This window comes from Arthrobacter sp. NPDC093125, assembly GCF_044754225.1.
GTDB lineage: Bacteria > Actinomycetota > Actinomycetes > Actinomycetales > Micrococcaceae > Arthrobacter.
Genome location: NZ_JBIVOQ010000009.1, coordinates 1 through 57,671 on the forward strand (window position 1 = coordinate 1; position 57,671 = coordinate 57,671).

General features: G+C 65.6%; 48 protein-coding genes and 1 tRNA gene (1 of these 49 running past the window's edge). 31 read left to right on the forward strand and 18 right to left on the reverse strand.

What is annotated here, in order from left to right; genetic code table 11:
* Nucleotides 1-247: 247 nt before the first annotated feature.
* The 3 genes from ACIP9X_RS15650 to ACIP9X_RS15660 form a co-directional block, all read right to left on the reverse strand.
* Complete coding sequence (locus tag ACIP9X_RS15650; protein WP_400480670.1) at nucleotides 248-2,287, reverse strand: multicopper oxidase domain-containing protein; 2,040 nt, start codon at nucleotides 2,285-2,287, stop codon at nucleotides 248-250.
* An 81-nt stretch (nucleotides 2,288-2,368) separates the two neighbouring features.
* A complete protein-coding gene (locus ACIP9X_RS15655) occupies nucleotides 2,369-4,417 on the reverse strand; it encodes a cytochrome c oxidase assembly protein (RefSeq protein ID WP_400480671.1) in 2,049 nt (682 codons plus the stop codon).
* A 424-nt stretch (nucleotides 4,418-4,841) separates the two neighbouring features.
* A complete protein-coding gene (locus ACIP9X_RS15660; protein ID WP_400480672.1) occupies nucleotides 4,842-5,759 on the reverse strand; it encodes a hypothetical protein in 918 nt (305 codons plus the stop codon).
* Between ACIP9X_RS15660 and ACIP9X_RS15665 the strand changes: the two genes are divergently transcribed.
* From ACIP9X_RS15665 to ACIP9X_RS15720, 12 genes are all read left to right on the forward strand, one after another.
* The gene (locus ACIP9X_RS15665; RefSeq protein WP_400480673.1) at nucleotides 5,724-6,719 is read left to right on the forward strand and encodes a hypothetical protein; all 996 of its coding nucleotides are present in this window, start codon (nucleotides 5,724-5,726) and stop codon (nucleotides 6,717-6,719) included. The genes ACIP9X_RS15660 and ACIP9X_RS15665 overlap by 36 nt on opposite strands.
* A gap of 6 nt (nucleotides 6,720-6,725) precedes the next feature.
* A complete protein-coding gene (locus tag ACIP9X_RS15670; RefSeq protein WP_400480674.1) occupies nucleotides 6,726-7,715 on the forward strand; it encodes an HAD-IIA family hydrolase in 990 nt (329 codons plus the stop codon).
* Between the two features lie 18 nt (nucleotides 7,716-7,733).
* Nucleotides 7,734-7,964, forward strand: coding sequence for a hypothetical protein (locus tag ACIP9X_RS15675; protein WP_400480675.1), 231 nt, complete (start codon nucleotides 7,734-7,736; stop codon nucleotides 7,962-7,964).
* Nucleotides 7,961-8,773 (forward strand): TlyA family RNA methyltransferase, encoded by an 813-nt coding sequence (locus ACIP9X_RS15680; protein ID WP_400480676.1) that lies wholly within the window; start codon nucleotides 7,961-7,963, stop codon nucleotides 8,771-8,773. The genes ACIP9X_RS15675 and ACIP9X_RS15680 overlap by 4 nt, the downstream gene beginning before the upstream one ends.
* 13 nt (nucleotides 8,774-8,786) lie before the next feature.
* Nucleotides 8,787-9,842: an NAD kinase gene (locus tag ACIP9X_RS15685; protein WP_400480677.1), complete on the forward strand. Its 1,056-nt coding sequence runs from the start codon at nucleotides 8,787-8,789 to the stop codon at nucleotides 9,840-9,842.
* 3 nt (nucleotides 9,843-9,845) lie between these two features.
* On the forward strand, nucleotides 9,846-11,585 hold the full coding sequence (gene recN, locus ACIP9X_RS15690) for a DNA repair protein RecN (RefSeq protein ID WP_400480678.1): 1,740 nt from the start codon (nucleotides 9,846-9,848) through the stop codon (nucleotides 11,583-11,585).
* A gap of 85 nt (nucleotides 11,586-11,670) precedes the next feature.
* Nucleotides 11,671-13,461, forward strand: coding sequence for a CTP synthase (locus ACIP9X_RS15695; protein WP_400480679.1), 1,791 nt, complete (start codon nucleotides 11,671-11,673; stop codon nucleotides 13,459-13,461).
* Between the two features lie 45 nt (nucleotides 13,462-13,506).
* Nucleotides 13,507-14,169: an NUDIX domain-containing protein gene (locus tag ACIP9X_RS15700; protein ID WP_400480789.1), complete on the forward strand. Its 663-nt coding sequence runs from the start codon at nucleotides 13,507-13,509 to the stop codon at nucleotides 14,167-14,169.
* On the forward strand, nucleotides 14,142-15,221 hold the full coding sequence (gene xerD, locus ACIP9X_RS15705) for a site-specific tyrosine recombinase XerD (RefSeq protein WP_400480790.1): 1,080 nt from the start codon (nucleotides 14,142-14,144) through the stop codon (nucleotides 15,219-15,221). Before ACIP9X_RS15700 ends, xerD begins: the two co-directional genes overlap by 28 nt.
* A gap of 44 nt (nucleotides 15,222-15,265) precedes the next feature.
* Nucleotides 15,266-15,757 carry an 8-oxo-dGTP diphosphatase gene (locus ACIP9X_RS15710; protein ID WP_400480680.1) on the forward strand — a complete coding sequence of 164 codons (492 nt, stop codon included), beginning with the start codon at nucleotides 15,266-15,268 and terminating at the stop codon, nucleotides 15,755-15,757.
* A 74-nt stretch (nucleotides 15,758-15,831) separates the two neighbouring features.
* Complete coding sequence (locus tag ACIP9X_RS15715; protein WP_400480681.1) at nucleotides 15,832-16,341, forward strand: RNA polymerase sigma factor; 510 nt, start codon at nucleotides 15,832-15,834, stop codon at nucleotides 16,339-16,341.
* A gap of 1 nt (nucleotide 16,342) precedes the next feature.
* Nucleotides 16,343-17,890 (forward strand): hypothetical protein, encoded by a 1,548-nt coding sequence (locus ACIP9X_RS15720; RefSeq protein WP_400480682.1) that lies wholly within the window; start codon nucleotides 16,343-16,345, stop codon nucleotides 17,888-17,890.
* 148 nt (nucleotides 17,891-18,038) lie between these two features.
* On the opposite strand, the gene ACIP9X_RS15725 is transcribed toward ACIP9X_RS15720, so the two are convergent.
* The 4 genes from ACIP9X_RS15725 to ACIP9X_RS15740 all read right to left on the reverse strand — a co-directional run bounded on the left by ACIP9X_RS15725 (nucleotide 18,039) and on the right by ACIP9X_RS15740 (nucleotide 22,321).
* Nucleotides 18,039-19,178 carry a bifunctional 2-methylcitrate synthase/citrate synthase gene (locus tag ACIP9X_RS15725; protein ID WP_400480683.1) on the reverse strand — a complete coding sequence of 380 codons (1,140 nt, stop codon included), beginning with the start codon at nucleotides 19,176-19,178 and terminating at the stop codon, nucleotides 18,039-18,041.
* Between the two features lie 66 nt (nucleotides 19,179-19,244).
* The gene (prpB, locus tag ACIP9X_RS15730; protein WP_400480684.1) at nucleotides 19,245-20,150 is read right to left on the reverse strand and encodes a methylisocitrate lyase; all 906 of its coding nucleotides are present in this window, start codon (nucleotides 20,148-20,150) and stop codon (nucleotides 19,245-19,247) included.
* A gap of 1 nt (nucleotide 20,151) precedes the next feature.
* Complete coding sequence (locus ACIP9X_RS15735) at nucleotides 20,152-21,672, reverse strand: MmgE/PrpD family protein (RefSeq protein WP_400480685.1); 1,521 nt, start codon at nucleotides 21,670-21,672, stop codon at nucleotides 20,152-20,154.
* The gene (locus ACIP9X_RS15740; RefSeq protein WP_400480686.1) at nucleotides 21,665-22,321 is read right to left on the reverse strand and encodes a GntR family transcriptional regulator; all 657 of its coding nucleotides are present in this window, start codon (nucleotides 22,319-22,321) and stop codon (nucleotides 21,665-21,667) included. The genes ACIP9X_RS15735 and ACIP9X_RS15740 overlap by 8 nt, the downstream gene beginning before the upstream one ends.
* Before the next feature lie 173 nt (nucleotides 22,322-22,494).
* On the opposite strand from ACIP9X_RS15740, the gene ACIP9X_RS15745 reads away from it, so the two are divergent.
* Nucleotides 22,495-24,414 (forward strand): AMP-binding protein, encoded by a 1,920-nt coding sequence (locus tag ACIP9X_RS15745; protein ID WP_400480687.1) that lies wholly within the window; start codon nucleotides 22,495-22,497, stop codon nucleotides 24,412-24,414.
* 37 nt (nucleotides 24,415-24,451) lie between these two features.
* Here ACIP9X_RS15745 and ACIP9X_RS15750 read toward each other — a convergent pair whose 3' ends face one another.
* Together ACIP9X_RS15750 and ACIP9X_RS15755 are read right to left on the reverse strand one after the other, a co-directional pair.
* Nucleotides 24,452-25,162, reverse strand: coding sequence for a response regulator (locus tag ACIP9X_RS15750; RefSeq protein WP_400480688.1), 711 nt, complete (start codon nucleotides 25,160-25,162; stop codon nucleotides 24,452-24,454).
* Nucleotides 25,159-26,805: an ATP-binding protein gene (locus tag ACIP9X_RS15755; protein WP_400480689.1), complete on the reverse strand. Its 1,647-nt coding sequence runs from the start codon at nucleotides 26,803-26,805 to the stop codon at nucleotides 25,159-25,161. The genes ACIP9X_RS15750 and ACIP9X_RS15755 overlap by 4 nt, the downstream gene beginning before the upstream one ends.
* Nucleotides 26,806-26,946: 141 nt before the next feature.
* Between ACIP9X_RS15755 and ACIP9X_RS15760 the strand changes: the two genes are divergently transcribed.
* From ACIP9X_RS15760 to ACIP9X_RS15800, 9 genes are all read left to right on the forward strand, one after another.
* Nucleotides 26,947-28,293, forward strand: a complete 1,347-nt coding sequence (locus ACIP9X_RS15760) for a cation:dicarboxylate symporter family transporter (RefSeq protein WP_400480690.1) — start codon at nucleotides 26,947-26,949, stop codon at nucleotides 28,291-28,293.
* 257 nt (nucleotides 28,294-28,550) lie between these two features.
* Nucleotides 28,551-29,450, forward strand: coding sequence for a ParA family protein (locus tag ACIP9X_RS15765; RefSeq protein WP_400480691.1), 900 nt, complete (start codon nucleotides 28,551-28,553; stop codon nucleotides 29,448-29,450).
* Between the two features lie 43 nt (nucleotides 29,451-29,493).
* Nucleotides 29,494-30,339: a segregation and condensation protein A gene (locus tag ACIP9X_RS15770; protein ID WP_400480791.1), complete on the forward strand. Its 846-nt coding sequence runs from the start codon at nucleotides 29,494-29,496 to the stop codon at nucleotides 30,337-30,339.
* Complete coding sequence (locus ACIP9X_RS15775) at nucleotides 30,336-30,998, forward strand: SMC-Scp complex subunit ScpB (protein ID WP_400480692.1); 663 nt, start codon at nucleotides 30,336-30,338, stop codon at nucleotides 30,996-30,998. The genes ACIP9X_RS15770 and ACIP9X_RS15775 overlap by 4 nt, the downstream gene beginning before the upstream one ends.
* Before the next feature lie 107 nt (nucleotides 30,999-31,105).
* Nucleotides 31,106-32,317 (forward strand): pseudouridine synthase, encoded by a 1,212-nt coding sequence (locus tag ACIP9X_RS15780; RefSeq protein ID WP_400480693.1) that lies wholly within the window; start codon nucleotides 31,106-31,108, stop codon nucleotides 32,315-32,317.
* Nucleotides 32,318-32,320: 3 nt separating this feature from the next.
* The gene (locus ACIP9X_RS15785) at nucleotides 32,321-33,430 is read left to right on the forward strand and encodes a prephenate dehydrogenase (protein WP_400480694.1); all 1,110 of its coding nucleotides are present in this window, start codon (nucleotides 32,321-32,323) and stop codon (nucleotides 33,428-33,430) included.
* On the forward strand, nucleotides 33,427-34,140 hold the full coding sequence (gene cmk / locus ACIP9X_RS15790) for a (d)CMP kinase (protein ID WP_400480695.1): 714 nt from the start codon (nucleotides 33,427-33,429) through the stop codon (nucleotides 34,138-34,140). Before ACIP9X_RS15785 ends, cmk begins: the two co-directional genes overlap by 4 nt.
* Nucleotides 34,141-34,179: 39 nt before the next feature.
* On the forward strand, nucleotides 34,180-35,730 hold the full coding sequence (gene der / locus ACIP9X_RS15795; protein ID WP_400480696.1) for a ribosome biogenesis GTPase Der: 1,551 nt from the start codon (nucleotides 34,180-34,182) through the stop codon (nucleotides 35,728-35,730).
* A 139-nt stretch (nucleotides 35,731-35,869) separates the two neighbouring features.
* Nucleotides 35,870-35,946: transfer RNA gene (locus tag ACIP9X_RS15800), tRNA-Pro, on the forward strand.
* A gap of 78 nt (nucleotides 35,947-36,024) precedes the next feature.
* Here the strand turns inward: ACIP9X_RS15800 and ACIP9X_RS15805 are convergent.
* On the reverse strand, nucleotides 36,025-36,897 hold the full coding sequence (locus ACIP9X_RS15805; RefSeq protein ID WP_400480697.1) for an Fpg/Nei family DNA glycosylase: 873 nt from the start codon (nucleotides 36,895-36,897) through the stop codon (nucleotides 36,025-36,027).
* Between the two features lie 160 nt (nucleotides 36,898-37,057).
* Here ACIP9X_RS15805 and gcvH point away from each other — a divergent pair, with 160 nt between their 5' ends.
* From gcvH to ACIP9X_RS15830, 5 genes are all read left to right on the forward strand, one after another.
* Nucleotides 37,058-37,444 (forward strand): glycine cleavage system protein GcvH, encoded by a 387-nt coding sequence (gcvH, locus tag ACIP9X_RS15810; protein ID WP_400480698.1) that lies wholly within the window; start codon nucleotides 37,058-37,060, stop codon nucleotides 37,442-37,444.
* Nucleotides 37,445-37,582: 138 nt separating this feature from the next.
* Nucleotides 37,583-38,059 carry an FHA domain-containing protein gene (locus ACIP9X_RS15815; RefSeq protein WP_400480699.1) on the forward strand — a complete coding sequence of 159 codons (477 nt, stop codon included), beginning with the start codon at nucleotides 37,583-37,585 and terminating at the stop codon, nucleotides 38,057-38,059.
* Between the two features lie 22 nt (nucleotides 38,060-38,081).
* Nucleotides 38,082-38,798: a MerR family transcriptional regulator gene (locus tag ACIP9X_RS15820; RefSeq protein WP_400480700.1), complete on the forward strand. Its 717-nt coding sequence runs from the start codon at nucleotides 38,082-38,084 to the stop codon at nucleotides 38,796-38,798.
* Nucleotides 38,798-39,301 carry a bifunctional nuclease family protein gene (locus ACIP9X_RS15825; RefSeq protein WP_400480701.1) on the forward strand — a complete coding sequence of 168 codons (504 nt, stop codon included), beginning with the start codon at nucleotides 38,798-38,800 and terminating at the stop codon, nucleotides 39,299-39,301. The genes ACIP9X_RS15820 and ACIP9X_RS15825 overlap by 1 nt, the downstream gene beginning before the upstream one ends.
* 252 nt (nucleotides 39,302-39,553) lie before the next feature.
* Complete coding sequence (locus tag ACIP9X_RS15830; RefSeq protein WP_400480702.1) at nucleotides 39,554-40,150, forward strand: MerR family transcriptional regulator; 597 nt, start codon at nucleotides 39,554-39,556, stop codon at nucleotides 40,148-40,150.
* Nucleotides 40,151-40,168: 18 nt separating this feature from the next.
* Here ACIP9X_RS15830 and ACIP9X_RS15835 read toward each other — a convergent pair whose 3' ends face one another.
* Together ACIP9X_RS15835 and ACIP9X_RS15840 are read right to left on the reverse strand one after the other, a co-directional pair.
* Nucleotides 40,169-41,323, reverse strand: a complete 1,155-nt coding sequence (locus tag ACIP9X_RS15835) for a hypothetical protein (protein ID WP_400480703.1) — start codon at nucleotides 41,321-41,323, stop codon at nucleotides 40,169-40,171.
* Nucleotides 41,324-41,497: 174 nt separating this feature from the next.
* Nucleotides 41,498-42,319: a ParA family protein gene (locus tag ACIP9X_RS15840; RefSeq protein ID WP_400480704.1), complete on the reverse strand. Its 822-nt coding sequence runs from the start codon at nucleotides 42,317-42,319 to the stop codon at nucleotides 41,498-41,500.
* A gap of 407 nt (nucleotides 42,320-42,726) precedes the next feature.
* Here ACIP9X_RS15840 and ACIP9X_RS15845 point away from each other — a divergent pair, with 407 nt between their 5' ends.
* Entirely contained in the window at nucleotides 42,727-46,122 is a 3,396-nt protein-coding gene (locus ACIP9X_RS15845; protein ID WP_400480705.1) for a pyruvate carboxylase, read from the forward strand.
* Nucleotides 46,123-46,241: 119 nt separating this feature from the next.
* On the opposite strand, the gene ACIP9X_RS15850 is transcribed toward ACIP9X_RS15845, so the two are convergent.
* Entirely contained in the window at nucleotides 46,242-48,062 is a 1,821-nt protein-coding gene (locus tag ACIP9X_RS15850) for an AMP-dependent synthetase/ligase (protein ID WP_400480706.1), read from the reverse strand.
* Nucleotides 48,063-48,231: 169 nt separating this feature from the next.
* On the opposite strand from ACIP9X_RS15850, the gene ACIP9X_RS15855 reads away from it, so the two are divergent.
* The gene (locus ACIP9X_RS15855) at nucleotides 48,232-49,353 is read left to right on the forward strand and encodes an ROK family glucokinase (protein ID WP_400480707.1); all 1,122 of its coding nucleotides are present in this window, start codon (nucleotides 48,232-48,234) and stop codon (nucleotides 49,351-49,353) included.
* An 11-nt stretch (nucleotides 49,354-49,364) separates the two neighbouring features.
* Here the strand turns inward: ACIP9X_RS15855 and ACIP9X_RS15860 are convergent, their stop codons facing one another.
* Genes ACIP9X_RS15860 through ACIP9X_RS15870 form a run of 3 tightly spaced genes read right to left on the reverse strand, consistent with a single transcriptional unit; the run spans nucleotide 49,365 to nucleotide 51,678 of the window.
* On the reverse strand, nucleotides 49,365-50,030 hold the full coding sequence (locus ACIP9X_RS15860) for a hypothetical protein (RefSeq protein ID WP_400480708.1): 666 nt from the start codon (nucleotides 50,028-50,030) through the stop codon (nucleotides 49,365-49,367).
* Nucleotides 50,027-50,830 carry an alpha/beta hydrolase gene (locus ACIP9X_RS15865; protein WP_400480709.1) on the reverse strand — a complete coding sequence of 268 codons (804 nt, stop codon included), beginning with the start codon at nucleotides 50,828-50,830 and terminating at the stop codon, nucleotides 50,027-50,029. The genes ACIP9X_RS15860 and ACIP9X_RS15865 overlap by 4 nt, the downstream gene beginning before the upstream one ends.
* Nucleotides 50,827-51,678 (reverse strand): alpha/beta hydrolase, encoded by an 852-nt coding sequence (locus ACIP9X_RS15870; RefSeq protein ID WP_400480710.1) that lies wholly within the window; start codon nucleotides 51,676-51,678, stop codon nucleotides 50,827-50,829. Before ACIP9X_RS15870 ends, ACIP9X_RS15865 begins: the two co-directional genes overlap by 4 nt.
* Before the next feature lie 111 nt (nucleotides 51,679-51,789).
* Between ACIP9X_RS15870 and ACIP9X_RS15875 the strand changes: the two genes are divergently transcribed.
* Both ACIP9X_RS15875 and ACIP9X_RS15880 read left to right on the forward strand, forming a co-directional pair.
* A complete protein-coding gene (locus ACIP9X_RS15875; RefSeq protein ID WP_400480711.1) occupies nucleotides 51,790-52,524 on the forward strand; it encodes a lysophospholipid acyltransferase family protein in 735 nt (244 codons plus the stop codon).
* 126 nt (nucleotides 52,525-52,650) lie between these two features.
* Nucleotides 52,651-54,057: a class II 3-deoxy-7-phosphoheptulonate synthase gene (locus ACIP9X_RS15880; RefSeq protein ID WP_400480712.1), complete on the forward strand. Its 1,407-nt coding sequence runs from the start codon at nucleotides 52,651-52,653 to the stop codon at nucleotides 54,055-54,057.
* 77 nt (nucleotides 54,058-54,134) lie between these two features.
* Here ACIP9X_RS15880 and ACIP9X_RS15885 read toward each other — a convergent pair whose 3' ends face one another.
* Both ACIP9X_RS15885 and ACIP9X_RS15890 read right to left on the reverse strand, forming a co-directional pair.
* Entirely contained in the window at nucleotides 54,135-56,417 is a 2,283-nt protein-coding gene (locus ACIP9X_RS15885; RefSeq protein ID WP_400480713.1) for a PASTA domain-containing protein, read from the reverse strand.
* Nucleotides 56,418-56,521: 104 nt separating this feature from the next.
* Nucleotides 56,522-57,671 carry the 3' portion of a LysM peptidoglycan-binding domain-containing protein gene (locus ACIP9X_RS15890; RefSeq protein ID WP_400480714.1) on the reverse strand. Its footprint extends 176 nt past the window's final position, so 1,150 of the gene's 1,326 nt are visible here — the last part of the coding sequence; its start codon lies beyond the right edge, outside the window; it ends in the stop codon at nucleotides 56,522-56,524.

Consider the following 57,671-nt stretch of genomic DNA (forward strand, 5'->3'; position numbering starts at 1 on the left):
CTGCACCCGGGAGGGTGTGGGAGAGTAGGTCACCGCCGGACAACCATTAGAAAAAACGGTCGAGAGCCCCAACCAGCCATGGTTGGGGCTCTCCCACTTTAACAACCACTCAACAACCACTCTCTCACTTATTGCCGGCCACCACCCGATCCTCTCTCAGTTCCCACCGTGCCGGACCGCACGCTCTCTCAGCTTCTTGCGCGATTCTCAAACCGCAGATCTTGCCGGTCTAAACCAGAACCTACGCTCAGTCAGTGCGCACTGACGCCGTCGCCGTGCCGCCGCGGCTCGAGTCTGCGCGGACCATGGTGACCTGCCGTGACGGTCCGGGCTTGGTTGTCCAGGTCCAGTTGCCGAGGGAATTGATCGAGGCCGTGCCGATCCGGGTGGCTGTCCTGCCCGGCGTGATGTCGTAGAGCACAACATTCGCCGAGGTTGCCGTCCCCGAGTACCGTGACGTCCCGGCAAAGGCGATGTCCTTGTTCAGCCGGTGCCTGGCGGTGGTGATCGTGACAACGTCCTTTTGATCAGCCGGCTGGGTAGTTACGGGCGCTGCTGTTTCTGTGGCCGCCGAGGAACCGCTCGGCTGGGTGGGCTGCGCCGTCTGGGTTGGCGTGGCCTCCGCCGTCACGGTCGCTTCGGAGGTTGGCGTTTCCTCTTCGTCCGCCGCTGCTTCACCCGGCACCGGCACGACTTCGCCGATCGGGTGGGGCTTCACGGCTTCGATCGGATCATTGGGGTCGGGGTCGTTGGGGTTGTAGCCGACGCTGAACTGGCCCATCATGTCGTGGTCTTCGTGGGGCAGGTTGTGGCAGTGGATCATGTACCGGCCCCGGTGGGGCCCGAACTGCATGAGCAGGCGCACGGTCTCGCCCTCACCCACATAGACGGTGTCCTTGGGCCCCTGTTCGTAGGGGAAGGGCGGCCGGCCATTGCGGCTCAGGACCTTGAAATCAACGAGGTGAATGTGCAGGGGGTGGAACCAGCCGCCCGAGCTGTTCTCGAACTCCCAGATCTCTACGTCGTTCAGGTCTGGATCCGCCAGGACCTTCTTGTACCCGCTCTTCACGACCTCGTCCCACGTCATGCCGCCGATGGTCCAGATGTCTCCATCCCGCTTCAGGCGCATGCGGCGCGTCTTGACGGACTGCGACGGGGTGAGGTCCATGGTTGGGCTGCCGGTAAGCAGGGTCGGCATCACCTTCGCGGCCGGGCCTGAGGTGTCCACCGGATCCGCGGTGACGTCGAACGCCATGATCCTGCCCGTGTAGTCATAGTCGACGTTGTTCTTGTTCGACAGGTTGCGCAGCTCAACACGCTTGCCCACCGGGTACTTGGAGAAGTCGATCAGGATCTCGTAGCGCTCCGCGCCGGAATGCCGCCAGGAGGAGACCTGCTGCGCGGCGGGCATCAGGCCGCCGTCGGTACCAACCATGGTGACCGGGTCCCCGGTGCTGAGCTGGAACCGGTAGGAGCGGGAGATCGAGGCATTGAGGATACGGAAGCGGTAGATGCGGCGCTGCACCTTCATGACAGGCCACGGCGCACCGTTGACCAGGATGATGTCGCCCCAGAGGCCTGAGTGGCTGTTGTCGTTGTAGCCCAGGGATCCGTTCCTGGCGAACATGGCGTCCGAGATGGTCAGCGGCACGTCGAACTTGCCCTGCGGCAGCAAGTTCCGCTCAGCCTCGTCGTGCAGGTGGTACTGTCCTGCGAGTCCCGAATACACGCTTTGGGCGGTGTTGTGCACGGCGTGGTCGTGGTACCACAGGGTCCGGGCCGGCTGGAAGTTGGGGTACTCGTAGTCCTTGCACAGCCCCCGTCCGGTCAGGTCGTTGGCATAGCCGTCGTACTGCGGCAGCGACGCGGAACCGTGCAGGTGGGTGGAAGTGTCCAGACGGTAGCCCCACTGGGGGTGGAAGAGCGGCAGGATGTTGTCCATCTCCAGCGTGATCCGCTCACCCTGGTTCACCTTGATGGTGGGCCCGGGAACCAGTCCGTTGTAACCAAGGAGCGGTGTGCTCAGTCCGGGAAGGATGTTGCCCATGCATGCGGTCTGCTCGATCTGGTACAGGTGCGTCTTTTTACCGTCGGCCCCGACGGTGGTGCTCTTGGGCGCCAGCACCGGCGGGATCGGCAGGGTCCGCTGATACAGCTTCGGCATGTTCCGGGCGTCCAGCTGGCTGGCCGATTTGGCATCAACTGATGAGAGGGGCACGGCCAGCCCCAAAGCCCCAATAACGCCAACTCCGCCAATCTGCAGTGCCTGACGGCGTGAAACTGACATGGCTTCCTCCCATATAACGCCAATTGTCCAAATGCTTTAGATAAAGATTGGATGGTTTACCCTGCAAAAACCTTGCGCGCTTCAAGGCCGTATCAGAGAGTCGTATCTCGCTTGTAAACCCTGGGGGGACTCATTTGGACCGGAGTCCGCTTCGGCAACTTCAATGAGCGCGGAAGCCGAAGCCGCAGACAGTTTCCCGGTCTGCCCTGGTCCCTCGCCCTCCTCAAGGGGTGCCGGCTTGATGCGCGCCCGAAGAAGCATTATGGCTGCAACCAGGGCCAGGGTGGCTGCGGCCAGAGCCCACATGCCGATGCCGGCCGGCTCCGCATTACCCAAGGAAAGATCGACGGCGGGATCAACGGTTATCTGCCACGGTTCCCTCCTGGCGTCCGGCAGCTGGTCAGGCTGCTGGGCCAGCGCCCAGCCGTGAAAGCCGTAAAGCAACGCAGCGCCGCAGAGCGCCAACATCCTTGTCGTCATCGTGGAGGGTGAAGGGCCCCCGAATGGGCGCCACAGCGATGCAGTGAACAGGCACCCGAATATCAGTGCAGGCACTGTCATTGCCGCATAGCCGAATTGAGTAGCGGATGAGTACTGCAGCAGCGGTGTGTAGTAAAAAACAGCCAGCGTCGCAGCAAGGCCCACGGCCGCCGCAATAGGATCTGCCATGGCGGTCTGGGCCGAGCGGACCGCCCCGCCGATCACCTCCGCGCCTCCGACGGTTCCGTCGCGCCGCCAGGGGACCGTTAGTTCCGCCAAGGTCAGCGGCGAAGCCGGCACCAGGAAGAGCGGAACCACCGCAGTAAGGATCATCTGAGTCAGCACGTGCGCGCTGATGTGGTACTCCTGCGCGACGTGCAGGCCTCCGTTCGTAACGATAAACAGCAGTCCAATGCCGACGTGCCACAGTACGGTCCGATAGGCAGGCCATGATCCGCCCTGCAAGCGCAGCCTGTGCAGGCCCGCGAGGTACAGAAAGGCGGCCATTCCGCAGACAAGGCTCCACAGCGGGTCCAGTTTCCAGCCAGCGGCTGCCTCAATGAGTGAAGGGATTTGTCCCGCTTCTTCAAGCGGGCCCGTTTCTGCGACGGTCGGGGGCGGCGTGCGGGCAAGCGCCGCAGCGAGTCCGGAGGCAACTCCCATGACGGCCAGTTCTGTCACTGCCAGCGTGGCAAATGTCCGGCCGCCCCCGTTTGGGTCCCGCTCCAGCCTGGCCAGGATTGAGCGCCGGTGGAGCACTCCAAAGATCCCCAGCACAGCGAACGCAGTGCTTTTCGCTGCGATGATCGTTCCGTAGGGAGTAACGACGGCGGCCAGCGAACCCAAGCCGGCCCAGCCGGCAAGAAGACCTGAAACGGCCAAGGCGGCAAACGAAACCAGTGCGAGCGTGGAATAGCGCCGCACAACAGTCGGGAGCATCGCTGCGTCCAGAGACCTGCGGAGCGCGACAAGGGCCAGCAGGCCGCCGAGCCATGTTGCGGCCGCGGCCATGTGCATCACAACGGACAGCGTGCTGTCGGGGTGGCCGCCGCCGCTGGCGGCATGCGAATTTAATGCCAGCGGAACCAGCCCTGCTGCGGAGAGCAGGATCGCCAGCACAACCCCCCGCTGGCTTTTCAAGGTGGAACCGCGGGTAATGGTAGAACGGGGCTCGGCGGCCGAACGGTTCACGGCAAAACACAGGAGAGCCACCACCGCGGCCACCAGGACGGTCAGCGCTCCCCGCCGCCCGGCGTCGACATCTGTCAGGAAGCTCATGAAGGCAGCGCCGGATCCCTCGGAAAACAGGGCGATGTTGGCCAGGGAGTGGAAGGTCAGGAAGGTCATGCTGGCCCCAGCTAGAGCCCATAGGGCCGCCGACACCCCGGCGAACCTCAGCGCCCCCGAGAACGCTTTTCCTTGCGGCGGCAAAGCAAAGAGCGCGAGCACGAGGGACCCGAGGGAACAGGCAGCTGCGATATTGAACATCAACTTCGCTGTGGGCAAACCCCACACGACAGCGGAACCCGTCTGGGACAGTGCGCCGGCCTCGGTTGCGGCCTGTGGGTAAAAGGCGATGACAAGGGCCACAAGGCCGCATACCAGGACAACTGCTCCTGCCGCGACTGCCCGCACGGTCGACTGCTTCATAGATCCCCCTCGGCGTGTCTCTGCGGCTCAGTCTCGCCAGACATCCTTGGGGATTTCCTGTGGCGCAAAGGGGGTGCATGCGTCCGGATCACCACGGTTGCGGCTGGCTAATGGTGCGGCGTGACGCACTGAGGGCGGGCTGTGACGATACACACGCCTACCCCCGAAAGGGGCCCCGAGGTTCGGAAGTGCACGCCCTCTCGCCTAGAATTGCAGGAGATATGCGGGCGCCAGACAGCACCAGGTGGCGTGGCGCAGGACAACAAAACACGGATACGAGCGGCTGCGCATCGCGCCAGTGGTCGGCTCACTACAGGAGGAATCCACCATGGCTGAGCACGACGGCGGCAAGCGCCACGAACACGATCGCGGCAACTCGGGCAGCAACCGCGCGCGGGGCGGTCCTTTTAGGGGGGCCAACAACTCAGGGGGCGAGCCCAGGGGCTTCCGTGCCCGGGACGGGCGCGGCGCCGATGGCCCTAGCCGTTCTTCCGGCAGCGGTGAGCGTAAGCCTTTTGGTGATCGTCCGCGTCGTGAGGGCGAAGGTGACCGCCGTAGCTATGGTGAGCGAAAGCCGTATGGTGATCGTCCGCGCCGCGAAGGCGAGGGTGAGCGCCGCGGTTTTGGTGGCGGTGAGCGTAAGCCGTTTGGTGACCGCGATCGTAAACCCTTTGGTGATCGTCCGCGTGGCGACGGCGAGGGTGAGCGCCGCGGTTTTGGTGGCGGCGAGCGTAAGCCTTTTAGTGACCGTGATCGCAAGCCATTTGGTGACCGTCCGCCTCGCGACGGCGAGGGCGAGCGTCGCAGCTTTGGTGGCGGGGAGCGTAAGCCTTTTGGTGACCGTGATCGTAAGCCGTTTGGTGATCGTCCGCGTCGCGACGGCGAGGGTGAGCGCCGGAGCTTTGGTGACCGTGATCGTAAGCCGTTTGGTGATCGTCCGCGTCGCGACGGCGAGGGTGAGCGCCGGAGCTTTGGTGACCGTGATCGCAAGCCGTTTGGCGACCGCCCTCGTCGCGAAGGCGACGGTGAGCGCCGCAGCTTTGGTGGCGGCGAGCGTAAGCCGTTCGGTGACCGTCCGCGTCGCGACGGCGAGGGTGACCGCCGCAGCTTTGGCGGCGGCGGGAACCGCAAGCCCTTCGGCGACCGGCAGGAGCGGGCTCCGCGCAGCTTCGACCGGGGCGACTCCGGACCGCGCCAGTTCGGCCAGGGCAGGGAAGAAGGCCGTCCGGTCCGCGTCCCGAACGCAGCGGACCTCCGCAGCGCCAACCGGCCGGACCGTGAACGTTCCCCTGAAATTGACGAGGACGTGACCGGCAAGGAGCTGGACCGCGCCACACAGCACCAAATCAAAACCCTCGAAGCCAAGAGCGCCGAATGGGTGGCCCGCCACCTCGTCATGGCCGGCCGTCTCCTCGACGAAGAGCCTGAGCTGGCCTTCCAGCACGCCTTGGCCGCCAGCCGCCGCGGCGGACGCCTCGCAGCAGTCCGCGAAGCAGTAGGCCTCACCGCCTACGCCGCCGGACACTACGGCGAAGCCCTGCGGGAGTTCCGTACCTACCGCCGGATCAGCGGCTCCAACGTGCACCTGCCCGTCATGGCCGACTGCGAACGCGGCCTCGGCCGGCCGGACCGCGCCCTGGATGTTGCCCGCTCAGAGGAGGCACAGGACCTCGACGCCCCCGGCAAAGTGGAACTGGCTATTGTCGCCTCCGGCGCGCGTGCTGACCTGGGCCAGAAGGATGCTGCAGTAGCTGAGCTTGAGATCCCGCAGCTGGACATCAACCGCGCCTTCTCCTACAGCCCGCGTCTGTTCCGCGCCTACGCCGACGCCCTGACTGCTGTCGGACGTACTGCCGAGGCCGAGAAGTGGCAGCGTCAGGCCGTCGTGGCCGAGGAGGCCCTGGGCATGGGCGTCGAAGAGGAACCGGAAATCATCGACCTCGGCTGGGACGAGGAAGAGGAAGCCCGCGAGGCTGCTGAACGCAAGCGGCTGATCGCCGAGGCCGCAGCAGATGCCGCGCCGCAGGCTGACCGCACTTCGCCCGCCCAGCAGGCCGCAGAAATGAGCCCGGAAGCCGGTGCCGGGGAGACGGCGGAGGGCAGCGCGTCCCTGGAGGACAACCTGGACGACGTCGAAGCAGACCACTTCACGTCCGACGACGCCGAGTCCGATGCGGACTCCGCAGAAGCCGAAGACGACGCAGAAGCGGTGCCCGACGCAGAAGCGGTGCACGACGAGCAAACGGTGCAGGACGAAGAAACAGGGCAGGATGACCGCAGGCACGAAGGATCCGAGGACTAGGCGCGCATGGCTGATTCGCATCTGATCTCCCGCTTCGACGCACTGCTCTCCGACCTCGATGGGGTGGTGTACGCCGGTCCCCACGCGATCCCCGGCGCAGTGGACGCGCTGCAGCGGCTCGAGGACATCGGCGTCGGGCTTGGTTACGTGACCAACAACGCCTCCCGGACACCCGCGCAGGTGGCGGCTCATCTTCGCGAGCTGGGAGCGCCGGCGGAGGACCACCAGGTGGTGAGCTCGTCGCAGGCGGCAGCGGAGTTGCTCGCCTCACTCCTGCCGGCAGGCGCCGCCGTCATGATTACCGGCAGCCCTGCCCTGGCTCACGAGATCGAACTGGTGGGACTGAAGCCCGTGCACAGTGCCGCGGAACACCCGGTAGCAGTGGTGCAGGGTTTCAACCCCGAGATCGGGTGGAAGGACCTGGCTGAGGCCGCCTATGTCGTAGCCGGCGGCGCCCTGTGGGTGGCGACCAATACCGACATGTCCATCCCGCAGGCCCGGGGGATGGCGCCGGGGAACGGCACCCTCGTGGGCGCAGTGGCTGCCGCGACGCGCCAGTATCCCCGCGTGGCGGGCAAGCCCGAAGCCCCGCTGTTCCACGCTGCCGCCAAGCGCCTCGCAGCCGAGCGCCCGCTCGTGGTGGGTGACCGCCTGGACACCGACATTCTCGGCGGCAACCGCGCCGGCTTTGCCACCGTGGCGGTGCTGACCGGCGTCGATACGCGGGAAACGATCCTCGCGGCACGCAGTGAAGAACGCCCCGACTTTCTCATTGCAGACCTGACGGGGCTGTACCAGCCGTACCCGGCAGTGGAGCACGACGGCGGGACGTTCCGTTGCGGTGGCGCTTTCGCCGCCGTGGAGGGAGAAACCGTCCGGATCAGTGGCGGCCAGGACAACCTGGATTCCTGGCGGGCGGCCTGCGCCGCCTGGTGGAACGCGCGGCCGCAGTCCCCGGAAGCCACGGCTCCACTGCTCGAATGGCTCGATCACTAGAATCAATAGACTGGTGCCATGACAGAGCCGAATTCTGACGCCCGGCAGGAGGCCGCCCCGCAGATTGCCTGGCCGGACCTGCCCCTGGAGGCGGATGAAGCGCCGGACCATACTGTCCAGGCAATCCTCGAGACCGTGCGGCAGATTCCGGAACTTCCGGTATCCGGCCACCCTGCCGCGTACGCGGAGATGCACGACAGCCTGCTGGCAGCGCTTAACGAGGACACGTCGGCCGGGACCGGCGCGTGACCAGACTCGACCAGGCGCTCGTCACCCGGGGACTGGCGCGGTCCCGCACGCATGCGGCCAGGCTCATTGCGGAGGGCAAAGTCTCCTCGGCCGGCGACGTCCTCGCGAAGGCGTCGCTGCAGATCGCCGAAGACCGCGAGCTCGTCGTGGCCGAGGATTCCACGGACACCTATGTCAGCCGGGCCGGCCATAAGCTGGCGGGCGCCCTTGACGCGTTTCCCGAGGTAACGGTCAGGGGCAAGCGGTGCCTTGACGCCGGAGCATCCACCGGGGGTTTCACCGATGTCCTGCTGCGGCGGGGCGCCGCGCACGTGGTGGCGGCCGACGTCGGGCACGGACAGCTGGTGCCGCAGCTCAGGAGCGATCCGCGCGTGAGCGTCCATGAAGGGCTGAATGTCCGTTACATGGAACCGGACCACATCGGGGGACCGGCTGACCTGACGGTGGCCGATCTGTCCTTCATTTCGCTGACCCTGGTCGTGGCGCCGTTGGCGTCCTGCACGCGTCCCGGCGGCGACCTAGTGCTCATGGTCAAGCCCCAGTTTGAGATCGGCAGGGAACGGCTGGGACGCACGGGTGTGGTCACGTCGGAGCGCGAACGCCGCATGGCGGTGGCTAAAGTGGCGGGGGCAGCCAGTGATGCAGGCCTCGAACTCTGCGGACTGGCTGCCAGCCCGTTGCCCGGGCAGGACGGAAATGTCGAGTATTTCCTGTGGATAAAACGAAGAACTGACCGAGACTTGCCTAAGATCGAAGAGCGGGACGCAGCTGTGGCTGTGTTGCTTGGAAATATCTGGCCGAACCACTAGAGAGCGGAACCCGATGAGCAGGCGTGTACTGGTACTTGCCCACACCGGCCGCGAAGAATCCCTGAAGGCTGCCTGGGAGGCATGTGCCCAGCTGCACGCATCCGGCATCATCCCCGTGATGCAGCAGTCCGAGCTGGAGGACATGGAGGGTTTCTTCGGCCGGATGGAGCAGCCCGTGGAGGTCCTGCACGACCACGTCCAGCTGCCCGACGTCGAACTCGTCATGGTGCTTGGCGGCGACGGCACCATTCTCCGGGCGGCCGAACTGGTCAGGGAGGTGGACGTTCCCCTTCTTGGAGTCAACCTGGGGCACGTGGGGTTCCTCGCCGAAAGCGAGCGGGCAGACCTCGCCCAGACTGTCGACTGGATCGCCAGCCGCGAATACTCGGTGGAAGAACGCATGACCATCGACGTCCAGGTCTGGGTCCGCGGCCAGAAAATCTGGCATACCTGGGCCCTCAATGAGGCCGCAATCGAAAAGGGCAACCGTGAGCGGATGCTCGAGGTGGTCACCGAAGTGGATGAGCGCCCCCTGAGCTCGTTCGGTTGCGACGGCGTCGTGCTCGCCACGCCTACGGGATCGACGGCCTACGCCTTCTCGGCCGGAGGCCCGGTGGTATGGCCCGAGGTGGAGGCCCTCGTGATTGTCCCCATCAGTGCGCACGCGCTGTTCGCGAAGCCGCTGGTGGTTTCCCCGCGCTCCAGGCTGGCCGTGGAAGTGCTGAGCAGGACGGATGCCCAGGGCGTGCTGTGGTGCGACGGCCGCCGTTCCGTGGATCTGCCGCCCGGCGCCCGTGTGGAAGTCACCCGGTCCGTCACCCCTGTCCGCCTGGCCCGCACGCACCAGACGCCGTTCTCCGCCCGGCTGGTCCGCAAGTTCCAGCTGCCCATCCACGGCTGGCGCGGCCCCGTGCCGCAGTCCGAAGTCGTCCACACCGGCCCGATACCCATCGTCCGCACCCCGCGGCCCATGGCCCCGCTGCACCCGCCGCAACCAGGCGACCTGCCGCCCATCCCGCAGCCGTATGCCGAACCTGCCGAAGATTCCGAGCCTCCAACCGGAAAGTGATCCATGCTTGAAGAACTGAGAATCCGCGATCTGGGTGTCATCACCGACGCAACATTGCCCTTGGGACCCGGGCTTAGTGTGGTGACCGGCGAGACCGGCGCCGGCAAGACCATGGTGGTTACCGCCGTCGGGCTGCTGCTGGGCGCCCGGTCAGACGCCGGCGCTGTCCGCAGCGGGGCCAAGAGCGCCTCGGCGGAGGCCGTCCTCAGGCTCGGCGCCGGACATGCAGCCGTGGAGCGCGCCCGTAATGCCGGGGCGGAAATCGAGGAGTTCGACGGCGGCGCGGAACTGCTGCTGTCACGCCGCCTGGGAGCGGACGGACGCAGCCGTGCGTTCCTCGGCGGCCGAGCCGCCCCGGTGGGGGTACTGGCCGAAATCGGCGAATCCCTTGTGGTGGTGCACGGCCAGTCGGACCAGATCCGGCTCAAGAGCGCCACGGCTCAGCGCGAGGCCCTGGACAAGTTTGCCGGGGAAACCCTGGCCCCCGTCCTGGGCGGATACCAGGAGCTGTATGCCACCTGGAAGGCCAGCCAGACCGAACTGGACACGCTCCGGAGCGCGGCGCGGGACCGCCTCCGTGAGGCGGAGTCACTGGAAATCTCCCTGGCCGAGATCGACGCCGTGGACCCGCAGCCGGGGGAGGACGAGGCCCTCAAGGCTGAGTCAGTGAAGCTCGCCAACGTTGAGGAGCTCCGCATCGCCGCCACCACCGCCCATCAGGCCCTCATCGCTGAGGACTTCGGCGAGGCCGGAGACGCCACCACGCTTGTGGACACTGCCAAACGGACGCTCGAACATGTGGCCGAGCATGACGAGGAACTTGGCTCCGCCGCCGCCCGCCTCGCCGAGGTGGGGTTCCTGCTCAACGACATCGCCACGGAGCTCGCCAGCTACCAGGCAGGACTGGATTCGGAAGGCCCGGAGAGGCTGGCCGAGATCGAGGAACGCCGGGCCGCCCTGGCGAAGCTGGTCCGCAAGTATGCGCCCAGCATCGACGAGGTTCTTGAGTGGGCCGAAAAAGCCCGTGTCCGCTTTGATGAGCTGCAGGACGATTCCACCCGGATCGAAACCCTGGAAGCCGACGTGGCCAAGGCCGAAGCCGAGCTCACGAAGCAGGCCGCGGCCATCAGCAAGATCCGGGCAAAAGCCGCGAAAAACCTCTCGGCACGGGTCAGCGCCGAGCTTAAAGCCCTCGCCATGGCCGACGCCACCCTGGTCATCAACCTCGACGCCGCCGGCCAGCTCGGACCCCACGGTGCCGATGAGATCGCATTCCTGCTGCAGCCGCACTCGGGTGCGCCCGCCCGGCCGCTGGGCAAGGGAGCGTCCGGCGGTGAGCTTTCCCGCGTCATGCTCGCCATTGAAGTGGTGCTGGCGGCCGTTGACCCGGTGCCCACGTTCGTTTTCGACGAGGTGGACGCTGGCGTGGGCGGCCGGGCCGCCGTCGAGATCGGCCGCCGGCTGGCGATGCTGGCCCGCCACGTCCAGGTGCTCGTGGTCACCCACCTGCCGCAGGTCGCTGCCTTCGCGGACCAGCACATCCGGGTGACCAAAACCTCGGTCCGGGGCTCCGACGGCGCCACCGCCACCGGATTCACCTCCAGCGACGTCCAGCTGCTGGACGAGCCGGAGCGGGTCCGGGAGCTGGCGCGGATGCTCGCGGGCCAGGAGGACTCCGAGACCGCGCAGGCCCACGCACAGGAACTGCTCGAAGACGCCCGGCTGCTGCCGCAGCAGGCATGACCGCCTCTGCTCTTGCTTGGAGCCTGCTGACACGGAAAACTGAAGCCTTTGGGGGCGCATACCCGATCCGTGGAAGGCTCAATTGATGATAGGCTCGAATTCCGTGGTGCAGCGATCAAATTCCCGTGTAAATTCCCGGTTCCCGGGCTCGTCCAAGACGACCAAACACATCTTCGTCACCGGCGGTGTGGCGTCCTCGCTCGGTAAGGGACTGACGGCTTCCAGCCTCGGCCACCTGCTGCGGGCACGCGGTTTGTCTGTAACTATGCAGAAGCTCGATCCCTACTTGAACGTGGATCCGGGCACGATGAACCCCTTCCAGCACGGTGAGGTCTTCGTCACGGACGACGGCGCGGAGACCGACCTCGACATCGGACACTACGAGCGCTTCCTCGACGAGAACCTCGAGGGCTCGGCCAACGTGACCACCGGCCAGGTCTACTCCACCGTGATCGCCAAGGAACGCCGCGGCGAGTACCTCGGAGACACCGTCCAGGTCATTCCGCACATCACCGACGAGATCAAGCGCAGGATGCGTCTTCCCGCCGAGGGCAAGAACGCGCCGGACGTCATCATCACCGAGATCGGCGGCACCGTAGGCGACATCGAATCGCAGCCCTTCCTTGAGTCTGCCCGCCAGGTCCGCCAGGACGTCGGCCGCAACAACGTCTTCTTCCTGCATGTTTCCCTGGTGCCGTACATCGGACCCTCGCAGGAACTCAAAACCAAGCCCACGCAGCACTCCGTGGCAGCCCTGCGCTCCATCGGCATCCAGCCGGAAGCGATTGTGATCCGTTCGGACCGTGAAGTTCCCGAGGCAATGCGGGAAAAGATCGGCCGCATGTGCGACGTCGATATCGACGCCGTGGTCAATGCCGCCGACGCCCCGAGCATCTACGACATCCCCAAGACGCTGCACACGCAGGGCCTGGACTCCTACATCGTCCGGGCGCTTGACCTGCCGTTCAAGGACGTTGACTGGACAAGCTGGGACAAGCTCCTCGAAGCCGTCCACAACCCCAAGCACGAGGTCGAAATCGCCCTCGTGGGCAAGTACATCGACCTCCCGGATGCCTACCTCTCCGTGACGGAGGCCCTGCGCGCCGGCGGCTTCGCCAACGACGCCAAGGTCAAGATCCGCTGGGTGCCGTCCGATGAGTGCGAAACGCACGAAGGCGCCGCCAGGTCGCTGGACGCCGTAGACGCCATCTGCGTGCCGGGCGGTTTCGGCATCCGCGGCCTCGAAGGCAAGCTGGGCGCCCTGAAGTACGCCCGCGAAAGCCGCCTGCCGGTCCTGGGCCTGTGCCTTGGCCTGCAGTGCATGGTCATCGAGTACGCGCGCAACGTGGTGGGCCTCGAAGGTGCCTCCTCCAGCGAATTCGAGCCCGACTCGAAGTACCCGGTCATCGCCACGATGGAAGAGCAGCTGGAATTCGTCGAGGGCCGCGGCGACCTGGGCGGCACTATGCGCCTGGGCCTGTACGAGGCCAAGCTGGACGAGGGCTCGGTCATCGCCGAGACCTACGGCACCACCACCGTCAGCGAACGCCACCGCCATCGGTACGAGGTGAACAACAAGTACCGTGACCAGATTGCCGCCCAGGGCCTCGTGTTCTCCGGCACGTCGCCGGACGGCAAGCTCGTTGAGTACGTGGAACTGCCCCGCGAGGTACACCCGTACTACGTGGCCACGCAGGCCCACCCGGAACTCAGCTCGCGTCCGACGCGTCCGCACCCGCTCTTCGCCGGGCTGGTCAAGGCCGCGCTGGACCACCAGAGTGGCAGCGGGGACAGGAACGGGGCCGCCCCGGTGGCCGGCTCCGCTGCGCAGGAGGAACCAGCGGCTGATGCTGCCTCCGAGGCGACGGCCAGCTAAACAACTGCAGAGTAGACCTGAGCACCAATGACGGAGGACGGCGCGATGCCCGGTATTTCTGAAAACATCCCTGCTGCACGGCAGGTGTCAGATGAGCCGAGCCCGCGCCGTCTGCTGTCTACGGAGAAGGTCTACGAGGGCCGGATCTGGGACGTCGTCAGCGACAGCTTCAAGCTCACCGACGACGGTAACCCCCTGGTCCGTGACTACATAGACCATCCCGGGGCCGTGGCCGTGCTGCCCATGAACGACGCCGGCGAGGTGCTGCTGATCAAGCAGTACCGGCATCCGGTGGGCATGGACCTGTGGGAGATTCCGGCCGGCCTGCTGGACGTCGACGGCGAGGATTTCGTGGTCGGTGCCGCACGGGAACTGGCCGAGGAAGCGGACCTGGTGGCCGGCACGTGGAACGTCCTGGCAGACTTTTTCAACTCGCCCGGATCCTCCAGCGAAGCCATCCGCATTTACCTCGCCCGGGATCTGACCGAAGTTCCGCACCATGAACTCCACGTCCGCACGGACGAGGAAGCCGAAATCGAACTCCACTGGATTCCGCTCGAGGATGCCGTGGCCGCAGTCCTGGAGGGGCGCCTGCATAACCCGTCCGCCGTCGTCGGAGTCCTCGCCGCAGCAGCGGCGAAAGCGGATGACTTCAGGGGGCTGCGCCCGGCTGGTGCACCCTGGCCGGCCCACCCGAGCCAGCGCTGATGACGGCAGGGACGGCTGCAGCTGAATCAGCGCCTGCCCCGGGCCCGCCGCCGGTGGATACCCTGGAGGATTCCCCGCAGCGCCGGGGCCAGGACGCCGCCCGTCCCGAACGTCCCCGCACCGCGATTGACCGCGGAGTGACCGACTACCTCCAGCACATGGGTGTGGAGCGGGGCCTGGCGGCCAACACCCTGTCGGCCTACCGCCGCGACCTCGCCCGGTACTCCAACTACCTCGCCGCCGCAGGCCTCAGCAGCCCCGGTGATGTGACCCGGCTCCACGTCACCGGTTTCGTCCGCGCGTTGTCGGACGGTTCCGACGGCGGAACGCCGCTGGGCGTGCGCTCGGCGGCCCGCACCGTGGCTGCCGTCCGCGGCCTGCACAAGTTCTGGGCGCTGGAGGGCATGACGACGGCGGATCCCGCCAGCGATGTCCACCCGCCGATGCCGGGGAAACGGCTGCCCAAGGCCATCACCGTGGATGAAGTCACCCGGATCCTCGAAGCCGCCGGTGCCGACACCGCCACGGGGCTGCGGGACCGGGCGCTGCTCGAATTCCTCTATTCCACCGGTGCCCGCATCAGCGAGGCCGTGGGTCTCGACGTCGACGACATCTCGGTGCAGCCGGCCTCTGCCGGTCCGGCCATCGTGCGGCTGTTCGGCAAGGGCTCGAAAGAGAGGATGGTGCCGCTGGGCTCCTATGGCGCCCGGGCGCTGGATGCCTACCTCGTCCGCGGCCGCCCGCTGCTCGCGGCCAAAGGCAAGGGCACGCCGGCGCTCTTCCTCAACGCCCGGGGCGGACGGATCAGCCGGCAGAGCGCCTGGACCATCCTGAAGGCCGCCGCCGACAAGGCCAACATCACCAAGGACGTGTCCCCGCACACCCTGCGGCATTCGTTCGCCACCCACCTGCTCGAGGGCGGGGCTGACGTCCGCGTGGTCCAGGAACTGCTGGGCCACGCTTCCGTCACCACCACTCAGGTGTACACGCTGGTGACGGCCGATACGCTCCGGGAAATCTACGCCGCCGCCCATCCCAGGGCCCTGGGATAAGGAACGCAGGGACGGGACACGCGGGCCAAGCTAGGCTGTTCTGCATGACCTCCGCGCCCGTCACCCTGTGTTTCCTCCTTCGGGAGAGCCCCGGCAGCGGGCCAGAAGTGCTGCTCGGATTGAAAAAGACAGGGTTCGGCACCGGCAAGATCGTGGGCCTCGGCGGGCACGTCGAAGCAGGAGAGACCGATGCCCAGGCCGCCTGCCGCGAGGTGCTGGAGGAAGCGGGCATCGTGGTGCTCGAGGACGACCTGTCAGACGCCGGTACTGTGCAGTTCGTGTTTCCCGCGCGGCCGGACTGGAACATGTCCACGCGGCTGTTCACCACCCGCCGATGGATCGGCGAACCCGTGGAGAGTTCCGAAATCATTCCCGAATGGTTCCTGACCTCCGCACTGCCCCTGGAGCGGATGTGGCAGGACGCCGAGCACTGGCTTCCCGTGGCGTTGGGCGGCAGCGTGGTAGATTCCGTTATCACTTTGAATGCGGATAACGAGACGGTGGCCTCCGCCGAATATTCTTACCGCGGGGTGTAACCGTCGGTCCCGTGCTGGAAACTAACGGATTAGCCTGGCAGGTCAGGGGACTACTTCGTTAGCTGGGGGGATGCGTGGAATCAGATCGCGAACTGGCGTTCATCGCCGTTCACAAGGACAGTTATCCGCGGGTGTACAGATTCGTGCGGCGGCGGGTGGAGTCTGCGGAGCTCGCTGAGGAGCTTGCCGCTGACGTCTTTCGGGTCGTGTGGCAGAAGTGGGGCGATGAACCCCACACGGACATCGCATGGCTGCTGACCGTGGCCCGGAACCTCATCGGAAATGCCTACCGCAGCCGGGACAGGCAGCTTGCGCTCCAGGAAAAGCTGCGGGCGGCCGCCGAAACGCTGTCCGGTCCGGAGTCACAGGACCTGATGGTCCACAACGCCATGGCGGCCCTCCGCGACAGCGAACGGGACATCCTCCAGCTGGCCTACTGGGACGAACTCACCATGGCGGAGATCGCCCGTGTGCTGGAGTGCAGTGAATCAGCGGCAAAGGTCCGGCTGCACCGTGCCAGGGCCGCCTTTCGCAAGCAAATGCCGGTTGCCGCCGGGGCGATGACACAGAAGATGGGGGCATGACATGGATCCGATCCAGAGCCTGATTTCCGGAGCCGACCCGGTCCGACGCGAACCGGCCGGGCCCGATGCTGAAGCGGCCCTGCGCCAAGCGCTCAAAGAGGGACCGGTGTTCAGCGACAGCCGGTCCGCCAAGGTGCTGAACTTCGACCACCGCAGGCGCAGCCGGGCGCGGCTGGCCGGTGTACTGACACTCACGGCGGCCGCAGTCACGGCCGGGGTGCTTGTCACCACCAATCTCGGCGCCCTCGTCTCGGCACCGTCTCCGGCTCCGGCAGGCACCGTCGCGGCGCCGTCCCCAGCCACGGCAACACCGACGGCGACGCCCACCGCAGCCACAACAGGGACGCCGTCAGCCACGCAGCCGCCAACACCTTCGGCTCCGGGAGCATCCGCATCAGCCCCGGTCCTCGCCACTCCAACTGCATGGACGACCTTTACGGACGCGACAGGCCAGGCCACCTTCGAACACCCTGTGGGCTGGACCCTGTCTGAATCCCCGCAGACCATCCAAGGCGGTGCCTACAACGTAATTGAGGTCAAAAACGCCGCCGGCAAAACCATGTCCACCCTTCGCCTGGTCTACGACTCGGCGGGGGGTCCCGTTTGCCCCGAGCCCAAGCCGTTCCAGACCCTTGATTCAGTGGTCGTGGATATCCCGCAAAAGGCGGACAAGCTCAGGGAGTTCGCGCGAGGCCCGTCAGCTTTCGTCTTCCGGATCATCCAGGGAGACAAAGTCTACGGCTCCCTCGCACTGGCTGACGGGGACCTGGCTCCGAAGACGGCGACGTGTGGTTTGTACAACGGCATCCTGGGGCCGGACAACGTCCCCCTGGTGCATTTCGGCGACACCACATGGCTCACGGCCGATGGCCAACACTCTCCGCTCACGTTCGATTCCGTCGCCGCTGCCAAGGCCTACATGCAGACGCAGGAGTACAAAGACGTCAAGCGCATGCTGATTTCGTTGGCACTGCAGCCGGCCAAAACGCAGCCTGCGCAGACGGCTTCAAGCGCGCGCTTTGTCAGCCAGGACGGCAATGCCAGCTTCGTTCTCCCGGAGGGATGGACAGCCAAGGACGTCCCCGCGGGAACGCCGGACTACCCGGCATCCGGCGTTTCGGTATCGGACGAAACCGGCAAGACCGTTGCCAAATTCCGTCACGGCACTGCCGGCGGCCTGGGAGGCGCCTGCACGGAGGCCTACACCATCACCGAACTGGACAGCGCTTCGTCGTCCCTTACACCGGATTGGGCTGTCCAGCGCGGCGTGCGGTTCTCCTACCGGGTCATGGACCAGACATCCGTTGGCAAGGGATTCACGTATCAGTTAGGGCTGGTGGACCGGTCAAGCGGGGGAACGCAAAGCAGCTGCCTCATGTACACGGTGGTCTCGGGTACACCCCAAGGCATGCTGTCTTTCGCAGACCGGGCGGTGCAGGAACCGGCTGAGCCGCATTTTGCCAGCATGGCGGAGGCCCGGGCATACATGGAGGCTCCCGAATACCAGAAGCTGAAGGCCATGATCCAAAGCCTGGAGATCACGTCCTGATCAGTCACCAGTTCATCGACCTGCTGTAACGGGCCTTGCTGCAACGGGCCCTGCTGCAACGGCGCCGGGCCGGCCACCTGGAAAGGTGGCCGGCCCGGCGTCGTACTCTTTTCGCCTCGTTTTTCATCCGCAGAGTGCAGGCGGAAACTTACGGCAAATGCCGTTCCTCCATGCCGTTGTAGGCACTCAGCGGCCGAATCAGTGAATTGGATTCAAGCTGTTCCATGATGTGCGCCGTCCAGCCGGTGATGCGGCTGGCGACGAACAGCGGGGTAAACATCTGCGTGTCGAAACCCATGAGGTGGTACGTGGGTCCGGCCGGGTAGTCGAGGTTCGGCTTGATCCCCTTGGCCTCGTCCATCGCGGCCTCGAGCCCGTTGTAGAGTCCCAGCAGCTCAGGGCGGCCGTAGTGGGCGATCATCTTGTCGAGGGCCGCCTTCATGGTGGGCACGCGGGAGTCGCCGTGCTTGTAGACGCGGTGACCGAAGCCCATCACCTTCTTCTTGTTGGCCAGCGCATGTTCCATCCAGGCCCTGGCGCGCACCGCTGCCTCCTCGAGGGATTCCTCGGGCCGGATGCCGATCTCGTCAAAGGTGTGCATGACGGCTTCGTTGGCGCCGCCGTGCAGCGGACCTTTGAGCGCTCCGATGGCTCCGGTGACCGCCGAGTGGAGGTCCGACAGCGTGGACGTGATGACCCGGCCGGCGAAGGTGGAGGCATTGAAGGAGTGCTCCGCGTACAGGATCATAGAGACGTTGAAGGCCTCGACAACCTCCGGCACGGACTCCTCGCCGAAGGACATCCAGAGGAAGTTGGCGGAGTAGCCCAAGTCATCGCGCGGCTCCACAACCTCCTGCCCGCGCCGGCGGCGCTGGTCGTACGCCACGATGGCCGGCATGGCTGCGAATAGGTCCACAGCCTTGGCCATGTTGGCCTCCCGGGAGGAATCTTCCGCCAGTTCGTGCCGCGCGCCCATGACCGAAGCTGCAGTCCTGCAGACATCCATGGGGTGCGCTGTAACCGGCAGGGCGTCCACCACCTGCTTCACCACGGGATCCAGCGCCCGCCCGGCCCGTTCCCGCTGGGTAAAGGCGGCCAGTTCGTCTGAGTTGGGGAGCTCTCCGTTCCAGAGCAGGTAGGCGACTTCCTCGAAGCTGCATCGCGCTGCGAGTTCCTGGACCGGATAGCCCCGGTACAGCAGTGAGTTCGTATCGGGGTTGACCTTGGAGACGGCGGTGTAATCCACCACGACGCCGGCGAGGCCCTTCTTGATCTCTTCTTCAGCCATGCTGAACTCCTTCGTTCTTGGTCCGATTACCGGCTGCCGTGGCCGGTGGTCCTGCGGGATTGCGCGTCAGTCAGCTCCGGGAATCCGGAAATTGAAGACGCCGGCATCGAAGCGGTTATAGGCCTCGTAGTCCACGAGGTCATACAGCCGCGCACGGGTGAGCATGCTTCCTACCTGTGCCTCCTGCGTTCCGTCGGCCCTGATTGAGTCCAGCGTACGCTCAGCAGCGCCCATGGCACTACGGAGCAGGGTCACGGGGTAGATCACCATGTTCACGCCGACGCCTTGCAACTCGTCAACCGTGAACAGGGCGCTCTTGCCGAACTCGGTCATGTTGGCCAGGATCGGGACGTCGACGGCGTCGCGGATGGCTTTGAACTCCTCCAGGGTGGCCATGGCTTCGGGGAAGATGGCGTCTGCGCCGGCCTCCACCAGCGCCTTCGCGCGCTCCTGGGCGGCCCCGAGACCCTCTACTGCGCGGACGTCGGTGCGGGCCATGACGAGGAAGTTCGGATCCCGCCGCGCGTCCGCGGCCGCCCTGATGCGCTTGGTGGCGGTCTCCAGGTCCACCACGTTCTTGCCGTCGAGGTGGCCGCAGCGCTTGGGGTTGAACTGGTCCTCGATGTGGCAGCCGGCGAGCCCGGCGTTCTCGAGTTCCTGGACGCTGCGGGCCACGTTCATCGGCTCACCGAACCCGGTGTCCGCATCCACCAGAGCCGGCAGGTCGGTCATCCGGGCGATCTGCCCGGCGCGGGTGGCCACCTCGGTGAGCGTGGTCAGCCCGATGTCGGGCAGGCCGAGGTCGTTGGCGAGGACGGCGCCGGAGATGTACACGCCGGCGAAGCCCTTCTCCTCGATCAGCCGGGCGGAGAGGGGGTTGAACGCGCCGGGGAACTGTGCGGTGGTGCCGGAGGCGAGCAGTTCCCGGAGCTTTACTCGCTTCTGCTCCGGCGTGGTTTTGGAGTACAGCACTTTAGAACAGTCCCTTCGGTGCCGCGCCGAGGTCGATGACGCCGGGCGCGGCGGTGATGTTCAGCTGGTCGAGTTCGCCGGGGCCCAGTTCGGGGAGTCGTTCGACGGCGGCGAGGAACCGTGCGATTTCGTCCTCCTCCACCAGGCCGGCGGCCAGGGTGCGGAACTTGTTCACGTACTGCTCCCGGGTGAACGGCCGGGCACCGAGCGGGTGAGCGTCCGCGACGGCGATCTCGTCCCGGATCACGGTGCCGTCGGACAGGGTGATTTCCACCGAGCCGCCGAAGGCCTTCTCGGAGATGTCGAGGGAGTGGTAGCGGCGGGTCCATTCCGGATCCTCCACAGTGGTGACCTTCTGCCACAGCTCCACCGTGTCGGGCCGGGCGGCGCGCTCGGGGGAATAGGAGTCCACGTGGTGCCAGGCGCCGTCCTGCAGCGCGACCGTGAAGATGTACGGGATGGAGTGGTCCAGGGTCTCCCGGGACGCGGTGGGGCTGTACTTCTGTGGATCGTTCGCGCCGGAGCCGATCACGTAGTGCGTGTGGTGGCTCGTCTTGATTAGCACGGACTGCACGTTGCCCGGGTCCGTCGCTTCCGGGTGCTCCTTGTTCAGCTTCCGGGCCAGGTCAATCCAGGCCTGGGCCTGGTACTCGGCGGAGTGTTCCTTGGTGTAGGTGTCCAGGATGGCGCGCTTGGCCTCACCGGGCGTGGGCAGCGGAACCATGTAGGAGGCGTCCGGGCCGTCCAGCAGCCAGGCGATCACGCCGTCCTCGCCCTCATAGATGGGAACCGGGGAGGTCTGGCCGCGCATGGACCTGTCCACGGCTTCGACCGCCATCTTGCCGGCGAACGCCGGGGCGTGCGCCTTCCACGTGGAAATCTCACCCTTGCGCGACTGGCGGGTGGCGGTCGTGGTGTGCAGCGCCTGGCCCACGGACTGGAAGATCGTCTCGACATCCAAGCCCAGGAGGGTGCCGATGCCGGCGGCGGCGGACGGGCCGAGGTGGGCGACGTGGTCGATCTTGTGCTTGTGCAGGCAAATCGCCTTCACCAGGTTCACCTGGATCTCATACCCGGTCGCGATACCACGGACCAAATCGGCACCGCTGGCACCCGTGTGCTGTGCCACCGCCAGGATCGGCGGAATGTTGTCGCCCGGGTGGGAGTAGTCCGCGGCGAGGAACGTGTCGTGGTAGTCCAACTCGCGGACGGCCACGCCATTGGCCCAGGCAGCCCACTCCGGGGAGACGCGTTCGCCGATGCCGAACACCTTCGACCCCTTGCCATTGGTGGAAGGGCCGTGCGTGAGGGCCTGTGCCCGGGCTGCAACGATCGGTGCCCGGTTCAGTGACGCGATCGCGACGGAGGCGTTGTCGATGATCCGGTTGATCACCATCTCCGTAACCTCGTCCGTCACGGAGACGGGATCGGCTGCCACCACGGCGATCTTGTGGGCCAGCTGGTCCTCGCGCGGCAGGTTTTCCTCGCTTTTGTACACGCGGACGTGGTGTTCCTTAACCATGGGGCTCCTTCAAATGTGATGGGTGGGTGGCTTTGACGTGGGAAAGACTGCGGTGCAGATGGACAGTGGTGGCCGCCTCAGCCAGGCGCGGGTTGCCGGCCGCGATCGCCTCGGCAATGGCCGCGTGCTCGGACGCGGCAGCGGTGAGGCGGGCCGCGTCGTCGGCGGCCAGCCTCCGGACCCGCACCAGGTGGACGCGGAGGCTGCGCATGGCCTGGGCCAGGTAGGAATTGGAGATGGCGGCGTCGATCGCTTCATCGAGCCGGCCCACGAGTCCGTAGTAGTCGTGGCGGGCAGGGTCGGTGCTGCTGATCAGCGCGGGCGCCGCCAGCAGCTCTTCCTGCAGCTCCCGAAAAACTGCCGAGTCGCCCCGCTCGGCAGCCAGCGCGGCTGCCTTGCCTTCGAGTGTCTCGCGGAGCTCGAACAGTTCATCAATGTCGTCCAGCGAGATATCGGTGACGACGACGCCGCGGCCGCCCGCCGTCGTCAGCCCTTCCGCCGTGAGGCGGCTCAGCGCTTCCCGGAGCGGCGTGCGTGACACCCCGAGGCGTTCGGACTGCTCAACTTCCGCCAAGACGGTGCCGGGGAGGAGCCGCCATTCGATGATGTCATCACGCAGTGCCGCGTAGGCCCTGTCGCTGGCGCGCATGCCGCCTCCCTTTCTTGGTCGATGGCACCAGTGTATACAGATATTGTTGATCTGCCTAACTTTCAGTGGCTATCAGGCCGGCAAGAGCGTGGATGTGTATACAAACGCCTTGTATCCTTCCTTGGCCGGGGCTAGCATAGGCCGCATCACAACGTAGTGGACAGGAAGTTTTCATGGTTACCAACAGTTACCGCGACACCTACGGCCGCAGCCTCACCAAGCCAGACGAGTTTTGGCTGGAGGCTGCAAAGCGGGTGTCCTGGACGCAGGCTCCCCGCCGGGCCGTGGACAGCCGGCGCGCGCCTCTGTTCGACTGGTTCCCGGACGGCGTCCTCAATACTTCCTTCAATGCGCTGGACCGTCACGTCCTGGCCGGCCGCGGGGAACAGGATGCGCTCATTTACGACTCCGCCGTGCTCGGCAGCCAGCAGCGGTACACCTACGCGGAGCTCACGCATCTCGTCGCAAAATTCGCGGGTGTCCTGCAGGCACGAGGGGTGGGGAAAGGCGACCGCGTGGTGATCTACATGCCGATGATTCCGGAGGCCGCCATCGCCATGCTGGCAACGGCCCGCCTGGGTGCCATCCACTCCGTGGTCTTTGGCGGCTTCGCCCCCAAGGAACTGGCCGCCCGCATCCGCGATGCTTCCCCCGTTGCCGTCGTTACCGCTTCAGGCGGCGTGGAGCCGTCCCGCCGCGTGGAGTATCTGCCGGCGGTTGCAGAAGCCCTTACGCTCGCAGGAGCTGAAGGCACCCCGGTCCTGGTCAAGGAACGGGACGGCTTCGAGGCCCGGGGCACCGACTTCGCTGGATGGCTGGACTGGGACGCCGAAATGGCCGTGGCCCAACCGGCGGCTCCCGTCGACGTCAAAGCCACGGATCCGCTCTACATCCTGTACACCTCAGGCACCACGGGCAGCCCGAAGGGAGTGGTTCGCGATAACGGCGGGCACGCTGTTGCCATGGGCTGGACCATGGACAACATCTACGACGTCAGGCCGGGGGACGTCATGTGGACCGCTTCGGACGTCGGGTGGGTGGTGGGGCACTCCTACATCGTGTACGGTCCCCTGATTGCCGGCGCCACCACGGTGCTGTACGAAGGCAAGCCGGTGGGCACCCCGGATGCGGGCGCGTTCTGGCGCGTCATCGCGGACCACAAAGTGAATGTTCTCTTTACCGCGCCGACCGCCCTGCGTGCGATCCGCAAGGCGGATCCGGGCGCTGCGTTGCTGGCCTCCCATGACACGTCCACCCTGAAGACGCTTTTCGTCGCCGGTGAGCGGCTGGACACCGACACCTATTACTGGGCCGCGGGAGCGCTGGGAGTCCCGGTGGTTGACCACTGGTGGCAGACTGAGACAGGCTGGGCCATTTGCGCCAATCCGCGGGGCCTGGATTCACTTCCCATCAAGCCCGGCTCACCTTCGGTACCAATGCCCGGCTTCAACCTCAGCATCGTGGACGGCGCCGGCGGTGCGGTGGAAACCGGTGTCGAGGGCAACATCGTGCTGGGGCTTCCGCTGCCTCCGGGGACCCTCACCACACTCTGGGGCGACGATGACCGGTACAAGTCGTCGTACCTTCAGGCGTTCGAGGGTTACTACGCCACAGGCGATTCCGGCTACCGGGACGAGGACGGGTACGTTTTCGTCATGGGGCGCACCGACGACGTGATCAACGTTGCTGGACACAGGCTGTCCACGGGAGCAATGGAGCAGGTCATCGGGCAGCACCCGGCAGTGGCTGAGTGTGCTGTCATCGGCGTCTCGGACCCCTTGAAAGGCCAGCGTGCCAGTGGATATGTCGTGCTCAAAGCGGGGGCGGATGTGCCGGAGGCGGTGCTTGCGCGGGAGCTGATTGCCCTGGTCCGGCGGGACATCGGCGCGGTGGCCGATTTCAAATCCGTAGCGGTGGTGGAGGCGCTGCCCAAGACCAGGTCCGGAAAGATCCTTCGAAAGACGATGCGGCAAATCGCTGACGGCGATGACTACGTGGTTCCGTCCACCATCGAAGACGCCGAGGTGCTCGAGCGGCTGATCGGAACGCTGCGGCCCGCGGACGCGGACGGCGCGGCCGGCGGAGCTGGCTAAGCTTGTCGAAGCCGGCTGCTGCAGGCAGCGGCTCTGCTCAGGCGCGCGCCCAGCGGTACTCGTTTTCCGGTCGGCCGGGCGCGCCGTACCGTGCCGTGCGGGAGACCGTCCCGGCGTCGGCGAGGTACTCGAGGTAGCGGCGGGCGGTGACACGGGACATGCCCAGCGCCGTCATGACCTCGGTGGCCGAGACCGCGCCGGGCTGTTCCCTGATGAAGTCGCGGACGGCGTCCAGCGTCGAGGGGGACAGGCCCTTGGGAAGCGGAAGCTCCGATGGCGCCCGGAGGCTGGCGAAGGCCTGGTCGACGTCGCTCTGGGAGGCGGCGGCTTTGGCCGAACCGGATCCTGAGGCCAGCTGCTCGCGGAACTGGCGGTAGCTTGCCAGCTTGTCAGCGAAGGTGGCGAAGGTAAAGGGCTTAATAAGGTACTGCACGACGCCGATGGACACGGCGTTGCGGACGATCGCGAGCTCCCTGACCGCGGTGATCGCGATGATGTCTGCGAAGTGGCCCGAGGAGCGCATCCGGCGTGCAATATCCAGGCCGTGCAGGTCCGGCAGGTTCATGTCCAGAAGCACCAGCTCCACGGGGCTGCCGGCCGCTGCGAACTCCGTGAGCATCCGCAGCGCCGACTGGCCGTCGGGCGCTGTGCCGGCCAGGGCGAAGCCCGCCAGTCTTTCCACATATGCGGCATGCGCCGCCGAGGCGATCGGCTCATCCTCGACGACGAGGACTCGGATGTCTGTCACGCTTGGTCCTCCAGGACGCTGTGCGGGGCCGGCGGGGGAAGCACGACATTGAAGCACGCGCCGCCGGCGGTGCCGGAACTGGTGATCGTCATCGTACCGGCCAGCCGCTGGACCGCCTGCTTCACCAATGCCAGCCCGACGCCGCGGCCAAAAGGTCCTGCCTCCTTGGTGCTGAAGCCGTAGCGGAAAATGTTGTCGACGGCGTCCGGTTCAATGCCCTTGCCTGAATCCTGGACGGTGATGCCCAGCCCGCCGCGTTCGGACGTCACCGTAAGTCCCACGCGCCTCGGGGCGGGGGCATCGGCGGCGGCATCAATTGCGTTGTCCAGGAGGTTGCCGAGGATGGTGACGAGGTCCTGGATCGCGATGCCGGCAGCACCTGCCGCCGGGGATGCTTCGACGATAAGTTCAACGCCCCGTTCGTGCGCCTCTGCCGCCTTGCCCATGATGAGCGCACTGATCACAGGTTCCTGGACCGAACCCACCATGTCGTCTGTGAGCTGCTGGCTCAGCTCAAGATCATGGGTGGCGAACTCGAGCGCCTCATCGGTGCGGCCGAGTTCCAGGAGCGACACCATGGTGTGGAGCCGGTTGGCGTGCTCGTGCGTCTGGGCGCGCAGGGCGCCGGACAGGGTCCGCATGGTCTCCAGTTCGCTTCCCAGGGATTCGATTTCCGTGCGGTCCCTGATCGTGGCCACAGTGCCGAAAACCGCAGGCGGCCGTCCGGCGGGGGAGTCCGGACCCACGGCCGGGCCCTGGTTCACCACAAGGACGCCGGAGTCCGTCAGATGGATCTCGTCGTGAACGGTCCGGCCCGATTCGAACAGTGCCTTCAGGCTTGGCGCCAGCGGAAGGTCCCCGAGCGACGGAGCATCCGCGGGATCACTGCCAGAGTCCCTCGGTTCAAGCCCGAGCAGCTCGGCGGCCTGGTCGTTATACATGACCACCCGTCCCTTGGGGTCGATGAGGATAACCCCCTCGCGGACCGAGTGCAGCACTGATTCGTAGTAGGCAAAGAGCTGGGCAAGCTGTTCGGGACCCCAGCCGCGGGTGACGCGGCGGAGGTAGCGTCCGAGGAGCCAGGATGCGACCGAGCCGCTCACGAGCAGTCCGCCGGAGATGGCCAGAAGGGCGGGAATCCTCCCGCTCACCGCGACGTCGACGTTCCTGACCGTGACGCCGGCGGCCACCAGAGCCTTGACCGAGCCGCTCGCGTCCTTGACCGGTGCGATGGTGCGCACAGAGGGGCCCAGTGTGCCGGCCGTGATCTCGGTGAAGACCTTTCCCTCCAAGGCATCTGTGATCGAGCCGATGTAGGGCTGGCCGAGCTCCTCTCTGCGGGGATGGGTCCAGCGTGTCCTGTCGGGGGCCATGATCGTGATGAAATCGGCGTCGGCGTCTTCCATGACCTGCAGGGCATAGGGCTGCAGCCTGGCGGAGGGGTCAGGGGAAGCGGCGGCCTGGAGCACCAGGGGGCTGTCCGCCACGGCAACGGCCACCGCGGCCATCCTCCGTCCGGCCTCGGCATAGGTGCGGTCCCGGGCATCCACGAAGGCCGCTGTCCCCACGACAAAGGTGAGCGCCAGCACGAACAGCAGGTTGGCCAAAAACAGCCGCCTGGCAATGCTCCAACGGTGGATCACAACACCTCCCATGACCAATATGAACGCAATGGTGAGGCAAGTCACTCCATGCCCAATGATGGAAATCACACAAAGGACCGACGCGAAGAGCTCAGAGACTGTGCCGAAGCGTCTTCCAGATTATCCATAAGGAGACACATCATGGCTTCTCAACGAGGAGAGTCGGCTGCACCGGTCAAGGCCGGGCGCAAAGGGCTGGACAAATCCCACTACCTGTACATCGCCGTCATCGCCGCCGTTATTCTGGGCGCCCTGGTGGGGCTGCTGTTCCCGGAGGTCGGAAAATCCCTGAAGCCCCTGGGCGACGGGTTCATCAAGCTCATCAAGATGATGATCGCCCCGATCATCTTCTGCACGATCGTCCTGGGCATCGGCTCCATCGCCAAGGCCGCCACGGTCGGCAAGGTTGGCGGACTCGCCCTGGGCTACTTCGTCCTCATGTCGACGTTCGCCCTTGGCATCGGCCTCGTGGTCGGCAACCTGATCCACCCGGGCGAGGGCCTGAAGCTGGCGCCGTACGACCCCAACAAGAAGGCTGAAACCGACAGCACCGTAGCCTTCCTCCTCGGCATCATCCCGGGCGACATTCCGGTCCTCCCCACGCTCTTCGCCGCCATCCTCGTAGGCTTTGCACTCCAGAAGATGGGCGCCCAGGGCGCCCCTGTGCTGAGGGCCATCGGCCACGGCCAGGCTGTGGTGTTCCGCATCCTCATCATGATCATGTGGCTGGCTCCCGTCGGTGCCTTCGGCGCGATCGCCGCGGTTGTCGGTGCCACCGGCTTCCAGGCCATCGTGAGCATGTTCACACTGATGGCCGCCTTCTACATCACCTGCGCACTGTTCATCGTCGTGATCCTCGGCGGCCTCCTGCAGGTGGTGGCAGGTGTGAACATCTTCAAACTGATGAAGTACCTGGCACGTGAATACCTCCTCATCTTCTCCACCTCCTCCTCCGAGGCAGCGCTGCCCCGCCTGATCGCCAAGCTTGAGCACCTGGGTGTCTCCAAGCCGGTCGTCGGCGTCACCGTACCCACGGGCTACTCCTTCAACCTCGACGGCACCGCGATCTACCTGACGATGGCTTCCCTCTTCGTGGCCAACGCCATGGGAACCCCGCTGGACCTCGGTGCCCAGGTCTCCCTGCTGATCTTCATGATCATCGCCTCCAAGGGCGCTGCCGGTGTCACCGGCGCAGGCCTCGCCACGCTGGCCGCCGGCCTGCAGGCCCACAAGCCCGAACTCCTGGGCGGCGTCGGCATGATCGTCGGCATCGACCGCTTCATGTCCGAGGCCCGCGCCCTGACCAACTTCACCGGCAACGCGGTTGCCACGGTCCTGATCGGCACCTGGGTCAAGGAGATCGACGGCGAACAGGTCGGACGCGTCCTGTCCGGCGAAGAGCCCTTCGACGAGCAGACCATGATTGCCACCCACCACGGTGTCCAGGAGGAGACCCCGGCGCAGCAGCCCGTTCCGGCCAACGCCTAACTCCGAAAGAGGGCGCCAAGCCGCCCGGATGACCGCCCGCACAGGTTCGCCTGTGCGGGCGGTTTCCATGTTCCCGCGACAAACCTTCTACCTCAGGTAAAAGGTAAAGGCTCAAACGCCATCAAAAGTCAAGTTCCACGGAATGCCGTGTCGGGCGCTGTAGCCTTGGGTGGAAAGAAGCATGGGCGCCGGCACGCAGCGGCCCCGGCATTCAGCGGCAGAGAAAAATCACCGTCATCGAAAGTGTGGATAGATACGTGAGCAGCGAACAGGGTTCAGCAACTCTGGAAGGCACGGAACTCGACCTGGAAGACGCCGTGATGGGTCCCACAGGCCGCCCCTACCGCGAATTTCCGGAGCCCGCGCCGCTGTCCTCCCATGGACCGGCCCGCGTGATCGCAATGGTCAACCAAAAGGGGGGCGTGGGTAAAACCACGTCAACCATCAACCTGGCGGCAGCGCTTGCCGAGTATGGCCGCCGCGTGCTGCTGGTGGACTTCGATCCCCAGGGCGCGCTGTCCGCCGGGCTCGGCGTCAACCCGCACGAGCTGGACCTGACCGTCTACAACGTGCTGATGGACCGCAAGGTGGACATCCGCGAAGCGATCCACCAGACCGGCGTGGAGAACGTGGACTTGCTGCCCGCCAACATTGATCTTTCCGCCGCGGAGGTCCAGCTGGTCAATGAAGTAGCCCGCGAACAGGTGCTGGACCGCGCCCTGAAAAAGGTCGAGGACGAATACGACGTCGTCCTGATCGACTGCCAGCCGTCCCTTGGCCTGCTCACCGTGAACGCCCTGACCGCAGCCCACGGCGTCATCATTCCGCTGATCTGCGAATTCTTTGCCCTCCGTGCCGTGGCGCTGCTGGTGGAAACCATCGACAAGGTCCAGGACAGGCTTAACCCGCGGCTGCAGGTGGACGGCGTGCTGGCCACGATGTACGACGCCCGGACCCTGCACAGCCGTGAAGTCATCTCCCGCCTCGTGGAGGCCTTCGGCGACAAAGTCTTCGAGACTGTCATCAAGCGCTCCATCAAGTTCGCCGACGCCACCGTCGCTGCCGAGCCGATCACCAGCTACGCCGGCAACCACGTTGGTGCCGACGCCTACCGCCGCCTCGCTAAGGAACTCATTTCGCGCGGTGGCGCACCTTAACCTGGCCACGCCGCGAGAGGGCGCCGTGTCTGTACAGCGCGCTGTGTCAGGAGAGGGCGCCCCACTGCGCGCTGCCGGGGCGGCCGAGAAGAAACCGGGCTTTGAGGTCCGGCTGGCTAATTTCACCGGCCCGTTCGACCTCCTGCTGGGGCTGATCTCCAAGCATCAGTTGGACATCACCGAGGTGGCGCTGGCCACGGTGACCGACGAGTTCATCAAGTACATCCGGAACCTGCAGCAGCTGGGGGAGGAATGGGCACTTGATGAAGCCAGCGAGTTCCTGGTCATCGCGGCCACGCTGCTTGACCTTAAGGCCGCCCGCCTGCTCCCGGCCGGCGAAGTCGAGGACGAAGACGACGTTGCCCTCCTGGAGGCGCGGGATCTCCTGTTTGCCAGGCTCCTGCAATACAAGGCGTTCAAGCAGGTGGCTGCCCTGATGGATGCCACCCTGGAACTGGAAGCCCGCCGGTATCCGCGGCAGGTGGCGCTTGAGGAACATTTCGCTGCCATGTTGCCAGAGCTCGTCTGGAAGCACACGCCGCAGCAGTTCGCCGCCCTGGCCGAAGCTGCGTTGAAACCCAAGGCGCCGGAACCAACCGAGGTGGGACTGGCCCACCTCCACGGCAGCCCGGTCAGTGTCAAGGAACAGGCGGAGCTGATCGGACTGCGTTTGCAGGAGGGCAGGCCGCTGTCCTTCCGGGCACTCATTGCCGACGCGGAATCCACGCTGGTTGTGGTTGCCCGGTTCCTGGCATTGCTGGAGCTGTTCCGCGACCAGGCAGTGGCCTTCGACCAGGCCGCGCCGCTGGGCGAGCTGACCGTCCGGTGGACCGCGTCCACGCACTGGAGCAGCGACCACCTGAGTGAAGAATATGAGGAGCAGACGTGAGCAAGCCCCAGCCTGAACCGCTCCCGGACGACACATCACATCTGGCCACATTTCCGGGCGGCGCCCGCGCCGCCCTGGAGGCCGTGCTGATGGTGCTGGACCAGCCGGCGTCCGCCGCAGACCTCGCCGCCGGACTGGAGCTCACCGTGGATACGGTGGAGGAGCTGCTGCTGGACCTGCAGCGCGAGTATGACGGCTATACTGTTAAAGCCCCGGATATGGAAATCGCCAGTGATGCTGGCTTCACCTCCAGCCCCCGGGGTTTTGAATTGCGGAATGTTGCCGGTGGCTGGCGCATCTACTCCCGGGCCGAATTCGCCGACATCGTCGGTGCATTTGTCCTGGAGGGACAGACAGCCAGGCTGACGCAGGCGGCGCTTGAAACGCTCGCCGTCATCGCCTACCGGCAGCCCGTTTCACGGGCCAGGGTGTCTGCAATTCGGGGGGTCAATGTCGACTCTGTCGTGCGGACCCTGACCCAGCGCGGGCTGATCGAGGATGCCGGAACTGATCCGGAATCGGGCGCCGTCCTCTACCGGACGACGTCGTATTTCCTTGAACGCATGGGAATCGGCTCGGCGGCGGAGTTGCCCCAGATCTCACCGCACCTTCCGGGGGTTGACGGGATCGAAGAGTTCTACGACGCCGGAAGAATGTAGGCACCACTGCCTGCGGAACAAAATTTACCAGGGCAGATTTAATCTGCAGGGCTGGCTAGTGTTGTCCTTGGACAACCGTTGCCGCTCAACATAACGAAGGACGGGTCATGACACAGGCGGGACGCCAGGGTTCACCACGTAACAGTTCAGGGCGAAAGGGTCCGGAACGCGCTGCAGGGCAGGGCGGCCGGGGAGGCCAGCGCGGCACCGGCTTCGGCTCGGGGCAGCGCGACTTCTCCAAGGGCAGCGACCGGCCATTCGGCGACCGTTCCCACAGGGCTGCCAAGCCCCGCGAGGAACGCTTCGTCGATCCCGACGAGGCAGCCCCCGGCCAGGCCGGCAGGCCCGCCGCGGACCGGAAAGCCGGAGCTAAGCCGGCCGCCCGCAAAGCCGGCGCGCGCAAGCCGGGCGCCGGCAAGGCTCCGGGCACTCCCGGAGCGCTCAAGCCCAAGCCCCGTTCCGCTGCGGCCAAAACCTTCGGTACGCGCGCATTTGGCGGCGAACGGTTCGGCCAGAACCTCGGCGCCGTCCGCAAGCCTTCTCGCAAGCGCGGCCCAAGCGGCCCCGTGCCGCAGTCAGAAGTGCACGACGCCGACGGCGTCCGCCTGCAGAAGGTCATGGCCCAGGCCGGAGTTGCTTCGCGGCGCGTCTGCGAAGAGATGATCGCCGAAGGCCGCGTGGAAGTCGACGGCCAGGTAGTCACCGAACTCGGCGTCCGCGTCGATCCCAAGACATCCGTTATTCACGTGGACGGCCTCCGCATCCAGCTGGATGAGTCCCTCGTGTACATGGTCTTCAACAAGCCCAAGGGCGTCGTGTCCACTATGGAGGACCCGGACGGGCGTCCCTGCATCAGCGATTTCGTCCGCAACACCCATGGAGAGCGGCTTTTCCATGTCGGACGCCTTGACGTCGCCACCGAGGGACTGCTGTTGCTGACCAACGACGGCGAACTTGCCAACCGCCTGACGCACCCTTCCTACGAGGTGCCCAAGACGTACCTGGTCCAGGTCCGCGGCCCGTTCCCGCAGGGCGTCGGCGCCCAGCTGAAGTCCGGCATTGAGCTGGAGGACGGCATCGCCTCCGTGGACTCCTTCCGCCTCGTTGACTCCACTCCGGGCCACGTGCTGATCGAAGTGGTCCTGCACTCCGGAAAGAACCGGATTGTGCGCCGGCTCTTCGATGCCGTCGGGTTCCCTGTGCTGCGCCTGGTGCGCGTCAAAGTCGGTCCCATCGGGCTGGGAGACCAGCGCCAGGGGAGCATCCGCAACCTCGGCAAGCAGGAAGTCGGCCACCTGCTGGCATCCGTAGGGCTCTAGGGCATGTCGGCATTCCGTACTCACGGCCGAGGACACCTGAACGGCCCCGTCGTCGTTATCGGCACGGGCCTGCTAGGGACCAGCATCGGCCTCGGTCTTAGGGGCCGCGGCGTTGCCGTCTACCTCTCCGACCCGTCGCCCACCAACCAGGCAGTCGCCGTCGACATCGGTGCGGGCCAGCCGCTCACGTCGTTGGGCGGGGAGCAGCCTGAACTCGTTGTCGTGGCATCCCCGCCGGACGTGACGGCCGACGTCGTGGAGCGTGCGCTGTCCGACTACCCTGGCGCCACCGTGGTGGACATTGCCAGCGTTAAGGCTGCCATCCAGCGGGAGCTGCGCCGCCGGAACGTGGATCTTGCCCGCTACGTGGGCACCCATCCCATGGCCGGCCGCGAGAAGTCCGGTCCGGTGGCGGCCCGTGGCGAGCTTTTCACCTCCATGCCGTGGGTGGTGTGCCCGTCCGAGGAATCCTCGGCCGGCGCGGTGCAGGCCGCGCGTGCACTGGCCACGGACCTTGGCGCCGTTGTTTCGCAGTTCACGGCCGAGGAGCATGACGGGGCCGTGGCGCTGGTCTCCCACCTGCCGCAGGTCATGTCCTCGCTGCTGGCCAGCCGGCTGCAGGACACGCCCATGCACGCCCTTTCCCTCGCCGGGAACGGGCTCCGCGACACTACCCGCATTGCAGCCAGCGACCCCACGCTGTGGGTCCAGATCCTGGGCGCGAATGCCGGCAAAGTGGTGGAGATCCTTTACGGCGTCCGGGAAGACCTCAACCGGCTGATCGGAACGCTTGAAGACCCCGCGGCCGCCGGAGCGCGGCTTGACCTTGCCCAGCTGATGAGCGAGGGCAATGCCGGGCAGGCACGGATCCCCGGAAAGCACGGCGGGCCGCCACAGGCCTACTCGTGGCTTACCGTGCTCGTCGACGACCGGCCCGGCCAGATCGCGAGGCTGCTGACCGAGATCGGTGAAATTGGCGTGAACCTCGAGGACCTCCGCCTGGACCACTCCTCCGGGCAGAACGTGGGCATGGTGGAGATCTCTGTCCTGCCAAGCGCGCATGACCTCCTTGTAGAAGCACTAAGCGACCGTGGATGGCGGGTACTGCAGTGACACAGGATCTTCTTGACACGATGCCAGCGCTCCGGCTCGGGCGCCCGCTCGTCGTTGCCATTGACGGGCCTTCGGGATCCGGCAAGTCGAGTGTGAGCAAGGAAGTGGCCCGCCGCCTCAACCTCGCCTACCTGGACACCGGCGCCATGTACCGTGCCCTGACCTGGTACTGCCTGGACCGCGGCACGGACCTCACTGACGCCTCCGCCGTTGAGCTCGCGGCCGAAGACCTGTCGCTGGACATCAGCACCACGCCCCACGAGGAGTACGTGCGGGTGGACGGCACCGACGTTACGGAAGCGATCCGGGAACCTGGGATCTCCTCGGCCGTCAGTGCCGTCGCAACCACCCTCGGCGCCCGCACCGAACTGATCCGCCGCCAGCGCGCCCTGATCGAAAAGCACCACCGCCGCATGGTGGTGGAAGGCAGGGACATCACCACCGTCGTCGTGCCCGGGGCCGAGGTCCGGATGCTGCTGACGGCCAGTGAGGAAGCACGGCTGCGCCGGCGCGGCATCCAGCTCGGCGGGACGCAAAGCGCGGAGCAGCTTGCCGCCCAGGTGACCCAGCGCGATGCCAAGGACTCAACGGTCGTTAACTTCACGAGGGCCGCGGACGGCGTCGTGACCCTCGATTCCTCCGATCTGGATTTTGAGCAGACCGTGGCCGCCGCGCTGCGGATTGTCACTAAAGTCATCAACCATGAGTGACCCCGTATCCTCCACCAGACCACCACTAAGGAAAGTGCAATGAGCGACACCACTCAAACTTCCGGCCGCTCAGGCGCCGGCGAAGACGAATACACGCCGACCGGCACCGACCAAGTGGCTGAGCACCTTGCCGCCATGGACGACGACGAAGCCGAACTCCGTGCGGCCTCGCTCCGGGCGGGACTGGAAGATTATGAACTCGACGACGAAGACGCCGCGCTCCTCAGCGGCCATTACGACGACGAGGACCTGGAAGGTCCGGTCAAGCTGGACCCCGTCCTGGCGATCATCGGACGTCCCAACGTCGGCAAGTCCACCCTGGTCAACCGCATCCTCGGCCGCCGCGAGGCAGTCGTGGAGGATACCCCGGGTGTGACCCGCGACCGCGTCATGTACTCCGCCACGTGGAACGGACGCAATTTCACTGTTGTTGACACCGGAGGCTGGGAGCACGATGCCCGCGGCATCCACGCCAGGGTGGCGGAGCAGGCGGAAATGGCCGTCGAGCTCGCCGACGCCGTCCTGTTCGTTGTTGACTCCGCCGTCGGCGCAACCGCCACCGATGAAGCCGTCATGAAGATGCTGCGCCGGAGCAAGAAGCCGGTCATCCTGGTGGCCAACAAGGTGGACGACTTTGCGCAGGAGGCGGACTCGGCCGTCCTGTGGGGCCTTGGCTTCGGCGAGCCCTACCCAGTCTCGGCACTTCACGGCCGCGGCGTGGCCGACCTGCTGGACCATGTCATGGACACGCTTCCGGAATTCTCCACCATCGAGGGCGTCGAACGCTCCGGCGGCCCCCGCCGCGTGGCGCTGATCGGCCGCCCGAACGTGGGCAAGTCGTCCCTCCTGAACAAGCTGGCCGGCTCCGAGCGTGTCGTAGTGGACAACACCGCAGGCACGACCCGGGACCCGGTGGACGAATTCATCGAGCTCGGCGGACGCACCTGGCGTTTCGTCGACACCGCCGGCATCCGGCGCCGCCAGCACATGGCGCAGGGCGCCGACTTCTACGCCTCCCTGCGGACCCAGAGCGCGCTCGAAAAGGCGGAGGTCGCCGTCGTGCTTCTCGCCGTGGACGAGGTGCTCAGCGAGCAGGACGTCCGTATCCTCCAGCTGGCCATCGAGTCGGGACGCGCCCTGGTCCTCGCCTTCAACAAGTGGGACCTCCTGGACGATGAGCGCCGCCGCTACCTGGAGCGCGAAATCGAACAGGACCTGGCCCACGTCGAGTGGGCTCCGCGCGTCAACATCTCGGCCAAAACCGGCTGGCACAAGGACCGCCTCGTACCGGCACTGGACGTTGCTTTGGAAAACTGGGACAGGCGGATCCCGACCGGCAGGCTCAACGCCTTCCTGGGTGAACTCGTGGCCGCACACCCGCACCCGGTGCGCGGCGGCAAGCAGCCGAGGATCCTCTTCGGCACGCAGGCCTCCAGCCGTCCGCCGAAGTTCGTCCTCTTCACCACCGGATTCCTCGATCCGGGATACCGCCGGTTCATCACCCGCCGGCTCCGGGAAACCTTCGGCTTCGAAGGGACACCGATCGAGGTCAGCATGCGTGTCCGGGAGAAGCGGGGAAAGAAGCGTTAATTTCGACACACCAGGCCCGTGACAGCGGAAATTGTCACGGGCACCCTCCGGAATCGTGTAAGCTTTTGGAGGTGGTTCGGCCGGACTGCTGAAGTGAAATTCTCCTGAATTTCACGGACGCGGAGAACGGCGGAACTGACGGGCTGTAGCGCAGCTTGGTAGCGCACTTGACTGGGGGTCAAGGGGTCGCAGGTTCAAATCCTGTCAGCCCGACCAGCAAAAACCCCGCCGATCCTGCAAAGGACCGGCGGGGTTTTTTCTTGCCCACTTCAGGACCTGTTACTTCAGGACCTGTTACTTCAAGAACCGGGAAGTACGGCGGTCCGCAAGGACCTTCCCCTTGGTCTGGCAAGTGGGGCAGTACTGGAGGGCCGTGTCCGCGAAGGACACTTCGCGGACCGTGTCCCCGCACACCGGGCATAGCTCTCCGGCCCGGCCATGGACGTTCATGCCGCCCCGCTTCGTATCCTTCAGATTTCCCGGCGCCTTGCCCAAGGCCTCCTGCACGGCCGCCCCGAGAACATCGTGGATGGCGGTATAAAGAACCTGCACCGTCTCCTTGTCCAGCGAATCGGCCATGGTGTACGGCGAGATCCTTGCGGCGTGCAGGATCTCGTCGCTGTAGGCATTTCCAATGCCGGCCATCACGTTCTGGCTCCGCAGGACGCCCTTGATCTGGTGCGGACTGGCAGCAAGGATCGCCTGAAGGTTCTCGACGCTGAACCTCGGATCCAGGGGATCGGGGCCGAGGGCGGCAATTCCCGGCACCTCGTGGGGATCTGTGACGACGTAAACCGCAAGGCTCTTCTTGGTACCGGCCTCCGTGAGATCGACGCCCAGATGGCCGCCGTCCTGTCCCGCGAAGCTGAGCCGGGCAGCGATGGGGCCTTTGCCGGGCCGCAGCGGCGTCTCCGACGGGGACTCCGTGTAACGCACCCAGCCCGCCCGTGCCAGATGAAAAACGAAATGCAGGCCGCCCGCCTCCATGCTGACGAACTTGCCGAAGCGCCGGACGCCGGTCACCGTGCGGCCTTCCAGGGCCGTGTAAGGCGGATCGGCGGTCTTCAGGACGGCCACGGAGAGGACCTGAAGTTTCGTCAGCACGGCGCCCTCAAGGTGTGTGCCGAGAAAGGCGGTCAGACCGGCTACTTCGGGTAGTTCTGGCATGCCCCCACTGTGGCACAACGGCGGGGGCGTGTCAGCGCCTGAGCTGGGCCGATGCTGTTTCGGTCCCCTTTGCAGCCAAGGGCTTGTGCCTATACTTTCAGCGGTGGCTTGTTGTTATGCCTCCGTTGACATTGGTGATTGACCCGATGAAAGGCCCCTGATGAGCAACATTCCCTCTGATCTGTCCTACACCGCCGAACATGAGTGGGTGTCCTCGCCGAACACCGACGGAGTGGTCAGGGTCGGGATCACCGACTTCGCCCAGGACGCCCTTGGAGACGTCGTCTACGCCCAGATGCCCGAAATAGGGACGACTGTTACGGCGAACGACGTTATCGGTGAGGTTGAGTCCACCAAGAGCGTCAGCGATATCTACGCCCCGGTTACCGGTGAGATCGTTGCCCGGAACGAGGCGCTGGACACCGATTCTGCCCTCATCAATTCCGATCCCTACGGCGACGGCTGGCTCATCGAGGTCAAGCTCGCGGAACCTGACGCAGTGGACTCCCTGCTCAGTGCATCGGAGTACGAACAACAGGTAGGCTAAAGCTAGCTGTTCCCGTCGGTCCGGGCCACTGATTTCCAGTGGTCCGGACCGCGGACAGCGAACCCGGGGCTGCCAGGCAGTTTCCGGACGGTACGCGTTGATTGCAGGGGGACATCTGCAACGAAGGAGGAGGAATCCATGGTTGGCGGCGAACAGAACCACACCAGCGGTGATTACGGCACGGGCGTGGGCAGGGCTCCGGAGACAACCTCGATCAACCTCACTCCCGTCCATGATGAGCCAACGATCGTGCCCAAGCTTTCCCCGGAGGAGAGGACTGCCGTCGAGGCACTTCCTTCCGGCTCAGCACTGCTGGTGGCCCACAGCGGCCCCAACGCCGGTGCCCGCTTCCTGCTCGACTCCGATGTCACCACGGCGGGACGGCACCCCGATGCGGATATCTTCCTTGACGACGTGACCGTCTCGCGCCGCCATGTCGAATTCCGCCGCACCTCCCGCAGCTTCGAGGTCGTGGACACGGGCAGCCTCAACGGCACCTACGTGAACCACGACCGCGTGGACAGCGTGGAACTGAAGTCCGGAAACGAAGTCCAGATCGGCAAGTTCCGACTCACCTTCTACCTGAGCCCTGCCCGCACAGCAGGACGCGTCTGATTCGGAGCGGCTGCCTGTGGCAATGGCACAACCGGAGCGCCGGGGACCCCTGGTCCTGAACATCGGGGAGGTCCTCGCTCAGTTGAGCGACGATTTCCCGAGCATGACGGCGTCGAAAATCAGGTTCCTTGAGGAAAAAGGTCTTATCAACCCCCGGCGCACCCCTGCCGGCTACCGGCAGTACTCAGACGGCGACGTCGAACGTCTGCGCTTCGTCCTGTCGCTGCAGCGCGACCAATACCTGCCATTGAAGGTGATCAAGGACTATCTTGACGCCATTGACCGCGGGGAGCGGCCGGAGAACCTTCCGCCGGGCGTGAGCGTTTCCCCGCGGATTGTTTCTGATGAGCTTGCGGCCGAACTGCAGAACAAGTCCCGCAAACTCAGTGAGGAGCAGCTGCGGGCGGAATCCGGAGCGAGCGTTCCCCTGGTGCAGTCGCTGCTGAGCTTCGGGCTCATCGGCCACACGAACGGCATGTTTGATGAGCACGCGCTGCAGGTGGCGCGTGCCTGTGTCCAGCTGGAGGGGCACGGACTGGAGCCCCGCCATCTGCGTCCCTTCCAGGCTGCCGCCGAGCGGGAGTTCGGCCTGGTGGAACGGGCAGTGGCGACGCTGACGTCCCGCAAGGACGCAGCCTCGCAGGCACGGGCCGCCGAGGCAGCCCGTGAAATCAGTGACCTCTGCCTGACACTCCACCGGGCTCTGGTCCAGGACCGTATCTCACGGATGGAAATCTGATGATCGAAGTCGAGATTGTGGGCGTCCGGATAGAGCTGCCCTCCAACCAGCCCCTGGTCCTGCTGCGCGAGATGCACGGGGAACGGCATGTACCCATCTGGATCGGCACGCCGGAAGCCAGCGCCATCGCCTTGGCCCAGCAGGGCGTGGTTCCGCCCCGGCCCATGACGCACGACCTTCTGGTGGACGTCGTCGAGACGCTGGGGCACTCCGTGGTCAGTGTCAATATCGTTGCCGTGGAAGACAACATTTTCTACGGGCAGCTCCAGTTCGACAACGGTGCCACGGTCAGCTCCCGGGCATCCGATGCACTGGCCATTGCACTGCGGGCCAAGTGCCGCATTTGGTGCGCGGATTCGGTCATGGACGAGGCCGGGGTGCGGATCACCGAGCACGACGAGGGGGAGGACACCGAACCCGGCCCAGCCGTGGACGAGGAGCGCGAGATGCGCAAGTTCCGTGAGTTCCTGGACGACGTGGAACCGGAAGACTTCGACGGCTAGGTCACGTTAAGGTTAAAGTTAAGGCTGAAACTTTCGACACGCCGTTTCTATGGCCCCAAGGTCTTTGACCTTGGGGCGCGGCGGGCCTAACGTCGAAGGTACCAAGTTCCCATTGCATACGACAGCCGCGCAAGTCACACTGGAAAGTGCTACTCCGGCCAAATTACACGCATGATCTTCGTCGTGATCTTCATGTCTGTAGGGCTGTTGCGGCAGACTTCCCCAGGGGAGCTCATGACAAGGAGGATCCACGTGAGTCCGAAAGGCGAAGCAGGCGAGCTGAAGCAGTCCTCAACGGCCGGCGTAGCTGTGCCTGCAAGCGGCGCTCAGGGCCTTCTCTTCACCGAGGATCTTCCGGTGCTGGACGAAGACGCAGGCTACCGGGGTCCCACCGCCTGCAAGGCCGCAGGGATCACCTACCGCCAGCTGGACTACTGGGCCCGGACCGGCCTGGTGGAGCCCGCAGTCCGCGGTGCCGCCGGCTCGGGATCGCAGCGGCTCTACGGCTTCCGTGACATCCTGGTCCTCAAGGTGGTCAAGCGGCTGCTGGACACCGGCGTATCGCTGCAGCAGATCCGCTCCGCCGTGGAACACCTCCGTGAGCGCGGCGTTGAAGACCTCGCCCAGATCACCCTCATGAGCGACGGCGCCAGTGTCTACGAGTGCACCTCCGCCGACGAAGTCATCGACCTCGTGCAGGGCGGTCAGGGCGTCTTTGGCATCGCTGTTGGACGTGTCTGGCGTGAGGTTGAGGGCAGCCTCGCCTCTCTGCCGAGCGAACATGCCAGCGAGCAAAGCTTTCCGGATGACGAACTGAGCAAGCGCAGGGCTGCGCGCAAGCTCGGCTAAGGGAGTCTTCCGGGGCGTTCACGAACCGGGGGGAGTGGTCGTCGAGGTGCTGTCCAGGGGGACGTTGCTGGGGCCGTCGACGACGTTGTGCTGCTCGATCCACCCAGATCCATCCAGCCAGAGCGCGTCGCGCACGGCCACCAGGATATTGTCGCGGATAACCGTTGTGGACGGACAGGACGCGTGGCAGACAACACCGCGCGAACGGCTGCCGTTCAGCCAGACCGTGTTGAATTCAAAGGTGGTGCTGTTGGTAGGGCCGTACTTTGTGCCCGGGCCCCGGATGATCAGTCCCGCGGCCTCGGCGCAGTCCGCACCGCACGAGGAGCGCACCAGGTTGTAGCGGAAAACATTGCCGTCAGCCGCTCCGTCAGAACGCCCAACTTCGGAGAACACATTGTTGTCGATGGCGTGGTTGTGGTGGATGTTGTTGCGGCTGCCGTTGTAGATCTCGAAGGCGCTGCCGTCTTGGCCGTAGTCGAAGGAGGCCGCCGTGGAGCCGGTGACGGTGTTGCCGAAAAACTCGTTGTCGTTGCCGTTGATCAGCACCCCGAAGGACCCTGAATCATCGCTGCAGTCCGCCGCCGCCTCAGTGCCGCACTGCCTTCCCGGCGTATTGACGTTCATGACGTTGTTGTTCTTCAGCACATTGTTGGAGTAGTTGCTGAAGTCAGAGCCTGTGCCTACCTTGATCCCGGCGGCGTTGTCTGAGGCCTCGGAATTTTTCACCGCAATGTGGTCGCCGTATACATTGAAGCCCGCGTACCCGCAGTTTGTAACCCGCAGACCCTCCACCTCGATGTAGCTGCCGTTCAGCCGGAAGCAGTTTCCGTCCTCACCGCCAGTCACCGTTGGCAGGTTCCCGCTTCCGTAGCTGTTCAGCCTTATCGCCGACTCCGCAGTGCCGCTTTCGTCCAGCACGACGCTGCCTGTCCATTCATCACCTTTGCGGAAACTGACGGAATCGCCGGGATTGAAAGTCGTGGTGTTGATCTTCACCAGCGACTGCCAGGGTGAATCGGGGGAAGTCCCGGAGTTGCTGTCACTGCCGAGAGCGCTGATGTAGTAGCGGGTGGACGAGGCCGACTGGCTTACTGCGGAAATGCAGGCCACCAACAGGACTACCAGGAGGACAACCGCCAGCACCGCGGACCGTGTGGCACTTGCACTCATGATTTACACCTGCGGGGGAGGCAGACAACGAGGGACTCGGAGCCGCAATGCTATAAAGCGCCCGACGCATAGTCAATGGCCCGCACTGACCTGGTGCGTGCCAGACGTGCACGGCTGTGCAGCGGGGTCACGACGCCCGCCCTGCCGGCAGAAGCCGTAACTCAGCCGGGCTCTCTAGCGGTTGACGCGGCTGCGGTTCGCCCGGCCGGTGGACATCAGGTTCGCCAGGAGCGTGTCGAAGAGCGCCGCGGCGGATTTTGCCGAGTCGCCGGGCCAGTGGTGGATGGAATGGGCAGCACCCTGAATCTGCTGCCAGTTGGCCTGCTCCGGGATGTGCGGCGCGAGCAGGAGATCGCCGAACATCGACTGCATCTCAGCCAGTCGGAACGCGTGCTCGGAGGATCCGGTCCGCACGCGGTTGGCCACGATGCCCGCGGGCGTGAGGTTGGGGGCGAATTCCTGCCGGAAGAGCTGGATGGCGCGCATGGTCCGCTCAGTCCCGGCCACGGAGAACAGGCCGGGCTCTGCCACGAGGGCCACCTTGGTGCTGGCCGACCAGGCCATGCGGGTCAGGCCATTCAAGGAAGGAGGACAGTCAACGAGTACCAGCTGGTACTTGTCCGTTCCTGCCAGCACCGCGGACAGCCGGCGAAGATCCCTCTTGCCAAGGTCCGGGCGGTCGTAGACGCCGGTGTAGGCAGAGCCCACGGCGACGTCCAGGACGGCGGGGGCGGAGCCGTTCGGTGCCACCCGTGAAGTCCAGCCGCTGGGCACCACATTTTCGGGAAGCCGGGCCTTGCGGGGATTCTTCAGCATCCGGCCGATGTCGAGCTTGTCGCTCGGCTGCACTCCCAGGGCTGTGCTGGCATCGGCATGGGGATCCAGGTCCACCACGAGGGTGGGGATGCCGGCGGCCAGTGCCGCAGACGCCAATCCGGTAGTGACGGATGTCTTGCCGACACCGCCTTTGAGGCTGCTGATGCTGACTACTTGCACTTGTAAAACCAATACCTAACGCCGGTTGCCGTGTTGGGGTAGTTGCTGTTCCGGTGCTGCCGGAACGGGGACAGGGTTCGCCGCCCCATTCATCATATGTTGACCGGGTGCCTAAACCCTTTTTATCCGTTTCCGGCATGGCTAAGGAGGCAGGGCCCTGCCAGGCCCATGCCGTAGCACCTGGCTGGCCGCGGTCCGGGCCGCATGCCGGTATCCGTGCCGAACCCCGTGGCACGCGCCCCTGCCAGCGCCCCGGCACGCGCCCCTGCCAGCGCCCCGGCAGGTGATTGTGGCTTCGAAATGACGGATAATTTGTGATGGTCGACACAATGATTTGTGTTTCAATACGCCCGTCTTACACACTGTGACGACACTTACCGAACCACCCGCGATGATGCAGGAGAAGTATGTTTTCCAAGATTCTGGTGGCCAACCGCGGCGAGATCGCAATCCGTGCTTTCCGCGCAGGCTACGAACTCGGTGCCAAGACAGTCGCCGTGTTCCCCAACGAGGACCGTAACTCGATCCACCGCCAGAAGGCCGACGAGGCATACCTCATCGGTGAAGAGGGCCACCCCGTACGCGCCTACCTGGACGTTGACGAGGTCATCCGGGTTGCAAAGGAATCCGGAGCCGACGCCATTTACCCCGGCTATGGCTTCCTTTCCGAGAACCCGGACCTTGCCCGCGCCGCCAAGAACGCCGGCATTACCTTCGTCGGACCCCCGGCTGAGGTCCTGGAACTCGCAGGCAACAAGGTCGCCGCGCTGGAGGCTGCCCGCAAGGCAGGCGTCCCCGTCCTGAAGTCGAGCGCGCCCTCTAAGGACCTCGACGAACTCATCGCGGCTGCGGACGAAATCGGCTTCCCGATCTTCGCGAAGGCAGTTGCAGGCGGCGGCGGGCGCGGCATGCGCCGGGTTGACACCCGTGAAGCGCTGCCCGAGGCGCTGCAGTCTGCCATGCGCGAGGCAGACGCTGCCTTCGGCGACCCCACCATGTTCCTGGAACAGGCGGTTCTCCGTCCCCGGCACATCGAGGTGCAGATCCTGGCCGACGCCGAGGGCAATGTCATGCACCTGTTCGAGCGTGACTGCTCCATCCAGCGCCGCCACCAGAAGGTTATTGAAATCGCCCCGGCGCCCAACCTGGACGAGGGCATCCGCCAGGCTCTGTACCGCGACGCCGTGAAGTTCGCCAAGGCGCTCAACTACGTCAACGCCGGTACCGTCGAGTTCCTTGTGGACACGGTAGGGGAGCGCGCCGGCCAGCACGTCTTCATCGAAATGAACCCGCGCATCCAGGTGGAGCACACGGTCACCGAAGAGGTCACCGACGTCGACCTGGTCCAGTCGCAGATGCGCATTGCCTCCGGCGAAACCCTGGCCGACCTCGGCCTGTCCCAGGAGACCGTATTCCTCAAGGGCGCAGCGCTGCAGTCCCGCATCACCACCGAGGACCCGGCCAACGGCTTCCGCCCCGACGTCGGAAAGATCACCGGCTACCGCTCGGCGGGCGGTGCCGGTGTAAGGCTCGACGGCGGCACGGTCTACTCGGGCGCTGAGATCAGCCCCCACTTCGACTCCATGCTCGTCAAGCTCACCTGCCGCGGCAGGGACTACCCGGCTGCGGTGGCCCGGGCGCGCCGTGCCCTCGCGGAATTCCGCATCCGCGGCGTCTCCACCAACATCTCCTTCCTGCAGGCTGTGCTGGACGACGCCGACTTCATCGCCGGCGACGTGGCCACGTCCTTCATCGACGAACGGCCCGAGCTGCTGAAGTCCCGCGTGTCAGCCGACCGCGGCACCAAGCTGCTGACCTGGCTGGCAGAGGTCACCGTCAACAAGCCGAACGGTGAGCTCACGGTCCACACGGATCCCGCCGAGAAGCTTCCGGTCGTGAAGGGCAGCGAGCCGCAGCCGGGCTCGCGCCAGCGCCTGCAGGAACTCGGCCCGGAAGGTTTCGCCCGTGCTCTCCGTGAGCAGAAGGCCGTAGCGGTCACGGACACCACGTTCCGCGATGCCCACCAGTCGCTGCTGGCCACGCGCGTCCGCACCAGGGACCTGCTTGCCGCCGCACCCGCCGTGTCCTCGCTGTTGCCGGAACTGCTCTCCGTCGAGGCCTGGGGCGGCGCAACCTACGACGTCGCCCTGCGCTTCCTTGGCGAGGACCCGTGGGACCGCCTTGCTGCGCTGCGGAAGGCCATGCCGAACGTCTGCCTCCAGATGCTGCTCCGCGGCCGGAACACAGTGGGCTACACCCCGTACCCCGAGGAAGTGACGGAGGCCTTCGTCAACGAGGCAGCCGCCACCGGCATCGACATCTTCCGCATCTTCGATGCGCTGAACGACGTCAACCAGATGGCTCCGGCCATCCGCGCCGTCCGTGCCACCGGCACCGCCGTCGCCGAAGTGGCGCTCTGCTACACCGGCGACATGCTGGATCCGAACGAAAAGCTGTACACGCTGGACTACTACCTGCAGCTGGCGGACCGGATCGTCGAGGCAGGCGCGCACATCCTCGCCATCAAGGACATGGCCGGCCTGCTCCGTCCGGCAGCTGCCGCCAAGCTTGTGGCGGCACTGCGGGAACGGTTCGACCTCCCCGTCCACCTGCACACGCACGACACCGCCGGCGGACAGCTCGCCACCCTGTTCGCGGCAGTCGATGCCGGCGTTGACGCCGTCGACGTCGCCTCGGCATCCCTGGCCGGAACCACGAGCCAGCCGTCCGCCTCTGCGCTGGTCGCAGCCCTGGCGCACACCGAGCGCGACACCGGCCTGAGCCTTGCCCACGTCAGCTCCCTGGAGCCCTACTGGGAAGCCGTGCGCCGCGTTTACGCCCCGTTCGAGTCCGGACTGCCGGGCCCCACAGGCCGCGTCTACCAGCACGAAATCCCCGGCGGGCAGCTGTCCAACCTCCGGCAGCAGGCCATGGCGCTGGGCCTGGGCGAACGCTTCGAGGCCATCGAGGACATGTACACCGCCGCGGACCGCATCCTCGGCCGCCTGGTAAAGGTCACGCCGTCCTCCAAGGTGGTGGGCGACCTCGCCCTGCACCTTGTCGGGCTGAACGCCGATCCCGCGGACTTCGAAGAGAACCCGCAGAACTACGACATCCCGGACTCGGTCATCGGCTTCCTGTCCGGCGAGCTCGGCGATCCTCCCGGAGGCTGGCCGGAACCGTTCCGCACCAAAGCACTGCAGGGACGGAGCATCAAGGTCCGCGACGCGGAGCTCAGCGCGGAAGACAGCGCAGCGCTCAAGGGTGACTCGGCGACCCGGCAGCAGACGCTGAACCGCCTGCTCTTCGCCGGCCCCACCAAGGACTACCAGAAGAGCGTGGAAACCTACGGCAACGTTTCCGTGCTGGACACCCGCGACTACCTTTACGGTCTGCAGCGCGGCCAGGAGCACGTGATCCAGCTCGAAAAGGGTGTCCGCCTTATCGCCTCGCTCGAGGCCGTCTCGGAACCGGACGAGAAGGGCATGCGCACGGTCATGTGCACGCTCAACGGCCAGTCCCGTCCTGTCTCGGTCCGCGACAAGTCCGTGGTCAGCAACGTCAAGGCAGCCGAGAAGGCCGATCCGGCCCAGCCGGGCCAGGTGGCTGCGCCGTTCGCCGGTGCCGTCACGGTGACGGTCAAGGTCGGAGACACCGTCAAGGCCGGTGACACCGTTGCCACGATCGAGGCCATGAAGATGGAGGCATCCATCACGACGCCGGCCGGCGGCAAGGTGACGCGGATTGCCATTTCCGCTGTGGAACAGGTGCAGGGCGGAGACCTGCTGCTCGTCGTCGAGTAGCAGGGCGCCGAGGAGCGGCCAGTCCAACGTAAAGAGCCCCGCCGGAGAATTCCGGCGGGGCTCTTTCGTGTCTGCTCTTGATTGCTTGTGTTGCCGCTTGCGCGCTCTTGCCGGCGGGGCTAAGCGCGCGTGGGCTTGGGCGCAGCGTACATTTCGTCGACCACGGACTCAAAGTCCTTCATGACCTGCGCCCGCTTGACCTTCATGGAAGGGGTCAGGTGGCCCGAGGCCTCGGTGAAGTCGCGCGGCACGATCCGGAACGACTTGATGGCCTCGGCCTGGGAAACGGACTGGTTCGCGTTGTTGATCAGTTCCTGCACGGCGGCCCTCACGGTGTCGTTGTCGGCTGCCTCGGCAACAGTGGTTTCCGCAGGCAGTCCATGCCGCTGCAGCCACCCCGGAAGGGCTTCCTCGTCGAGCGTAACGAGAGCACCGATGAAGGGCCGGTTATCGCCGACCACGAGCACCTGGGACACCAGCGCGTCCGCGCGGATCTGGTCTTCAAGCAGGGCCGGAATCACATTCTTGCCCCCGGCCGTCACGATGATCTCCTTCTTCCGGCCGGTGATCGTCAGGAAGCCGTCAGCATCGAGCTGGCCGATGTCTCCCGTGCGGAACCAGCCGTCGACGAATGCCTCGGCCGTCAGGTCATCGCGCCTGTAGTAGCCCTTCATGACGCAGACACCCTTGGTGAGGATCTCGCCGTCCTCGGCAATTCTTACCGTATTGCCGGGAATCGGTGCTCCAACGGTGCCGATCTTGATCCGCTCGGGCGTGTTGACGCTGACAGGGGCCGTGGTTTCGGTCAGGCCATAGCCTTCGAGGATCTGCAGGCCGATGCCCTGGAAGAAGTGGCCCAGCCGCTCGCCCAGGGGGCCGCCGCCTGACACAGCGTGGGCGACCTCGCCGCCCATCGCGGCCCGGAGCTTGCCGTAGACGAGCTTGTCGAACAGGGCGTGCCTGACCTTCAGCCCCAGGCCCACCTTGCCGTCCTGACGGGCGCGGGAGTACGCGATGGCTGTGTCCGCCGCCTTGTGGAAGATCGCGCCCTTGCCCCCGTCCTCGGCCTTTGTCAGCGCGGAGTTGTACACCTTCTCGAAGACACGGGGCACGGCCAGGATGAAGGTGGGCTTGTAGCTCTGCAGGTCAGGCAGCAGGTGCTTGATGTCAGGGGTGTGGGCCACCGTGACGCCGGCCCCCACGGCCAGGACCGAAATGAACCGTGCGAACACGTGGGCCATCGGGAGGAACATGATGGTCCGCGCCTGCTCGTTGACGATTTGGCGCAGGGACGTGGCCAGCGCGTTCTCCGTAAGTTCAACAAAGTTTCCGTGGGTCAGTTCGCAACCCTTGGGCCGTCCCGTGGTGCCGGAGGTGTAGATGATCGTGGCGACGTCGCCCAGCCCGGCCGTGCTCCGGCGCATCTCAAGTTCGTCGTCACTGACACCTGTCCCGGCCTCCCGCAGCGCATCCAGTCCTCCGCCCTCAAGCTGCCAGACGCGGGTGAGGGCGGCCAGGCCCTCGGACAGGGCCGCCTGCCTGATGACGTTTTCGTGATGGGCCGCCTCGCCAAACGCTGCAACCGCGCCTGAATCGCCGAGGTTCCAGGCCACCTGCGACGGGGAGGACGTTTCATAGATGGGGACGGAAACACCGCCGGCGAACCAGATGGCGAAGTCAACCAGTGCCCACTCATAGCGAGTCCGGGACATGATGCCGACGCGGTCGCCGGGCTGCACGCCGCTGGCAATGAGCCCCTTTGCGAGGGCAGATACATCCTTGAGGAAGTCCGATGCGGTGATGTCCTTCCACTGCCCTGAGGCATCCAGCCGCGAGTAGAGCGCCGGATTCGATGTCTTCGCCGCCTGGCGCACCAGAAGGTCCGTGATGTTGGAGTCCGAAGGGACGTTGACCAGGGGCGGAACACTGAATTCGCGCACGATAGCTCCTTTGATATCCGTAGGCCGCTGTGGTTAGTCACCACCTTAGTACCCCGGCGCCCGAGGCGGGCTTAGGCCCGCTACCAGCACAAACAGTTACGTGAGGCCGAGGTTGCGCCAAGGCGTCCTAAAGGTAAACCGCAGGCAGGGGCACCTAGAATGGGGAATTATGCAGCAATCACCGCCGAGCGAACAGTCCGGACCTACCAGCACAGCCCGTCTGTTCAGCACGACCCCACGCTCCGGGCGCGTTTGGCGGCGGAGCCGGGCCGGCCAGCTGGGCGGTAGTGCCCCGTACCGCGCGCTCCGGCAGCATCTGCGCCCGGCCGCCAACGGGCTGGCCATCGGCATCGACATCGGCGGGACTAAGGTTGCGGCGGGTGTAGTTGATGCAGAGGGCCATATCCTCCGTGAAGCCCGGCGTTCAACCCCCGGGAGCAATCCCCGTTCAGTCGAACAGGTCATCGTGGAACTGGTGGAGGAGCTCAGCCGCGGTACCCGGATACGGTCCGTGGGCATCGGTGCGGCCGGATGGATGGATCTCGACGGCGGCACTGTGCTCTTCAGCCCGCACCTTGCCTGGCGCAACGAACCCCTGCGGGACAACCTCCAGCGCTTGCTCCGGCGCCCTGTGATGCTGGCTAACGACGCCGACGCCGCAGCCTGGGCCGAGTGGCGCTTTGGCGCGGGCCAGGGCCAGGACCGGCTGGTGTGCATCACGCTGGGCACGGGGATCGGCGGGGCCATGGTGATGGACGGGCGCGTGGAGCGGGGCCGCTTTGGCGTTGCCGGCGAATTCGGCCACCAGATCATCATGCCCGGCGGCCACCGCTGCGAATGCGGTAACCGCGGCTGTTGGGAACAGTACGCCTCAGGCAACGCCCTCGGCCGGGAAGCCCGGGAGCTCGCGCTGGCCAACTCGCCGGTGGCGCAGGAGCTCCTTAAGGCAGTGGACGGGCACGCCGAGCGCATCAGCGGCGCCACCGTGACGGAGCTGGCCATCGCCGGAGACGCCGCCTCAAAGGAACTCCTGGAAGACGTAGGGGACTGGCTGGGGCTCGGGCTGGCCAATCTCGCGGCCGCTTTGGATCCCGGAAAGTTCGTGATTGGTGGCGGTCTGTGTGCTGCCGGTGAGCTGCTGGTGGCACCGGCGCGGAAAGCCTTCGCCCGCAACCTTACCGGCCGCGGCTTCCGCCCTGCCGCTGAAATCGCCCTTGCGGCCCTGGGGCCCAACGCCGGACTGATCGGCGCGGCTGACCTGTCAAGGGTCAGCAGCCGAACGCACAGCTGAGGCCGGCGCGCTTAGACGCGCGCGCCGTCGTCGTTTTCGTCTTTTTCCTGCGGCAGCTTCATGATGAGGTACACCACGGCCCCCACGAACACGGCCACCATGCCAAGGATCGCCAGCAAGGGTGCCGACCGCCAGAACATGGCCGACAGCACGAGGGCAATCGGGGAACCCACCGCGCCGAGCCACGCCAGCATCGTCAGGGGATCTGTCGCGGAAAGGATGGGCGGATCCTCGGGAACAAACGCACCCTCCTCATCATCCACGCCATAGTCGCGCGGACCTTCCGGACCGGCTTGATCGCCAACGCCGGGCGAGGCACCGGAACCGGCAGCTTCGGCGGCGCGCCGGCGCGCTGCTGCCTGTTCACGTTCGACGGCGGACAGCTCCACGGGTGCCGCGGCACCGGGAGCCAGGCCCAGCGGGTCGAAGTCGGTGAACCGCTTGGCAGGAGTCTCCGGTCCGGCTGCAGAGTCAGTGGATGAAGAGTCTGAAGTGTCTGTGGCGGAGGAGCCCGCGGGGGCAGGTGGATGTTCCGCCGGATCCTGACGGGCGTCGTCGGCCTTCGATCCGGTGTCAGCCTCGGGGGTCTTCCCCTCGAGCCTGGCCACGAGGTCGAGCCAGACGGCGTCATCCTGGTTGGCGCTGGGATCGGACGGATTCGAATCGGGCCTGTTCATTGGGCTCGCCCTTCTGGCTGGCTGTCGCGGACTGGTCGCGTCCCGGTATCCGCGAGGACGTTCCGGATGAACTCCACCGAACCGCTGAAGATCTGCCCGGCGTCGTTATCGAGGGTGGCTACATGGTAGCTGTTCTCCAGCATGGTCACGTGCAGCGGTGCGGCCGTCAGGCCCCGGCGAAGCACCGACATGCTCGTGTCGGAAACCACGTGGTCCACGGTGGAACGGAAAACCCGGACGGGGGCCGTGACGCGCGGCAGCAGCAGGCGCGTGGCCTTGAAGAGCTTATGCAGTTCATGGGCGGCTGCAACGGGCGTCCGGGTGTAGGCCCCTTCATCGACGCCGGGTTTAAGGATGTCGTTGCCGATGGACGGCGTGCTTTTCAGGACGAGTTTGAGGATGCCGGCCAGCGGCGCGCGGGGGTCGTCGATGACGAGCGCGGGATTGACCAGGACGGTGCCTGCGACCGGCCGGGTGGCGGCGATGCGCAAGGCAAGGGCACCGCCCATTGAGATGCCTGCCGCGAAGACGTAATCGCACTCGGCCTCGAGTTCCAGGTAGGCCGCGTCCATCGCGTCATGCCATTCCGTCCAGCGGCTGCGCGCGAGTTCCTGCCACGAGGTGCCGTGGCCCGGGAGCAGCGGCATACGGACCGCGAAGCCCGCGTCCGCGAAGGCCATCGCCCAGGCCCGCACGCCGTGCGGGCTTCCGGTGAACCCATGGGAGAGTGCAATGCCGACCTTGGGGCCCTCGCCGGAGAACGGTCTGCTGAAGGGACTGTGGTCCGGAAGAGTGCTCATTGCTTCTCCGACGATATAACGCTGCTGGCCTGTGTGCTGGGTGTGCTTCCCGGATGCGTGTCCGCGTGCGTTTGGAAGAACCGCGCGGAGGCCGCGAAAATTTCCGGCGCGTCCACGTCCAGTGTGGCGACATGGCCGCTGTTTTCCAGCAGCACGGTTTCCAGGCTCCCTTTTCCAGTGCGCGTTCCAGTGCGCGCGGTTCCGAGGCGCGCCTTAAGCATGGCCAGCGACGTGGGCGGCACGACGACGTCGTTCCGGGACTTGAACACCAGCACGGGTGCCGTGATCCGGGGGAGTCCGCGGAGGGCCGACGCGAAGAGCCGTTTTAGCTGGTGGACAGCCGCCAGCGGGGTGCGCGAATAGTCGCCGTCCCGGGTGGGGGCCGCCGTCGGATTTTCCTCCTCGATGGGAATAGTGGTCCGCTTGAAGTATTTCAGCAGACCAATGATCCTGACACGCCGGTCATAGAAACTCAGTCCCGGATTTACCACTGCCACGCCGGCCGTTGAATGGCGGGAGGCTGTGAGCAGGGCAATGGCCCCGCCCATGGAAAGACCGGCTACGAAGCAGGCGTCCGTCCTGCCGGCGAGCTCCAGATACGCTTTCTCGAAGGCGCCGTGCCAATCGGCCCAGCCTGTGCGCGCCAAGTCCTGCCAGTCGGTGCCGTGGCCGGGAAGCAACGGCACCGAGACGGCGAAGCCGCGCTCCGCCAGATATTCGGCCCAGGGAAGGATGCTCAACGGGCTGCCTGTAAAACCGTGACAGATGGCGATTCCGATGCGCGCATTGGGGCCGTGGCCCGGATAGCTGAAAGCGGCGGGCGTCGCCGGGTCGCTGCTTTCCGTCATGAGTCCATCGTGTCACTGTTCGCTGCAAATCTCACTAGAGTAGGGTTGCATTGCAGTGCTGGTGGGGTCCTTGGAACGCCTGCCAGTTGCCTTCCGGAGGGGTTTGGACACGTGTTTTATTGGATCATGAAGAGGATCTTTCTGGGTCCGGTGCTCCGCACTCTTTTCCGGCCGTGGGTTAAGGGGCTGGACAACGTACCGGCCCAAGGTCCAGCGATCATTGCCTCAAACCACTTGTCTTTCTCCGACTCGATCTTCATGCCGCTCATGGTGTCGCGGCCTGTCATTTTCCTGGCGAAGTCGGAATATTTCACGGGCACCGGGCTCAAGGGCAAGCTGACGGCCATGTTCTTCCGGCTGACCAACCAGCTCCCCATGGACCGCTCCGGAGGGGCGGCATCCGCTGCCTCCCTCGAGACCGGCATGCACGTCCTGAACCACGGAGGACTGCTGGGGATCTACCCCGAGGGGACCCGCAGCCCCGACGGCCGGCTCTACCGGGGCAAGGTGGGTGTTGCGAGGCTGGCGCTGCAGGCCGGGGTTCCGGTGATCCCGGTGGCTATGATCGGCACGGACAAAGTCCAGCCAATCGGTAAAAGGCTGCCCAACATCCGGCGCATCGGCATGATCTTCGGGGAGCCCCTCGACTTCAGCAGGTATCAGGGAATGGCCGATGACCGGCTGATCCAGCGGTCGGTGACGGACGAAATCATGTACGAGCTCATGCGCCTGTCAGGGCAGGAATATGTCGACGAATACGCCGCCGTGGTCAAGCTGCGGCTGGCGGGTAAGGGCCCTGACCAGACGGGCGAAGATCAGCCCGGAGAAGACCGCCGGGAAGCATGACCTGTGTGGTGCCGGCAGGAGGCGGCCGACGGTGGCATGTTATACACCGGAGGTGTGTGACGCCGGCCGGGGGTCAATGACACTCCGGGTGTCCCGATGGCTGTCCGGGCAACTACTCTTAGTAGTGTGACTGAGCTATCCGCAAAACCCGCCCCTTCCCCGACCAGCACCGCAGTGAACAGCACCGCCCAGAGCGGCGCCGCGAACTATCCGGGACTGGACAACTGGCGGGACCTTCCGATCTCCCAGCAGCCCTCGTGGCAGGACCGGGACGTCTTCGACGCCTCCGTCCGGGAACTCTCGGCACTGCCGCCCCTCGTGTTTGCCGGCGAAGTCGATGTGCTCCGCGAGCGGCTTGCCGCAGCCGCCCAGGGCAAGGCGTTCCTCCTCCAGGGCGGTGACTGCGCCGAGACATTCGGTGACGCGACGGCTGACAAGATCAGCGCCCGCGTGAAGACCATCCTCCAGATGGCGGTAGTCCTCACGTACGGTGCCGCAATGCCCGTCATCAAGATGGGCCGGATGGCCGGCCAGTTCGCCAAGCCGCGCTCATCAAATGAAGAAACCCGCGACGGCGTGACACTGCCCGCCTACCGCGGCGACATCGTGAACGGATACGACTTCACCCCTGAGTCCCGCGGGCATGATGCCAGCAGGATGCTCAAGGCCTACCACACGTCCGCGTCCACGCTGAACCTGATCCGCGCCTTCACCCAGGGCGGCTTCGCGGACCTGCGCCTCGTGCACCAGTGGAACAAGGGCTTCACGGAAAACCCCGCCCACGCCCGCTACGAGTCCCTCGCCCGGGACATCGACCGCGCCATCCAGTTCATGGCCTCCTGCGGCGCTGACTTCGAAGCGCTGAAGCGCGTCGAGTTCTACGCCAGCCACGAAGCCCTGCTGCTCGATTATGAGCGTGCCCTGACCCGTATCGACTCACGCACCGGGTTCCCCTACGATACCTCCGCCCACTTTCTCTGGATCGGTGAGCGGACCCGGGAGCTGGACCACGCGCACGTTGACTTCCTCTCGCGTGTCCGCAACCCGATTGGTGTGAAGCTTGGCCCCACCACCACGGGTGATGACGCCCTGCGGCTGATCGAGAAGCTGGATCCGAACCGCGAACCCGGCCGCCTGACCTTCATCAGCCGGATGGGCGCAGGCAACATCCGTGAAAAGCTCCCCGCCATCGTGGAAAAGGTCACCGCCTCGGGCGCCCAGGTCCTGTGGGTGACCGACCCCATGCACGGGAACACGGTCACGTCGCCGAACGGCTATAAGACCCGTAATTTCGACGACGTCATCGACGAGGTCCGCGGATTCTTCGAAGTGCACCACGCCCTCGGAACGGTGCCGGGCGGCCTGCACGTGGAAATGACCGGGGACGATGTGGCTGAGTGCCTTGGCGGTGCCGACCCCATCGATCAGGAAGCATTCCTGGACCGCTACGAATCAGTGTGCGACCCGCGCCTGAACCACATGCAGTCGCTGGAGATGGCGTTCCTCGTGGCCGGCGCCCTGACCCGGCGCTGACAGCAAGCCTTAAAACCGGGGACCTCCAGAGCAAGCGCTCCGGAGGTCCCCGGTCCGGTTAAGGTAGGAACCAACGTTTAGACGACGGTCAGGGTCACTACGGATCCTTCAGGAACCTCTGTGTCCACAGGATCCTGGTCCCGGACCGTTCCGAAGAATCCGCCGAGGATGTTGTTGACCCGGACCTCGAAGCCACGCTTCTCCAGCGCTTCACGGGCATCGCTGACCTGCTCGCCGATGTAGTTGGGCACCTTCACGAGCTTGGGGCCTGCGGAAATGGTCAGGGTGACAGTGCTGCCGCGGGTCAGCGTCCCGGAGGCGGGTTCCTGCCTGACCACTGCTCCCTTTGGGACGTTCCTGTCATTGACGGTCTCGTCCGCGACCACGGCCACGAGCCCCGCCGCCTCGATGGCGCGGAAGGCCGCAGACTGTTCCCGTCCGCGGACATCCGGGACGGGGATGGGCTGCGGGCCCTTGGATACGGTGAGGCTGACTGGAGTGCCGTGCTTGACCTGGGCCGCAGCTGCGGGGGCCTGGGCGAGGACCGTGCCTGCCGGTGCCTCTTCATCAAACTTCTCGGTGACCTTGCCCAGGGCCATCTCAGCCCGGTTGAGTGCTTCCTTAGCGGCATCGAGGGATTTCCCTGTCAGCTGCGGCAGCGGGAAGAGTTGCGGGCCCTTGGAGACGAACAGGGAAACCTGCTGGTACTTGCGGATCTCCGTTCCCGCTTCCGGTTCGGACCCCACCACCAGCCCGGCACGGACGTCGTCGTCGAAAACATCCTGGGTGCTGGACTGGAATCCGGCAGCGCGGAGGAGCTGCTGAGCCTCGGCAACCGTTCGGTTGGCCACCGACGGGACAGTGCCTGGGGACCCTGGTCCCATGCCGAAGAACCAGCCGGCACCGGTGGCGAGCAGCGCCGCGATGACCAGGATGACAATCAAGAGAACGCCGCGGCGCCGTGCATTGCCTTCGCGCAGGGTTCGCAGGGGTGTCGCGGCGGCGCGGGCGCGTGCCCGTTCATCCACCCGGTCCTGCTTCCGCTGCTCACGCTTGCTCAGCGCTGCCTGGCCATGGGCTGTCCGGGCCAGGGCAGCTTCGGAACGGGCAACGGCCCCGCGTTGGCTGTTGTGCGGCCGGTCGGCGTCTGCGGCGCCGTCGAAGTCAGCACCTTCGATGTCAGGGCCGGCATCAAAGTCGTTGTCCGAATCGAGGCCGTATCCCGGAGGCAGCCGCCGCGCGGGGAAAACGGTGGTGGGATTGTTCGTGTGCGGGATGACTTCCGTGGGGCGGTGCCCGCCGTGCGTCTGATCCTGCAGTGCCTCATCCTGTACTGCCCGATCCTGCGTATGGGACAGCACCTCGGTCTGGCTGGCAGGGTTCCCCGGACGGGAGGGCAGGCGCTGGGGTGCAGGCGGTACCGGGAAGCCCCCTCCTGCCTGCCCCGGAGCCCTGATGCCCGCAGCCGGCGGGCTGCTCTCCCACCGGGCGGCCGGAGGCTGCAGGTCGAGCTCCGCATCCGAGAGGTTGGTGCGGATGTGCCTGAGTTCGGAGAGAAGGGCATTACCGTCCACGGGACGCTTCTCCGGATCCTTGGCCGTGCACCATTGCACCAGCTCATCGACCTCTGCAGCCAGCCCCGGGACCAGGCCCGACGGCGGAGCGACGATTGAGTTGACGTGCTGATAGGCAACCTGGATCGGAACATCGCCGTCGAACGGCTGTTTGCCGGTCAGCATCTCAAAGAGCATGATCCCGGTGGAGTAAATGTCACTGCGCGCATCTGCCGGCCGGCCAAGCACCAACTCGGGGGAGAGGTAGGCAACCGTCCCGATAAGCGTCCCGGTGCTTGTGGTGGTTGTGACCGCCCGGGCCAGCCCGAAATCGCCGATTTTGATGCGGCCGTCGTCTGCGATGAGTACGTTTTCCGGCTTCACGTCCCGGTGGATCAACCCGGCAGCGTGCGCTGACCCCAGGCCTTCCACCACCGGATCGATCAGCGCGAGCGCGAGGCGCGGGGACAGCGCGCCCTTTTCACGGATGACGTCGCGGAGCGTGTGGCCTTTGATGTACTCCATGACCAGATAGGCCGTCGGGCCGTCATGTCCCTGGTCCAGGACGCCCACTACATGCGGGTGCGAAAGCTTTGCCGCCGAGCGTGCCTCGCGCGAGAGGCGGTCAAGGAAGCTGCCGTCATTGACGAGGTGGGGGTGGAGTACCTTGAGCGCGACGTGCCGGTCCAGCCGCTGGTCCGTGGCCAGATAGACCGTGGACATTCCGCCGCCCGCGAGCCTTGAATTTACCTGGTAGCGGTTGTCCACCAGGGAACCAACGAGACGATCCGACACGTTTTCCTGCACTCTATGATCCTAAGTGCTGCACGGAAACGGGTCCGGACCAACATGCGATCCGGACCCGTATCGTTATGCTCCGTCCCCTATATCAAGGGGATGAAACGTGCAGTCTAGGCGAAGTTCTTGCGGTGGGCCTTGATGGCTGCGACGTAAGACTTCGTGTCGGAGTACATGCCGTACTTGTTGACGGAATACTGGCCCTGGTAGTAGCCGGCAATCGCGTAGTCCAGGTTCTTGCTGGTGCGGATCAGCTGCCGGATGATGGCCACGCCGGCCGTTGCGTTGTCATAAGGATCAAGCAGGTTCAGCTTCCGGCCCACCAGGTCGGACGCCCACTCGCCGGAGGACGGAATGACCTGCATGGTGCCGATGGCGTTGGCAGGGGACACGGCGCGCTGGTTGAAGCCGGACTCCTGGTAGGCGAACGCCAAGGCCAGTGCCGGGTCCACGCCCATGCGCCGGGCCGTGTCGGCCACGATGGACTTCATCTGTGCAAGCGAAGGCACCGGAGATGCGTTGAGCAGAGCCTTGTTCTTGTTGGCGGAACTCACCACTGCTGCCGGGTAGGTAAAGCCAAGGAAGGAACTGGGCACCAATGGCGTGACGCTCGACGTCGGCTGGACGGGGCTCGTGGACTTCCCCGGAATCACGAGTTTGTTGCCGGGGTAGATGGTGCTCGTCATCTTGAGCCGGTTGGCGGAAAGAAGGTCCGCCAACCTGACCCCGTGACGTGCAGCAATGCCCGAGAGTGTGTCTCCGGACTTGATGGTGTAGGAGCGCGAGGAAACCGTGCGGGCGGGGGCCGGCGTGGATTTAGTCGGGGCCGGGGAAGCCGCCGTGCCGCCGAGCCGGATCTTCTGTCCCGGGTAGATGATCGAGTTCATAGACAAACGGTTCCAGCTCAGCACCTGTGAAAGCTTCACGCCGTGCCTCCCTGCGATACCGCCCAGGGTGTCCCCGGATTTCACGGTGTACGTCCTTGTGGGGGTGCTGGCGGGAGCAACGCTGGCGGCTTTCCCGGCAGGCGCAGCGCCTTTGAGCTTCAGCTTCTGTCCCGGGTAGATCACCGAGGTCGACTTCAGGTTGTTCAGCTTGAGAACAGCCGAAGTGCTCAGGCCATAGCGGGCAGCGATGCCGCTGACCGTATCACCGCGGACAACCCTGTGGCTGCTGGGGGTGACGCGGGCAGGCTGCAGCCCGGAGGGGATGGAGGCCGGCACGGATGCGGCGGGAATCACTCCTGCCTTCACCGCGGCGGCC

Bases quoted from the DNA above. Each gene is read 5' to 3' on its own strand.
- ACIP9X_RS15675 (WP_400480675.1), top strand. From the start codon at position 7,734: ATGACAGAGCCGAATTCTGACGCCCGGCAGGAGGCCGCCCCGCAGATT.
- ACIP9X_RS15685 (WP_400480677.1), top strand. From the start codon at position 8,787: ATGAGCAGGCGTGTACTGGTACTTGCCCACACCGGCCGCGAAGAATCC.
- ACIP9X_RS15710 (WP_400480680.1), top strand. From the start codon at position 15,266: ATGACCTCCGCGCCCGTCACCCTGTGTTTCCTCCTTCGGGAGAGCCCC.
- ACIP9X_RS15835 (WP_400480703.1), bottom strand. From the start codon at position 41,323: ATGAGTGCAAGTGCCACACGGTCCGCGGTGCTGGCGGTTGTCCTCCTG.
- ACIP9X_RS15845 (WP_400480705.1), top strand. From the start codon at position 42,727: ATGTTTTCCAAGATTCTGGTGGCCAACCGCGGCGAGATCGCAATCCGT.
- ACIP9X_RS15745 (WP_400480687.1), top strand. From the start codon at position 22,495: ATGGTTACCAACAGTTACCGCGACACCTACGGCCGCAGCCTCACCAAG.
- ACIP9X_RS15670 (WP_400480674.1), top strand. From the start codon at position 6,726: ATGGCTGATTCGCATCTGATCTCCCGCTTCGACGCACTGCTCTCCGAC.
- ACIP9X_RS15740 (WP_400480686.1), bottom strand. From the start codon at position 22,321: ATGCGCGCCAGCGACAGGGCCTACGCGGCACTGCGTGATGACATCATC.
- ACIP9X_RS15695 (WP_400480679.1), top strand. From the start codon at position 11,671: ATGATAGGCTCGAATTCCGTGGTGCAGCGATCAAATTCCCGTGTAAAT.
- ACIP9X_RS15820 (WP_400480700.1), top strand. From the start codon at position 38,082: ATGGCACAACCGGAGCGCCGGGGACCCCTGGTCCTGAACATCGGGGAG.
- recN (WP_400480678.1), top strand. From the start codon at position 9,846: ATGCTTGAAGAACTGAGAATCCGCGATCTGGGTGTCATCACCGACGCA.
- ACIP9X_RS15780 (WP_400480693.1), top strand. From the start codon at position 31,106: ATGACACAGGCGGGACGCCAGGGTTCACCACGTAACAGTTCAGGGCGA.
- ACIP9X_RS15805 (WP_400480697.1), bottom strand. From the start codon at position 36,897: ATGCCAGAACTACCCGAAGTAGCCGGTCTGACCGCCTTTCTCGGCACA.
- ACIP9X_RS15700 (WP_400480789.1), top strand. From the start codon at position 13,507: ATGCCCGGTATTTCTGAAAACATCCCTGCTGCACGGCAGGTGTCAGAT.
- ACIP9X_RS15720 (WP_400480682.1), top strand. From the start codon at position 16,343: ATGGATCCGATCCAGAGCCTGATTTCCGGAGCCGACCCGGTCCGACGC.
- ACIP9X_RS15815 (WP_400480699.1), top strand. From the start codon at position 37,583: ATGGTTGGCGGCGAACAGAACCACACCAGCGGTGATTACGGCACGGGC.
- ACIP9X_RS15735 (WP_400480685.1), bottom strand. From the start codon at position 21,672: ATGGTTAAGGAACACCACGTCCGCGTGTACAAAAGCGAGGAAAACCTG.
- ACIP9X_RS15870 (WP_400480710.1), bottom strand. From the start codon at position 51,678: ATGACGGAAAGCAGCGACCCGGCGACGCCCGCCGCTTTCAGCTATCCG.
- ACIP9X_RS15855 (WP_400480707.1), top strand. From the start codon at position 48,232: ATGCAGCAATCACCGCCGAGCGAACAGTCCGGACCTACCAGCACAGCC.
- gcvH (WP_400480698.1), top strand. From the start codon at position 37,058: ATGAGCAACATTCCCTCTGATCTGTCCTACACCGCCGAACATGAGTGG.
- ACIP9X_RS15860 (WP_400480708.1), bottom strand. From the start codon at position 50,030: ATGAACAGGCCCGATTCGAATCCGTCCGATCCCAGCGCCAACCAGGAT.
- ACIP9X_RS15650 (WP_400480670.1), bottom strand. From the start codon at position 2,287: ATGTCAGTTTCACGCCGTCAGGCACTGCAGATTGGCGGAGTTGGCGTT.
- ACIP9X_RS15725 (WP_400480683.1), bottom strand. From the start codon at position 19,178: ATGGCTGAAGAAGAGATCAAGAAGGGCCTCGCCGGCGTCGTGGTGGAT.
- ACIP9X_RS15655 (WP_400480671.1), bottom strand. From the start codon at position 4,417: ATGAAGCAGTCGACCGTGCGGGCAGTCGCGGCAGGAGCAGTTGTCCTG.
- ACIP9X_RS15785 (WP_400480694.1), top strand. From the start codon at position 32,321: ATGTCGGCATTCCGTACTCACGGCCGAGGACACCTGAACGGCCCCGTC.
- der (WP_400480696.1), top strand. From the start codon at position 34,180: ATGAGCGACACCACTCAAACTTCCGGCCGCTCAGGCGCCGGCGAAGAC.
- ACIP9X_RS15760 (WP_400480690.1), top strand. From the start codon at position 26,947: ATGGCTTCTCAACGAGGAGAGTCGGCTGCACCGGTCAAGGCCGGGCGC.
- ACIP9X_RS15825 (WP_400480701.1), top strand. From the start codon at position 38,798: ATGATCGAAGTCGAGATTGTGGGCGTCCGGATAGAGCTGCCCTCCAAC.
- ACIP9X_RS15865 (WP_400480709.1), bottom strand. From the start codon at position 50,830: ATGAGCACTCTTCCGGACCACAGTCCCTTCAGCAGACCGTTCTCCGGC.